The sequence below is a fragment of the bacterium genome (assembly GCA_013360215.1).
Taxonomy (GTDB): domain Bacteria; phylum CLD3; class CLD3; order SB21; family SB21; genus JABWCP01.
Genome location: JABWCP010000001.1, coordinates 1 through 57671 on the forward strand (window position 1 = coordinate 1; position 57671 = coordinate 57671).

Here is a 57671-nt window from a genome sequence, read left to right on the forward strand (position 1 = left end):
CGGCGGGCGACGGCTCAGGTACCGGCTCATCTTGATAGGCTACGCGCTCTACCGGGCGAATGATTTTTTCCGGCTCGAGAACCAAACGAACACGTTTTGTCGTGAATTGAGCGATCACACCGGCTACAAATTCACGTTCTTTTTGTACCATTTCGACCTGAAACGGTGTCACACCGCTCGTGGTAAAGCCCAATTTGAGTAAATCGCTTTGCAATTCGTAAGGCCAGGCCAACTCCAATACGGACCCGACACGACGCTTCTCGCGGTTGACTTCGACGACAATTTTTGACCAAGATTTACGAATTTCGCTCAATCCTCGTTCACCGTTTACCGGTGATTCTTTGGGCGGTTCCGTGACGACTACCGGCGTTGGTATTTCGGAATGTTTGACGGCTGGCGGTTTAAGAGGCGTTACAGGATTTACAGGAGCCGTTACGGCACTACTTTTTTTTTTACGGTCTCCGTATCGGGGTTCTCCAGTTTTCGGATGATCTCCGAAAGTTGAACGGAATCTTCCATACGAATAAGCTTCATCAGCATCAATTCGAATACAAAGCGTTGTTTGAGGCTCCATTTGACGCGTTGAATGGTCTCCGATACCAAATTCATCATGCGAATAAGGTCGGTTTCAGAAAATTGCTGCGATACGTCTGTAAATTTTTCGTGATAACTCTCATACACCGTCGTCAATGCCGATGCGCCGCAGGCTTTGGCCAGCAATACATTGCGTATATGCGCCATCAATCCGTGCAGAAACTCCGTCACATCAAGGCCTGCATCCAGTACGCGCGAGGCAAATTTGAATCCTTCGGAAACACTTTTATTGCGTATGATCGCCATCAGTTCAAAATATAACCCTGTTTCGATCAGCCCAAGCGCCTCACGCACGCGTTGGATACGCACCTGATTACCGCAAAAGGAAATCACCTGATCCAGCAAGGTCAGCGCGTCACGCATACCGCCGTCCGCCATTTGGGCGATTTCAAACAGTGATTCTTCGTCCATATCAATTTGTTCGATACGGCAGATATGTTTGAGTCGTCCGATGATTTTCTCGATAGCGACGCGTTTAAAATCGAAGCGCTGGCAACGTGATAAGATCGTCGGCAGGATTTTGTGGGGTTCGGTCGTCGCAAAAATAAATACGACCTGTGGTGGCGGTTCTTCGAGTGTTTTCAGGAGCGCATTAAACGCATCCTTGGTGATCATGTGAAATTCGTCAATGATATAAATCTTGTATCCGCCGCGTACCGGCAAATACCGTACATTGTCACGAATACTGCGAATCTCATCAATACCGCGATTCGATGCACCGTCAATTTCCAACACATCCAAACTGCGTCCGCCGGTAATTTCGAGGCAGGACTGGCATTGATTGCACGGCGTGATCGTCGGGCCGCCGTTTTCACAGTTGATGGCTTTAGCAAAAATACGCGCCGACGTTGTTTTGCCGACACCGCGCGGACCGGAAAAGATATATGCATGCGCGATGCGCTTGGATTCAATCGCATTTTTCAGCGTCGTGGTGATATGTTCCTGACCGATCACATCATCAAAAACCATCGGCCGATATTTTCGCGCAATTACAAGATAGGACATAGATATTTGGTTAAAATTTAATGCCGGCCAAGATAAAAGATTTTGGGGATAAAAAAAATGGAATTTTATACGTAAGAAGTTCTTTATAAAGCTGTTCGAAAGAACACGAATTAGTGACTAATTATCATCTTCTATCTAGATATTCAGCGTCAAAAAAATTAAAAAAAAGCCCAAGCTGTTACGGCACATCCAAGGGTGAGCTTACCGTTGCTTCCTTCCGGACCTGGCGGGGTTCAGCCTCCTCAAATTGCGTAAGGCTCGGGCGTTAATAAAACTTATTTCAAAACAACATGCGTTCAACGTCGAGATAACATAAGGTCGTAAACAATAAAACCCCGCCTAGGTAGCGAGGTTTTTCGTGGGCAGTGAAGGATTTGAACCTCCGTAGAGCATAGCTCGACAGATTTACAGTCTGTTGCGATTGACCACTCCGCCAACTGCCCAATGAACTTTTACTGCATAAGTAGAGCTGGTGGGCGGATTTGAACCGTCGACCTACTGATTACAAGTCAGTTGCTCTACCAGCTGAGCTACACCAGCAATATCTCTAATGTCTAAGAACAGTCTCAAAATTCGGGCGAAAATATAGATGATGCCGCACACTTTGTCAATGAATATTTTATGTATTTCATGAATTCTTCGCCATATCTAACCCTGATGCTTGACATTCAACCCTGTTTTGTTTACCATGACGCCACACTATGAAACCGTATTTGTTCTATCCCGCTCCCTTCTTCCTGATATGAGTGAAATATCACGCATCGAAATTTTACTCTTTTTTCTGCTTATTTTTATCGGCGGATTCTTCAGTAGTTTTGAAACGGCCATTTTATCCTTAGATAAGCTGTCATTCAAAAAAATTTTGAAACGCGGCGGCACGCGCTCCAAACTACTTGAGCTCTGGACATCCAATCAAAATGATTTTTTAACGGGTATCTACGTAGGTAATAACGCATTTAATGTCGGCGCCGCCGTATTGGCCGCCAGTGTCAGTGTGGATATTGCGCGGCTGTACGGCTACCGCGAAGCTTACGCTTTAGCCGTGGCCACCTTTTTGATTACGCTTTTTCTCCTGCTATTCAGCGAAGTATTGCCCAAATCCATCGCGCGCCATAATCCGGAAAAAACGGTTATGCTGTTGGCGACGCCGCTGCATATTGCGTTACTGATCCTCAAACCCTTCAGCGGTTTTTTTTCATGGGTTTCTCGTGTCGTCGTCACCGCAACGGGCGGCGAAACGCATCGCCGCAGCCTCAATGTAACCGAAGATGAAATTCGTGAAATCATCAATGCCGGCGAAGTGGCGGGTGCGATCGAACACAACGAACGTGAAATGATTCACAGCATTATTGAGTTCGGTGATACGCTGGTCAAAGAAGTCATGGTGCCTCGCGTGGATATGGTATGTGTGGAAGTCCAGACACCGATGGAAGAAATACTCCAAATCATGGCGGATGAAAAACTGTCCCGCATCCCTGTCTATGAAGAAAATATGGATACCGTCATCGGTGTGCTGCATATCAAAAACGTGATGAATTTTTGGCGTAAAAACATTCAAGATATGACGGCTATTGAATTTATCACCATGCCGTATTTTGTACCGGAAACCAAAAAAATTTCCGAATTATTGCGCGAATTTCAATCGCAACGTATTCAGATGGCGATCGTCGTGGATGAATACGGCGGAACGGCCGGTTTGGTGACGATCGAAGATTTGATCGAAGAAATCGTCGGAGAAATCAAAGATGAATACGATGATAACATTTCACTGATAAAAAAACAGGAAGACGGTTCTTATCTCGCGGATGCGAAAATTGAAATTTATCTCATTAATGAACAATTGCATTTGCATCTGCCCTCAGAAGAATACAGCACCCTCAGCGGGTTGATCCTTTGGCTTTTCAAACGTATGCCCAAAAAAGGTGATACCATCACCTACGAAGATGTTCGATTTACAATCATCGAATCGGACCGAAAGCGCATCCACAAGGTACTGATACAGCTCCTGCCTTCATCCTAGTTAAACCGATATGCATACATGGGATAATTCATTTGAATAATCAATCCCGCTGTATTACATTGCGTCGCTTTTTTTAAACGATTTTTATGATATGATCACCATTTACGCGCAATTATTCGGTAAAGAATTTGTCAATACGCTTACGTTTGACGAATTGGTGATTTATCTCAAAGACCCGCAGTGTATTTTCTGGATAGATCTCGATTCCCCCACGTTAGATGAAATTCACCAAATTCAGGATGCTTTCAATTTTCATCCGCTATGCATCGAGGATGTGATGAGTTATTCCAATTCGCCTAAATTGGACGAATTTGACGAATACATTTTCCTCGTAACGCACGAACCCCGAATGCATCCGGAAACCAACGAAATCGAACGTCCGGAAATTGATTTTTTCCTGGGTAAAAACTATCTCGTTTCCGTTCATCACGAACCAAGTCCTGCTATCGCCAAATCCATACACCGATGTGAAACGCAACTGTTGTATCATCAGGCTGCGCTATACGAAAAAGGTTCACGCGGTCGAACGGCGATTAAAGATAACTTTATGTTTAAAAATTCAGATTTTATTTTACATACGATCTTAGATCACATCGTGGATGATTATTTTCCTCTGGTTGAAAAATGGGAGGACGATATTGATCATCTTGAGGAACATGTATTGTCCGTTCGCGCCGAACGTTCGGTGCTCAACGAAATTCTAAAACTCAAGCGACAGTTGGCCGGCTTTCGCCGCACCGTATCCCCTCAGCGGGACGTACTGTCACGCCTTATTCACCTCCAGCATCCGGCGATGTCCAAGGCCTCGGTAGTCTACTTCCGCGATATTTTTGATCACCTTATTCGTGTCAACGAACTGATTGATACCTACCGTGATACGATGAGCAACGTTCTTGATGCCTACTATTCCGTACTCTCGCATCAAATCAATGAAAATTCGCATATCGTCAATATCATCATGAAGCGGCTTACGATCATCACAACCATTTTTATGCCGCTGACTTTTATTGCCGGTATTTATGGCATGAATTTTCACAATATGCCTGAAATACGGTGGGAATACGGTTATTATTATGCACTCGGCCTGATGGGCGCACTGGCGCTTTCCATGTTTTATTTTTTCAGAAAAAAATTCTGGTTCTAACATATACAGGAATACCATGCACACGACTAAAGCCATCGAACTTCATGAAATTCGCGAGCCCGAAGTAACACACAAACTCGCCAAAGATCACGGCCTCACAGACGAAGAATATGAGCGCATCCAACAAATTTTAGGTCGAAAACCTACGTTTACCGAACTTGGTATTTTTAGTGTAATGTGGAGTGAACACTGCAGCTATAAGAATTCCATTCTGATTCTTAAAACACTGCCCAAACAAGGCCAATTTGTACTCAAAGGCGCGGGCGAAGAAAATGCCGGGCTTATAGATATCGGTGACGGTTTAGCCGTGGCTTTCAAAATCGAAAGCCATAATCACCCGTCGGCTATCGAACCTTTTCAAGGTGCGGCGACCGGTGTTGGCGGGATTCTTCGCGATATTTTCACGATGGGTGCACGTCCCATCGCCGCTCTCAATTCTCTGCGCTTCGGACATTTGGATGATGAGCGCGTGCGCTATCTTTTTGCCAATGTTGTCAAAGGTATCGGCCATTACGGTAATTGTTTCGGCGTTCCTACCGTCGGAGGCGAAGTATATTTTGAAGAATGCTATACCGATAATCCGCTGGTCAATGCGATGGCCGTTGGCATAGTGCGTCACGATCAGACCGCCAGCGCCATAGCCAAAGGCGAAGGCAACCCCGTCATGATCGTAGGCTCTGCAACAGGACGCGACGGTATTCATGGCGCGACCTTCGCGTCAGAAGAAATATCCGAAGCGTCCGAAGCCAAACGCCCCAACGTACAAATCGGCGATCCGTTTACGGAAAAACTATTGCTTGAAGCAACTCTGGAGGCCATTCAGTCCGGTCATCTTGTGGGTATTCAGGACATGGGCGCCGCCGGTTTGACATGTTCCAGTTCCGAAACCAGCGCTAAAGGCGAATCCGGCATTGAAATCAATCTCGAACTGGTGCCGACACGCGAAGATAAAATGACGCCGTATGAGATTATGTTATCCGAAAGCCAGGAACGCATGCTGCTGATCGTCAAAAAAGGGTATGAAAAAGAAATTCAGAATATTTTCGAAAAATGGGACTTGCACGCGGTCACGATCGGTCATGTGACCAACGACAAACTGATGCGCGTAAAATACAAAGGCCGGGTATTTGCCGAAATTCCGGCGGATACGCTCGTTCTCGGCGGCGGCGCGCCGGTGTACAAACGCGAAACCGCGGAACCGGCTTATCTTAAAGAAACGCGCGCGTTGGATATCGCATCACTACCCCAACCTTCCGATCTTACATCGGTTCTTACACGGCTGCTGAGCACGCCCAATATTGCAAGCAAAGAATGGATATATGAACAGTATGACTCGATGGTACGCACCAATACGGTAACATTACCCGGCAGTGATTCGGCCGTGGTACGCATCAAAGGCACCAACAAAGCACTCGCGATGAATGTTGATTGTAATGGAAGGTATGTTTACCTCAATCCGCGTCGCGGCGGCCATATCGCTGTGGCCGAATCGGCACGTAACGTAGTTTGCTCCGGTGGACGACCCGCCGCTATTACCAATTGCCTCAACTTTGGTAATCCATACAAACCTGAAAATTACTGGCAATTCAAAGAAGCCGTCGAAGGCATGGGCGAAGCTTGCCGCATTTTTGATACGCCCGTTACTGGTGGGAACGTGAGCTTTTACAACGAAAGCCGTAACAATGCCGTATTCCCTACGCCGACTATCGGGATGATCGGAATTATCGAAGACCTCAAACATGCCACGACATCATGGTTCAAATCCGAAGGCGACAAGATATTCCTTATCGGAAAAAACGGAACGGATATCGGCGGTAGCGAATACCTGAAAACGATTCACGGTAAAATCAGCGGCGATGCACCATCGCTCGATATGACGTACGAAAAGAAAGTTCAGGATTTTGTATTGAATACGATCATCAAAGGCTGGGTTCGTTCGGCACACGATGTATCCGATGGCGGACTTGCCGTAGCTTTAGCCGAATCTTGTTATCAAGGTAAACCCGGCCACACTATCGGTGCTACAATTCGTCTTAACGATGCATTACGTCCTGATTTCCTGCTGTTTAGCGAAACGCAATCGCGCATCATACTAACAACCGATACGGAAAATGCAGAACGATTGAAACAATGGGCACAAACTCAGCATGTGGATTGTGTGGAGATCGGAGTCGTCGGCGGTAAAACTTTACGGATCAATGACTGGATCGTCATGCAAGCATCGGATATCGAACGCCTGCATCGTGGGGCGATACGTACCATCATGACCAAATAACTATTTCGCACAAAAAAGAGGAATAGGTTTAATTATTTGCATTAAACCTATTCCTCAAATAATAAAATACAGGTTACTGTTTAACGCTTTCCTTCCATCTCGATCACCGGCATAATCACCTCTTCGACCGAAATCCCGCCGTGTTGGAATGTATCATTGTAGTGATTCAGAAAATGGTGGTAATTCGTCGGATACAAAAAGTAATAATCTTCTTTGGCGATGATATAGTGTGTGTTGACCCCGCGTTTGGGCAGTTTATACTCCAGCGGATTTTTGATGAACATCGAATGTTTGGGATTGGACTTGATGTTCTTTCCGTATTTATAGCGCAAACTTGTTGATGTCTCTTTATCGCCGATAACTTCAGTACCATGCAAACTGCGAATACTGCCGTGATCGGATGTGATGACGATCTGACAGTCCAGTCTGGAAAGTGTTTTTAATATTTCTAAAAACGAAGAATGTGTAAACCATGAATTGCTCAGCGAGCGGTACGCCGGTTCGTGTGGAGCGATCTCTTTGATCACATGCGAATCGCTGCGCGTATGTGCGAGGATATCCAGAAAATTGAGAACGATCGCCGTCAGTTGTGAACTATTAACAAAACTGGTAATATTGGTCTCCAATTGCCGTGAATGTTCGGCGTTAAGTATTTTGACATACTTAGCCTCTGTTTCCATCGGTACACGATTGGATTTCAATTGGTATTCCAAAAGTTCTTTTTCAAACCGATTGCGACTGGAGTCATCTTCTTCACCTTTACTCCATATATCAGGAAATTTTTGCTCAATCTCGCTGGGCCACATTCCGCTAAAAATCGCATTACGCGAATACGGTGTTGATGTCGGGAGAATGCTATAATAGAACTTCTTATTGATATTAAAATACTCCTGCAACACCGATTCAAATCCTAGCCATTGATCAATGCGCAGACAGTCTATCACAATAAATACGACTTTACGACGTGCCGCGATTTTCGGAAATACGTAGTTACGAACAATATCAACTGAAAATTCCGGTCGTTGAGGCAATCCTGAGTTCACCCACCCGTGATAGTTTTTTTCGACAAACTTACCAAATTCGACATTACAAGCTTTGCGCTGATCCTCAAGCATCTGACGAAGCCCGGTATCCGTCAGTGCATCCAGCTCGACCTCCCACTCGGCCATGGATTGAGCGATATCATACCAATCCTTAAATTCTAGCCGATCCATCAATTTCTGTGAAATGCGATTAAACTCCTGTACATAATCACGCGAAATTTTTTGTTCCGTCAATTTGCGCGATTCGAAAATCTGTTTACACGCCATCAGGATCTGGCTGGGGTTGACCGGTTTGGTAAGATAAAAATCGATCTTCCGCCCGATGGCATCTTCCATCAGACGTTCTTCTTCACTTTTGGTGATCATCACGACGGGAATAGTGGGGCTGTTTTCTTTTATCTCTTCGAGCGTTGTCAGACCATCTTTGCCGTCCATCATCTCATCCAGCAATACAAGGTCATACTTCCGAGTGCGAACCTGACTGATCGCATCTTCACCGTTAGTGACGGGCGTTACTTCGTAACCGCGTTGTTCGAGAAATAAAATGTGGGGCTTGAGTAATTCGATTTCGTCATCCGCCCAGATGATGCGTTTTTTTTGCATATTGACCTCGGTGTTTGTTAAAAAAACAAGAGCGGTAACAATGACGAATCGGATTTACTCCTTTTGATGGGTTAAACGTCTACAATATCGGATAAGATTTCTGAATTTTCACGTACTTTATCATACTGACGGCGAACGTGCGTGAGTTGATTACCGAAACGTTCTAACTGTTGATTCATTTCTTTTTCATCCGTGCTACGCATAAAAATTTCCATCAACTGCTGTTCAAAATTCTTTTCGGTTTCGATATCGCCGAGTATGATATCCAGCTCGCCGATTACGAGTTCAAACATACGAATTTTATTAGCCAAAAGTTCCAATATACGCGATTCGATCGTATCGGTAACGGAAAGGTTAAAAACAAAAACGTCGCGTTCCTGACCCAGACGATGAACGCGCCCAATGCGCTGCTCGACACGCATCGGATTCCATGGCAAGTCATAGTTGATGATCTGACTGCAAAACTGAAGATTGAGCCCTTCCCCGCCGGCTTGCGTACTGATGAGCACTTGTTTGGATTTGCGAAACCTATCAATCGCCTCCTTACGCGCATGCGTCCCCGACAGTCCTCCGTGAAACAGCTCAACAGAAATACCTTCCTGCTCCAGCTCCATTTGCAGATGTTTCATCGTCTCAATGAATTCCACAAAAATTATAGTTTTGGAGGGAAACTTTTTTAGCAATTCGATGGTGGCCGCGCTTTTGCGGCTGATTTTGACGGCATCACAAAGCTCTACGAAATACGCCAGGCGTTCACGGGTTTTCGCCGGGTAATTACGATTCATAAAATTAATCAATGTATGCCGCGTAGCTTGCGGGCTACTGCAGACCTCGCGCTGCAGCGTGATCAGCGAAAGGATATGAACGTCAAAATTCGCTTCGCGGCGAAATTCCTCGCGCACATAATTCGTCACTTCACGGTAGAGTTCACTTTCGATCGGTGTGAGATCCAGATGATAAATCGCGGCTTTACGAGGCGGCAGATTGATGCCGACTTTATCGCGGCGATTGCGAATCATCACGTCCTGAAGAATGTGTTTAAGTTGATCCTCGTTATTGGGCAGGCGCGGATCATCCTTCAACATAAATTTTCGTTTGAAAGAGCGAATGGTCCCAAATAAGCCCGGTTTGAGTATGGTTACAAGGCTGTATAATTCGGTTAGATCGTTGTGAACGGGTGTTGCCGTCAACAAAAGCACATATTTTTTACGGATTTTGTTCACAAATTTGAAACCGATCGTCGAACGATGTTTGAGACGATGCGCTTCATCTACGATCAATAAATCAAAATCTCTCGACAGCAAAATATTGGCCGCTTCGTTACGTTTGGCCATATCAATCGAAGCAATGACTTTTGGCGCACGCCAATCGCTCTCCTGCTGCGGTACGACAAAATTCTCACCAAACTTCATAAGTAATTCATCTTGCCATTGTCCAACCAATGATGCCGGTGTTAAGATCAAAATATTTTTGGCTAAATTACGCTCAATCAGTTCTTTGGTGATGATTCCGGCTTCGATGGTTTTACCAAGCCCCACTTCGTCGGCTAAAAGAACTTGCCCGCGCATGCGTCGCAAAGCTTCAAGAGCAGTATTGATCTGGTAATCGTAGTGTGTGATATTCAGATCGTTTACAGCGATAAGACGGTCAAATCCTGAAATCAGGTTAAGGCGCTCGGCTTCGAGTCTTAATTGATAAGCATCGAGCGTATCGTATTGCTTTTTCGACAGAACATCCTGAAAACCCATATCCACTTTGATTTCTACCGGAGGCAGGTCAATCTTTTCCTGCTTAAAAAAATCAAGATGCATGTCGTTGGTTTGGAAATCATAACCGCAGCGAAAACACTCGGTCACGGCCGATTGATCCAGCCATCCACAGCGAGGGCAGCGTTTGGATGTGATGCTACGGGCTTTAGTATTAAAGCGTTTGGTAAAAGTTTTTTGTTGAGGAACTTCGATCCACTCGAAACGTTCATTTTTAGAGGAACCCGGAGTGGTGTGTGCTACGGTTTCCGAATGCGACCGAGGCTGGATTTCCAGATTATCAAACCGATTGGTATTTTTCTTTTCTGCCACGCTGTACCGATAATAAAAAACCAGCCTTTCGTTTAGGGCTGGCTAAAATGCATTACTTTATTGCTAAATCATGGCGCAAGTTACATCAAAAGCCGAGTAAAATCAAGACTTGGTTAGGCGCATCTAGTGAAGACGCACATAACGGTGCGTCCATCCGTCGTATTTATTTTCGCGTAAAATCAGCGAATCTTTTCCTTGCATCGTTATCCATTGATCTTTGGAAATACCTTGTATGCGTAGTAGTGGCGTGTCTTGGCCGGTAAACTCTGAGCGGCGCATTTCAGTAACATAGCGGCTTTTGTAGCTTACAGAATCCCCAACCATATAAAAAATGGCATGATCTTTTGTAAAGAGCAGCGATTTGTTTTGTTGAGTTTGTTCGACCGTAATGCGCTGTTCCATCAACCCTCCCTCACTCGCGTACCACTTCCAGCGCCCATACATGAGCGATGGATCAAATCCAGGTTGATCCTGAAGTACAAAAAAACACACGGCAAGCAATAACGTCTTCACAAGCTCCTCGTTTTCTGTTGGACATCAAACTAAATTGTCGTAATATTTCAATAAATTCAAGCGCCAATCTTGATACGGTTCATATTCATTGACTGATATTACGATATATACTTTTTTTCCGCTGATTTTTACGACGATTTTTTGGCACGAAGCCGGTGTTATTTTGTGGTTTCGCGCTTTAGAATCCGACTTCGGGCACTGGACAAACGCAGCGGCTGTCACACTGGTGATCGTCTCCGTGATTGATTTTTTTTGGCTCAAAATCATGTTCTTTTTATTTCATACATCATTTCAGCGTATCGGACAAACAGCCTGGTCACACCGCATAATCGCCCGATTGGAAGAAACTAAATGGTTTCCCCGATTTCGCGGTTTTTTTGTGAAAAAAGAAATAGACCATCAAACCGCTGAAATACCTGATGAAACATCAGGCTTCAAACGGTTTATTAAAAAGACCGGTTATTGGGGTATTTTATTTTGCGGTTCATTACCCGGGCCCGGTGTGAAAGAAATAGGAATTATCATGGCGCTGACGCCTAAATACCGCGACCGGGGATTTATGCTGATGTATATCGGCGGTGTGATCAAAACGATAATGACTATGCTTGTGTACGGCGGGCTTTATAATCTGATCGAACATTATTTGCGAAACCAAATCGCTTTTTAACTCCGGAGGCGTTTTATGGAAGGCATTATCATCGGGCTGGTTTGTTTCGGCATTGCCGCTCTCCTGCTCTATTTCAGAAAAAAAAATCAGGATAAATTATTAGAAATCAAGTTTGTCAAAACTTCCACCGCTCAGGAACTCAAGGAAATTTGCAAACAAGTCAACGATGAACTATCCACGACGGGCGCATTTCGGCAACAAACGGAAGTCAAGGGTGTGATCAAATGTGCTCATCCGATCACATCCGAATTGGCCAAGCAGCCCTGCGTGTGGTACGAAATGAGCGTGGATGAACGATATGAAGAAACTTATACGGAACGCGATCAAAACGGCCGCGAAGTGCGTCGCACACGAACCGGCACTGAAAATGTGGCCTCCAATAGCCAACGTGTGCATTTTGAAGTGGAAGACGCGACCGGTCGCATCACGATCAATCCCAACGACGCCGACATCGAAGGAACGCAGGTTCTCAACCGCTATGAACAGAATTTTTCCGGAGGGCGCATCCAACTCGGCGCGTTTTCGATGAATATCAATATGGGTCGAAGCGGACGACGTATTTTAGGTTATGAATTTACCGAATCATTGATACCACTGGATCGCCGCGTGTATGTCCTCGGTGAGGCTTCCGATGCCTCGGGCGAACTCATGGTTCAAAAACCGGAAGACAAAGAAAAACCCTTTATTATCACCCTCAAATCCGAAGAAGAGCTGACGCGCGGTACCGAGTCAACTATTCGCAATCTGATGATCGGCAGTATCGTCCTCGTCGTCATCGGGCTAGTTGCCATAACATACGGCATCATGAAATAAATATAGAAAGGTCTTACTTATGCTAAGTAAAAAATTGCAAGAAGCATTCAACGAACAGATCAATCGCGAATTTTTTTCAGAATATCTCTATCTCTCCATGTCGGCCTGGTGCAAATCGGGAAATATGGATGGTATCGGAAATTATTTTCATGTGCAGGCACAAGAAGAGCACCAGCACGCTATGAAATTTTTTAATTTTATTCATGATCGTGGCGGCACCGTAACCCTAAAGGCACTGGACGCGCCCCAATCAAAATTCAAATCCCTTATCGAAATTTTTGAACAGACACTGGAGCATGAACAATTTATCACCAAAAGCATCAATACGCTCATGAGTACGGCTCTTAAAGAAGACGATCATGCGGCGGTAAGCTTTTTAAAGTGGTTTATTGACGAGCAAGTCGAAGAGGAAGCTTCGGTATCTAAAATCCTGCACAAAATCAAGTTGATCAAAGGCGAAGGTCACGGATTATTGATGATTGATGCAGAGCTTGGCCAACGGAAGTTTACACCGGATACAGGCAACGGCGAATAAGCTTCACATAACTGGGATTTATCTAAAAACAAAAGCCTCCGTATGTTGACGGAGGCTTTTTTTATGCTAACAAATCATATTAATTGATCAATTAAATAAGAAATATTGATCACTTTTTAGGCAGCGAAGAAATCATTATGGCATTGAGAATTAATTTTTTCATGTTAGGCTCCGCGAACGGATTATAGCCTTCATAATTACCGGCACAAGCCATTTGGATTACTTCACCTTGTCCCCACGTATGGGTAACAAGCGCATCTCCAGAACTGCTTCCTTTAATATGCACAGTTCCAAAACGTGCTGTCCCAATATTGGATCCGCTACTAACCGTAAACGTAGTATCCAAACCCTCTGTTAATTCGTTAAACAATTGCACGGTATATGTTTCTGTACCTTCACGACCACTTGATCTTAAAACAGGAACAATGGTATCAAGCACCGTATACCGATCTTCGCTGATCTCATAAGCAACCCATTCCATAAAGATCAAACGGCCTCCGTTGGCAACAAAATCAAGCAGAGCCTGTTGCCCTTGTTCAGGCATACCAAACTCGTAACCTTCACCGTCACACAGAATAACTGTTGAAATATTTCCTGCATTTAATTCATCACCATAAAATCCGGAATCCATCTGTACGGTAGAAAAAGTCAATGAATTAGCTGATAAAATCGTATCTAGTGATAATTCCGTAGCCCCATCACCGATGATCAGTATATCTCCGTCGCGTGTGATACTTGTTTCGCTATCTCCGCCGCAGGAAATAATTGATAATGCGAAAACAAGCCCAACCCAATAATGGCTTTTTTTCATACTCTTCTCCTCTTTATAAATAAATGAGAACCGAACCTTCATCAAAATTTTTCGCAGGAAGCAACTTCGCTGCAAATCACCATCCTAAAATATACGCAAACATCAGCGGCGCCACAATCGTCGCATCGGATTCGACGATAAATTTAGGTGTGTCTATACCAAGTTTGCCCCATGTGATTTTTTCGTTGGGCACAGCGCCGGAGTATGAACCGTAACTCGTCGTCGAATCGCTGATCTGACAGAAATATCCCCACAGGGGCACATTAGTACGTTGCAGGTCCTGATGCAGCATGGGAACAACGCAGATCGGAAAATCGCCGGCAATGCCGCCGCCGATTTGAAAGAAACCGACAGAATGTTCTTTGGAACGTTCGGTGTACCAATCAGCCAGTCGCATCATATATTCGATCCCCGTGCGGACGGTATGAACATTTTTTACGTCGCCGCTGATGACGTGTCCCGCATACATATTACCCAATGTAGCATCTTCCCAACCGGGAACGAACATCGGCAGATTTTTCTTAGCCGCGGCCATCATCCAGCTATCTTTGGGATCAATCTGATAATATTTTTCTAATTTTCCACTGAGGAGAATTTTATACATAAATTCGTGAGGGAAAAAACGTTCACCGGCTTTATCGGCTTTCACCCATTCTTCCAATACAGCCGACTCGATCCGCCGCATGGCTTCACCTTCAGGAATGCAGGTGTCCGTGACGCGATTCAAATGACGATCAAGTAATTTTTGTTCGTCTTGCGGTGTCAAATCACGATAGTGCGGCACACGAACATAGTGATCATGGGCAACAAGATTAAAAACATCTTCTTCCAAATTGGCACCCGTGCATGTGATCGCATGGACTTTGTCCTGCCTGATCATCTCCGCCAAGGATAGTCCGAGTTCTGCCGTACTCATGGCCCCAGCTAACGTAACAAACATATGTCCGCCGTTTTCGAGATGTTTGATATACGCTTTGGAAGCATCCATCATAGACGCCGAATTAAAATGGCGGTAATGATGATCCATAAATTGACTAATCGAGCTGTGTGGTTTCATGTTTTTATCCTGTATGTGAATGTTTATCAATGATTTCCGTGCGCTTAAGATAACCATTTATGAAAAAAATGAAAGTTTTTTTTAAATCCTGCTTGACAAACGAAACATTTTGAATTATTATATCGTATATTTACGATAAACGATAAAGAAAAACTTATGGCACAAAGCAAAGCCCTCGAATTTAAACAAGAAGAAATCTTATTGGCTGAATTTGCCAAAGCACTCGCTCATCCGGCACGGATTGCAATTCTCAAAGAACTGGCCCGGCGCAGCGAATGTATATGCGGAGATCTCGTTGAGGTGTTACCGCTCGCACAATCCACTGTTTCACAGCATTTAAAGGAATTACAAAAAATCGGCTTAATTCAAGGTGAAATTGACGGCCCGAAATCCTGTTACTGTATCAATAAGAAGAATATGGACAAGTATTTAAGCATTCTTAACAAATTTTTTAATCACATCGAATCGTGTTGTTAACAAAAACCAAAGGAGTAACTATGGTAAATGATGAAAAACTAAAAGAAGTCGTTCGTGAAAAATACGGTCAGATTGCGCTGACCACATTGAACGACAATGCCGGTTCATGCTGCGGCGTCGGTGGCTGTGGCACTATCGATTACAATATCATGAATGAAGATTATTCACAGCTTGATGGTTACAATCCCGATGCCGATCTCGGTTTGGGGTGCGGTATCCCGACAGAATTTGCACAAATCCGTGCGGGCCAGACCGTCGTGGATCTGGGCTCCGGTGCAGGTAACGATGCTTTTGTTGCCCGTAAATTGGTTGGACCGTCCGGCTTTGTTATCGGCGTGGATATGACGCCTGCTATGATTGATCGTGCGCGTCAGAATAATGAAAAACTGGGTTATAAGAATGTCGAATTTCGCCTGGGTGAAATAGAAAATATGCCTGTGGCTTCAAACAGCGTGGATGTCGTCGTGAGTAACTGTGTACTCAATCTTGTACCGAATAAACTCAATGCCTTTGCGGAAGTACATCGTATTATGAAACCCGGCGCACGTTTCTCTATTTCGGATATCGTATTGGACGGCAAACTTCCGGCCAATATCGCTAAAGCGGCCGAAATGTATGCCGGTTGCGTTTCCGGTGCGATTCAGAAACACGAATATATTGATATCGTCCGTAAACTCGGTTTCACGGATATTCAGTTAGTCAAGGATCGAGAAATAAACTTGCCGGATGATATTTTGGCTCCGTATCTGAATAAAGAAGAAATTGCTGAATTTCGTAAATCCGGTGCGCGCGTCGTAAGCATCACGGTAGTAGCACAAAAAAGTACTCAAGTGCAAACCGGTTGTTGCTCGGATGGCAATGTAGCCAAATCCAAAGCCGGCGGTTGCGGCTGTAATTAGAAAAAAGAAAAAGGCTGTTTGGCATGCGCTCTCATATTCAATAATGAGAGGCTTGTATTCACAAAAATTTTGCAATTTGATATTAAAAATAATCTATGCAAAGCTTCGATGTGAACTGTCAAACAGCCTTTTCTATTTCTACAATCTACTACTTACCTGTACGTGCTTTGATAAAAGAATGTACACACAAGGCTACAAATACAATACAAAGCATGGCCATAACAGCTTGAAATGTCACGGCTATAGGCCTTTCAACTTCCGTACCGCCTAACATTGCAATAAATCTAAGCATGCCTTTGAATGTGCCGATGATGCCCAATAATCCCAGTATTGCGGCGGCGTGCATAAGATGTTTACGCATGGATTCTTTTTGCATAGCTATCCAGCCTAAGAGCACAAACGCAATTCCGAAAATAGACGGAATAAGCGCTGTAGTGCTGGACATACCGCTTGCAACATACCCTGCTATACCGATTGCAAAAAGCAACCAACCAAAATTGAAAGTGATACGAGGCATAAATCTCCTTAGGATGGGTTAATCATTTTTTCGGGACGAACAACTTCATCAAATTTTTCAGACGTTAACAAACCCAATTGAATTGCCGCTTCTTTGAGGGTGATATTATCATGAAACGCCTTCTTAGCGACTTTGGCCGCATTATCATAACCGATATGCGGATTTAAAGCGGTAACTAACATGAGGGAGTTATCCAGATGTTTTTTGATCACATTGGTGTTGGGTTCAATACCGACTGCACAATGTTCATTAAACGAATCGCAGGCGTCACCAAGTAAACGAATTGAATTCAGAAGATTAAAAATCAGTACCGGTTTATATACGTTTAGTTCAAAATTACCTGAAGCGCCGGCAACATTGATCGCGGCATCATTACCCATCACTTGTGCACACACCATGGTCATAGCTTCGCACTGCGTGGGATTGACTTTACCGGGCATGATGGAACTTCCTGGTTCATTATCCGGTATAGATATTTCACCGATCCCACAGCGCGGGCCGGAAGCCAGCCACCGTACGTCATTGGCTATTTTCATCAGCGATGCCGCCAATGTTTTAGTTGCGCCGCTCGCAAACACGATCGCATCATGCGCCGCTAATGCTTCAAACTTATTCGGCGCACTGCGAAACGGCAGGCCCGTAATTTGTGCGATATGTTTTGCACCGGTTTCGGCAAACTTAGGATGCGTATTAAGCCCTGTTCCGACCGCCGTACCACCCAAAGCCAGTTCGTATAATCCGTCGAGTACATGCTCAAGTCGTTTGACATTGTTATCCAGTTGTTGGACATAACCGGAAAACTCCTGCCCCAGGGTCAACGGAACAGCATCCATGAGGTGGGTGCGTCCGATTTTGATCACATCTTTAAACGCATCCGACTTTTGTTGGAGTGTCGTGCGAAGCAATTTTACTTTGGGAATCAAGTGATGCACGATGCGTTCTGCGGAGGCGATATGCATGGCCGTCGGAAATGTATCATTGGACGACTGGGCTTTATTTACATCATCATTAGGATGAATGGGTTTTTTACTGCCCATCGTGCCGCCGGAAATTTCAATAGCGCGATTGGAAATCACCTCATTTGCATTCATATTGGTTTGTGTGCCGCTTCCCGTCTGCCATACAACCAAAGGAAAATGATCATCCAACTTTCCGGCAATCACTTCTTCACAGGCTTTGATAATCAATTCGGCTTTATCTTTGGTCAACGCCCCCAATTCCTGATTGGCCATCGCGGCAGATTTTTTCAAAATGCCGAGTGCACGTATCATTTCACGCGGAAAGCGATCGCCGCCTATTTTAAAATTGGAAAGTGAGCGCGCCGTTTGAGCGCCATAATAACGATCCGACGGGACTTGTACTTCACCCATGCTGTCGGTTTCAATTCGAAAACTCATGTCGTATTTCTCCTGAATTTAATCGCAGTTATTTTCGGTTTCATACCATGTGCGTTTGCACGCACCGGCATCATCTTTGGTAAAATATAAAACAATAATTTTCCCGTTAAGGCATGTCTCAAATCCACCTATGCATGTGGTTAACGCATGATGATCTTTATCGTTTTTGACTGCTTGCACATCAAGCATAGCATTGAGCTGGGTCAATACTTCCGTATCCGTTATTTCTTTACGAATAGTGCGCGTAACCCCGCCCGGCAGTAAAAGAGTATTATTTTCTTTATTGAACGGCAAATAATCGGCCCATTGACCCATCTTTTTCAGATTAGCACGCACTTTGCGCAGCTCATCTTTAGATTTTTCATTTTCGTCTTTCTTCTTGGCCAGTTCATCGGCGGCCATCTGGGGGGCATTTTGAGTATTAGCCAAATTTTCTTTTGCTTTTTCCGTTTTAGCACGCGCTTCATCCAGTTTGCTCATATCTGATTGAGTTGCTTTTTTGGGGCCACACGAAGATACGATCACAGCGATAACCGTCAATAATACTATGAATGATTTCATATTTATTTCTCCATAAAATAATGTATAAACATACTGGTTCTAGGACTCTATTTCTAATACTATTTTTAACCTACGAAGCAAATCCGACACCTCTTCTTCGCGAATATAACGGAAATCAAGATGAAATGAATTTTGTGAAATATATCCCATAATGGACGGTTGGCCTGAAGCGAGGCGATCATAGATTTCCGCAGGCGATATCCGCGAAGATTGTATTTTGATGGCAACACTGTCATGAAGCCCGTCTAAAGAATGAATCTCCTCAAGGGTACAAGACATATTGATTTTATTACGAAAAGCTACGTACACCTGAATCGCTCCATCACGGCAGGCCTCTGATGAAGACCCATCGCCGATGATCCCCGATTGTTCGATACCGTGTAGTGATGCCCCCGTTCCATTGATTATTTGATTCATTCGTATTGTCCGATAAAATTTTTATTCTCTGATCGTTGGCAATGAAAATTCCACATCGCTGTCCGTCGAATCATGCAGGGCATAGTCTTTAATCCATCGTTGTGCCGAACCGCGCACCGTAAATGTAACCGGAATGGCCGCCTGCATAGCCACTGAATCTATTACTTTTTTATCTTCCAGCATACGCACGATCAGGTTCATAAAATCCTGGTGCTTCTTTTTGGATTTGCCGGATTCGAAATAGCGTTCATACTTTTTGGGATTAGGCAATATCGTAGCCAAAAACGCGGCCTCTGGTACCGTCAATTCTTTCGGCTTTTTCTTAAAATAAAATTCCGCCGCGTGCGCGATGCCGTGCACATCGGGCCCCCACTCTACGATATTGAGGTATATCTCCATCAATCGTTTTTTATGTTTTTCTTTGTTTTTTTTCAGCGAATCCAGCGCCAGGTCGTGATTCATCAGCCAGGTTATCATCATTTCTTGGAATTTGCGGCTAATCGTTTTTTCACGGCTCAGAAAAATATTCTTAACCAGTTGCATCGAAATCGTACTGGCACCGCGTGCGAATTTTTTTTCACGGATATTATCCCGCATAGAACGTTCGATCTGAAGCACATTGAATCCGTCATTTTTGAAAAAGGAATTATCTTCACACGCAATGACAGCCTGCATAACCAACGGCGGTATGCTGTCGTACGGCATGTAGTATGCATTTAGCGGACCAACCCATATCATGCTGTCCTTTTCCATCTCGGTTTTAAAATGGTACAAAAACGTGTCGCGCAATGCGTAAACATGAATGGAATCGCCGTACGTTTCCACTTTAAAATCGCTGCTGATATGCAATGCGGGATCAAACCGGATGCTGTCAATCTGCGCCAAATCAAGTCGAAACCGTGTTTGGTAGTCAAATTGACCTTTTACACGCATTCCGTCTAAGCGACGTATTATCGGCTTAGGTATCGAACTTAAAAAATCATCCATTGTTGTGGGCGGCATTCTCATCGTGACGTCCCACACGGGAAATTTTCTAAATGGTTTGGCTACACCGGAGAAAAAGGCATGAATCGTATTGAGGTAAACCCGTGTTTCGGGGTGAATAATGATACTGTCCGGGTCCGCTGTAATATGAAGATCAAAACCGACGTTAATATCTTTTAGTTTTTCATCTGAAAGCGATTCCGATACAATATCGAGGTTTTGAATATCCAGTTTGGCTTTGAGCGTATTCTGATTACCGTATCCTTCGATGCTGTGTATTTTAAATTCAACGCCCTTGAGCGCAATCACGGCATCGGTCCAATTTTCCAAAAAAGGAATTCGGAAATCGGAATCAAAAAAACTTTTGACATAAAGCGCATGATCTTGGTGATCCATGGTGCCGGATATCGTAACACCATTTTTTTGTTTTCCGCGATATACCGTACCGGTCAGATCAAATTCAGCATCCCGAAACAGGCTTTCTTTAAGGCTGATGTGCATCTCATCCAGCCGCAGGCTTTCACCCCATTCGGATACCGGTTTACGTTTCTTCCACACCGTTCGTTCTTCGAGATGAATCCATGATGCGTGGCGGATTTCTATTGACGGTAATTTCTTGTCCAGATACGCCGTCACCCAGCGTTCGATCAGATTCACTTGCGGCTTGGCATTGGTGTCGACCGGAATGTTTTGACCTCGCCACGATTGCCAAAATTGCAGCCAATTATTCTGACCGTCCAAACTGCGTGTAGAAACAATATGAACCGAGTCCATCTGCAACGCGCGGATATAATTACCGGTGAGAAATCCCCAAAGATAAAAATCCAATGTCACTCGCTCTAATCGCAGCAATTCTTTATAACCGGAAGCATGCGATGAATCACCGATCAGTACAAGCGACTGCACGGTTAATCGAGAGGCGGCCGGAAAATCAAGGCTGTCGATCATTACACGGTAACCCGTGCGTGCAGCAAGGCGATCCGCCGTTTCGGATATTTTAGTTCGGATCATATAATGCGCAAGTTGGGGCGCTCCGAACACGGCGGTGAGAATAAATACTAAAAGAAACGCCGTTACATGTATTTTATAACGGCGCCATTTTTCCAAATTCATGAACACACTTTCTTCAGAGCAAAATTCCGCCGATCGTTCCGGTTAATAATGTCGCTAATGCACCGCCGAGCACAGCCCGCAATCCAAGGGCCGCAATATCTTTTCGACGCTCCGGCGCCAATGGTGATATACCGCCGATCTGAATAGCTATCGAAGAAAAATTGGCAAAGCCGCATAACGCAAACGTAGCAATCATGATGGATTTATCCGAAGTAAGCAGCCCGCTTTTGATCATGCCGGCCATATCGGAGTACGCGACAAATTCGTTTAATGCGATTTTCGTTCCAAGTAAACTGCCGACCTGCATGGCTTCACTCCACGGCACACCGGAAATAAACGCGATCGGCGCAAGAACATAACCAAAAATCATTTGTAGGGATAGATCCGGAACCGCAATAAGCCCGCCGATCCATCCGGCTAAACCATTAATCAAAGCGATCAACGCGATAAAAGCTAAAAGCATGCCGGCGACATTGAGCGCCAGTTGCAAGCCATCGGCCGCTCCGCCGGCCGCAGCTTCGATCACATTGGATGCATTTTTTTCAACATCCATTTTGACGGAACCTTTCGTCACAGGTTCCTCCACTTCCGGAAAAATAATTTTAGAAATCAATAACCCGGCCGGGGCTGCCATAATACTTGCGCCGAGGAGCTGTGTCGCAAATAATATCTGACCTTGTTCGACACCTACGCCATGCACTTCGGCATACGATTTACCCAGCATCTGGATATAGGCGGCCATCACACCACCGGCAATCGTTGCCATACCCCCGACCATGATGGTGTACAGTTCTGAATTGGTCATGGTCTTGATAAATGGTCGAATCATAAGCGGCGCTTCGGTTTGACCGACAAAAATATTCGCTGTATTGGAAAGCGATTCCGCTCCGCTCGTGCCCATCAGTTTGGCCATTACCCAAGCCATACCTTGCACTACTTTTTGCATGATACCGAGATAATAAAGAACCGACATTAGCGAAGAAAAGAAAATGATCGTAGGTAAAACTTGAAACACAAAAAAGAAACCCATGCTGCCTTCCGTTCCCGGGCTCAATGCGAGATTTCCAAAAACAAATTGTGCACCTTTAGTCGTATAACCTAAGATCGCAACAATGCCGGCGCCTATTTTTTCAAATCCTACGGCTACGAGATTAAATGGAAATCCTAAAGCATGGCCTTTGATCACAAGTATGCCAAAGACGATCTGGATTAAAAAACCCATGCCAACCAATCGCCAGTTTACCCGCTTTTTGTTATTACTGACCAAAAAAGCAATACCGATGATCGCTGCTACACCGAGAAGTCCCGTAAATCGCTCCATGTGCACTCCCGAAGTTATTTATTATTAAAACACATCACTGTAATTCTAATTTCGCCGACCTAAACCGGAATTAATTTTTTCAACTCTTCCAACGATTCAAGATAAACCCTGTCTAATTCTGAAATTTTTTCAGAGGCTTCTTGCAAACGATTCTCTTTACCTAAAACTTCTATGGTTTGACAAATTTCTGCAAGATGTTTTGCGCCTAAATTAGCGCTGGAACCTTTGAGGCTGTGTGCTTCATGACTTAAACTCAATCCGTCATGCTGTTCCAGAAATAATTTAATTTTAGCAATACTGGGCGGCGCATTTTTTTGAAACAAATTTAATAATTCTTTGAAAAGCGCACCCTTCCCGCGTTTGCCGACATTCAGCAATTGTTCGATCATTGCGTATTCGATGAGATCTGTGCGATGATGTGGAACTGCCATGCGCTAAGGTACGTTTTAAATATAAATTTACCGCTTGTTATTATTCACCAACGTATCGAATAATGCTTCTACTTTTCGATTAAGATCAACCAAAGATGTATTGTTGGTCAACACATAATCGGCGCGACGTTCTTTTTCTTCGATCGGCATTTGTGCACGTATGCGCAACATCGCGTCTTCCGATTGAATCTGATCCCGTGCCATTATCCGTGTCATGCGTATTTTTTCATCCGCCGTCACGACGATCACCTTGTCAAAGGTATCGGCTATCTCGGCTTCATAAATCAATGCGGCATCTACCAATATCATCGGCGGATTATTTTTTTGCGTCTCATCAATCCGAGCACGCATGGCTTGCAGTAAATGCGGATGCACGATGGCGTTGAGTTGTTTGACACGTTCGGGATTTGAAAAAACAAACGTCCCCAACAGTTGTCGTTGCAAGCGGCCCTGAAAATCAAAAAAAGCTTCACCAAACGCGCGTCGTATTTCCGATCGAACCGCCGCATCCGACTCCACGACATGACGGCCAAGCCGATCGGCATCAATCACTATCGCACCGAGCCGTTCAAAAATACGCGCTACTTCCGTTTTGCCGCATCCGATACCTCCGGTGAGACCGATCAAGGGTGAACTCATTGCATTCCTGATTTGATGACATCCAGACGTGCGGTTAAAACTACCAAAACACAGGATGACTATCAATAGCCGTGATATGAAAAAATCTTTTGTTTAAATTTTTTTAAAATCGTATTCTCTATAAAAATTTAACCAATTCTTATTTATCCGTGATTGATTTACGCAGCGATACGGTAACCCAGCCTTCACCGGCTATGCGGGATGCGATGGCCTCTGCCAAGGTTGGCGACGACGTCTTCGGAGAAGATCCGACAGTTAATGCCTTACAGGAAGCTGTGGCGCACATGTTGGGCCATGAAGCGGGTTTATTCGTCCCCAGCGGTACGATGGGCAACCAATTGGCAATTAAAACACACACACGCCCTGCTAACGAAATCATCATTGAGGCCGATGCGCATATTTTTAAATACGAATGCGGTGCCTCATCCATGATTTCCGGCGTCATGACCAAAACCCTGCACGGACAACGCGGTATTCTTACCGCTTCGCAGATCGCGGTAGCCATCAATGGCCCGGATATCCACAACGCGCCCACCGGCATGATCGCTTTGGAAAATACGCACAATCGCGCGGGCGGTACGATCTATCCGATTGAAACTGTAAAGCAGATTTCCGATCTGGCACGTCAACGCCATATCCCTTTGCATCTAGACGGCGCTCGTCTAATGAATGCGTGTGTAGCAAGCCATATCAAACCGCAAACCTACGGTGTTTTATTCGACTCCGTGTCTCTTTGTCTGTCTAAAGGCTTAGGTGCGCCCGTAGGCTCTGTGCTGGTTGGCAATAAATCTTTTATCGCACAAGCGCGCTATTACCGCAAGGCATTGGGCGGCGGTATGCGCCAGGCCGGTATTCTCGCCGCGGCCGGCTTATATGCATTACAACATCATGTCAATGATCTCGCAGACGATCACCGTAAGGCCCAAATTTTAGCTGAAACATTATCCGCGTTGCCGCCTTTTGAAATAGACGTCACGACGGTGCAAACCAATATCGTTATTTTTGATGTTGTGAATCCGGCTTTAGATGCGCAACGTGTAGTAGATCATCTCGGTTCGCAAGGTATTTTGGCGATTCCATTCGGGGAACGCAAAGTACGTTTTGTCACCCATCGCGATCTTACGTTTGAACAAATAGATGAAGCTGTTTCCATACTTCGTAAACAATACCAATAAACTCATGAGCACAGAAAAAATCATCGCTGACCAAATTGATCGCATTCTTGCGGATATCAAAGGAGTTGCCGCCGTATCCGAACCTGCATGCGATTGCCGCATCAATAAGCCCGCGACCCCAAGCGAAGCCTGCGCATGCAATACAGCAACGGAAGCCGAGATCTATAACAATTTCGTCGAATGCGGTGCGTGCCGCATTTCCGCTGCGCTCGGCATCGATGCCGAAAAAGAACGTGTCGGGCGAATGATTGATCATACGTTGCTCAAGCCCGAAGCCACGGCGAAAGAAATCGACCAACTCTGTGAAGAAGCGGCCAAATACTGTTTTGCATCCGTATGCATCAATCCAAGCTGGGTCAAACGCGCTGCACAAAAACTGGCGCGCAGCGGCGTCAAAGTGTGCACCGTCGTAGGTTTCCCCTTAGGCGCTACGAGCACACAAGCCAAAGCTTTAGAAACTGAAATCGCCGTATCGCACGGTGCTCAAGAAGTGGATATGGTGATCAATGTCGGTTGGCTCAAATCCGGTGAATACGAATTGGTCAAAAAAGATATCACCGCTGTGGTGCGTCATGCCGGTCGCCAAGTGCCCGTCAAAGTGATTTTAGAAACATGCCTTCTTACCAATGAAGAAAAAATAAAAGCCTGCGTACTTTCCAAAGAAGCCGGCGCCGCTTACGTTAAAACTTCGACCGGTTTCAACAAAGGAGGCGCTACCGCGGCCGACATTGCACTGATGCGGCATGTCGTCGGACAAGACATGGGCGTCAAAGCCTCCGGCGGCGTTCGTACGTATGAAGATGCACTGCAAATGGTTCAATCGGGCGCATCGCGTATCGGCGCAAGCGCCAGCGTAAAAATCGTTACCGGCAAATCCGGCGAAGCGGCCGGTTATTGATTGATACGACGATTTAAAAAACATCTTAATTCATCAGGATTGCAACATGCCTAACCGTTTTAAAACCATTGAGCGACATATCATTGACATGGAACGCCTGCACCCCGAGGCATCGGGTGAATTGACGGGTCTGCTTTCCGACATTGCGCTCGCGGGTAAAATCATTTCATCGGAAGTCAATCGTGCCGGATTAGTCAACCTGCTCGGACTGGCTGGCGGCGAAAATGTTCACGGCGAAGCGGTAAAAAAGTTAGATATGTTTTCCCACGACATGCTGGTCAAAATTATTTCCGGCGGACGGGGCGAAATTTTTATGCTGGGTTCCGAAGAGATGGAACATCCTCTTTCGCTTGATGATAATTACCCCGACGGCAAGTATATCGTCAATTTTGATCCGCTTGACGGTTCATCCAATATTGATGCCAATGTCAGCGTGGGCACGATTTTTTCTATCCTAAAAAAAGACTCCTCTTCCAACCCTAAAGAAGCCTGCCGCCAGAGCGGTGTCCAGCAAGTCGCCGCGGGTTATATTATTTACGGTTCCAGTACGATGTTTGTTTACACGGCCGGTCACGGTGTCCACGGTTTCACGCTGGATCCGGGGCTCGGCGAATTTATACTCTCGCATGAAAACATAAAAACACCCGAACGCGGAAAAATATACAGTATCAATGAAGGCAATTCGAACAAGTGGCACGACGGTGTTCGGAATTACATCGCATATCTTAAAGAAGAAAATAAATCCGATAAACGCCCCTATTCCTCGCGTTATATCGGATCTTTGGTTGCCGATTTTCATCGCAATTTACTCTATGGCGGTATTTTCCTTTATCCGGCAGATCGTTCCAATCCTGAAGGGAAATTGCGTTTATTATACGAAGCCAATCCTTTAGCCATGATCGTTGAAGCAGCCGGAGGAGCCGCTTCCGACGGACATCGGCGCATCATGGAAATCGAACCCACGGCTTTACATCAACGAGTTCCTCTTATCATCGGAAGTAAAGCGGACGTAGAAACAGCTTGTGCTTTTATTCAGGGCCAGCGTTAATCGTCAATTCTGTTTTATAATGATTGGATTAAAGGCTTTGGAAACCACGGTAACGCGATCACCGATTTGAAGTGATGCGACGTCCGAGGCCGTTGCTACAACGCGAATCAATTGCTCCCCTGATGCGATCGTGAGAATAAATATCGTATCGTTGGGTTCCATGCCCACAACTTCACCATCCATTCTAAACTTTCCGCTTAAATGTTTATCATGATAAACATCCATCGGATTACCCAGCTTAGCCATTCGCCCATTATCCAAAACGCAAACCCGATTTGATAAGCGGCAAATTTCCGCCATGTCATGGCTTACCCAAACCATCATCGATGGCGCTTCATTCCACAGGGTCAATATCTCTTGCTGCATTTTTTTTCGCAACGCCGTATCCATTGCGGCTAGCGGTTCGTCCATTAGGAGAAGTACCGGCTTACGAATCAATGCTCGCGCCAAAGCAACACGTTGCTTTTGACCGCCCGACAACGTATCAGGTCTTCGCGAAGCAAGACCCTCCAGTTCGGTGAGTTGCAACATTCGCCGGACCGCTTCATCATCGGGTTCACTCAACGCAAATGCGAGATTTTCATATATCGTCATATTGGGAAACAATGCATAATCCTGGAATACAAATCCTACAGCACGTCGTTCGGGAGGATGATTGATTTTTTTTTCGGAATCAAACCACGGTTGATCCTGCCAATAAATGCGACCGCTATCCGGTTCAGTGAGTCCGGCCAGCATACGAAGAAGGGTTGTTTTTCCGGAACCGGACACGCCGGTTAATGCTAAACGTTCATGCGCAGGAATCTCCATACGTATTTCCATAACGACATGCCCGGAGGAGGTTTCAATCGTTTTTTTAATATCAATGGACAGCATTATCGGCCTCCGGCATTATTTTTGGACTCGATAACATGAATACCGAATAACACACACCATGAAAAAATTACTAACACAAGAGCATAGGTGTGGGCCATCGAATAATTCATTTGTTCAACGGCTTCGAATAGCGCGATAGAGGCCACTTTTGTTTTTTCAGGAATACTTCCGCCAATCATTAGTACAACGCCAAATTCGCCTACCGTATGCGCAAACGTCATGATAGACGCCGAAACGACAGCCGGACGCATATTGGGTAATAGAACATGATATAGGATCTCCCCTCTTGATTTCCCCAATGTTTGTGCCGCTTCGATCAACGATCGGTGCACTGAACCAAAACCCGTACGCAACGGATTAACCATAAACGGCAAACTGAAAATAAACGAACCGATAAGAAGTCCCGTAAATGAAAAGGCAAGGCGCACATCAAACCATGATTCGATCGCAGCGCCAAACCAAAATTTTGGTGAAAACGCGATCAGCAAATAAAATCCCAATACCGATGGAGGCAATACCAGAGGCATGCTTACCAACGTTTGCAACGGTATGCGCCATTTGCTTTTAGTAAATGCGAGATAGTAAGCCAACGGAATACCGGCTATCAGCAATAATACCGTCGTACAACTTGCCAATTTGAACGTCAGCCAGAAAGGCGCCCAATCCATCATGCTACGCGTCCTCCCAAACAGCTACCGCTTGCGCATTCACGTATACTTCAAGATTATGATTTTCCTCCAACGACATACGCTTGGCATTTTCTGTAGTGATAACCGATCGGATAGTACCTATCGCAGTTTGTACTTCTACTTCTGTCAAAAGTTTACCCCATCGAATATGAACAATTGTTCCTGCCCATTGATTGGACATACTACCGTGCCGGCATTCTTGCGGTAATAAGTTCACTTCGGTTTCTTTAAACACAGCGTACACTTGTATATCCGGTTTTAGATACGATGCCGTTTCAGGTGTTTCGATAATAACGGCTGTTAACTGAGCGTTCGCGCTTTGCATCGTCACCAAAGACAATGATGCTTCGGTTTCAATAGCAACGATATGACATTTAATTTTATTCATGAATTCTTGTATAACCAAATTTCACAAAAACTTCTTTGGCTGTATCCGAATAAATAAATTCAAAGCATTGCCGGGCCTCCGACTTATCACTTAATAAAGCAGCACTTTGTATGATCGGATTATACAGTGTCGAATCAACGATACGATAGTATCCTTTCAAACCCGTCGGTGCACTCAATACTGATGACAACGCTGTCAACCCTATATCCGCCGTTCCGGTTGTAATGTACTGATTCACCTGGGATATATTTTCACCGAAAATCAGTTTATCCTTCACGCGTTCGTACTTTCCGGATTTTTTCATCGCGTCCATGGCGGCCTTACCGTATGGTGCCAATGCAGGGTCAGCGATAGCAATGTGACGAATTTCGGCTTGGTCAACAGAACCCATTGCATCGTCGGAGTAAAGCGTCCTAACAGACCAAGCGACCAATTGACCTTGGGCATATGAACGCGGGCGCATACGCGTCAATTTCTTTTCATATAAAATATTTGGAAATACCGTATCGGCGGATAAAAAAATATCATAGGGTGCGCCGTGTTCGATCTGAGTCGCAAGTTTACCCGATGCGCCGGAAATGATCTCTACGCGAATTCCGGTTTGTTGCGTGAATATCGCCATCAAAGCCTTAGTTGCGGGACTTACATTGCTAGCGACGGCAATACGTACCGACGACTGCGAATGTAATTCGAAGAAGCTCAATACCATCACCATACACAAATTGACAAAGAGATTTTTGATCAAATGCTGTAACGAAGCGGGCATTCGTTAATTACTTTTTTAAAATCATTGATGATGACAACGCTCATTAAGGCCGATCTGAAATTACAAATTTAAGAGATTAATCACAACCATAGCTTATTTCGCCTCGCAGCTCAAGTTATTGAAATTTTAACGCTTATGATGTTACCTCGAAAATGAAATTGTAAAAATTTATGCTATAATACCCGTGAACGGTCGGTTTCCCTTGCGAACGCTAAAAGTGCGTCGTATATTTAGATGAAGACATTACTTCACACGCATGACCACTTCGCCTACTTTAATACAAAAACGCTTTCAATTTCCTCCGGGTCAAAATCCCTTCATAACCGAAGAACAACGTTTTTTTTCATATAATCATTACATTCGTTCGCGTTTTGGTCAAAGGATTCATCGTGTTACGGTGGATGCCGGATTTACATGCCCCAACCGCGACGGAACGGTGGCTTCCGGCGGATGTACATATTGTAACAACGACGGTTTCAGCCCGGCTTCGCAGATTTATCGTGTAAAAAAATACCTTAAGCCTTCAACGCCGGTGCACGATCAGATAGCCAACCATATTGATGCAATGAAAAAGCGTTTTAAAACGGATAAGTTTTTCGCGTATTTTCAGGCCTATAGCAATACGTATGCGCCGGTGGACGAACTCGAAACGCTCTACCGAGAAGCCCTCCGTCATCCGGATATTATCGGTCTTGTCGTTGGGACACGTCCCGATTGTGTGGACGAAGAAAAGCTCCAGCTTTTACAGTCCATAGCCGAAACTCATTACGTCAGTATCGAATACGGTTGTGAATCCATATACGATAAAACATTACAATGGGTAAATCGCGGACATGACTTTGCCTGCTTTATAGACGCGGTCGAAATGAGTGCGGGACGTAATTTGGATGTGGCCGCACATATTATTCTCGGTTTTCCGACCGAAACACGGGACGAGATGCTTGCGATGGCTGATGCAATAAATCGCTTACCGGTAGATTTTATAAAGATTCACAACCTCCACATTGTTGCCCAAACGCCACTCGCCTTTCAATACAAAAAGTCACCTTTCCCTGTGTTTGAGCAACACGAATATGGCATGTTAGTATGTGATTTTCTTGAAAAATTGTCTCCTAACATTTGCATTCAAAGATTATATGGCGATGCCCCGCGCGATATGCAAATCGCTCCCCGGTGGTCCACAACCGGCCAGGATATGAATCTTTGGGTTCAGGCCGAGTTGACACGTCGTCAGTCGTTTCAGGGTATTCGTACAACTGAATGATCATCTGAATTATTTGTTCTTTGCTTTGCTACTTACCACTGCGTTACGGTTTACTCTGTAACGCCAAAACCGTAGGAGGTCTCCATGATAAGCCAAAAAACGATCGAACGGTTATCTAAAATCGGCAGCAGAGATTTTTTTATCACCAGTTTATATCTCAATTTGGATCATACACAGAAACACGGTCAATACAAAATCGCTCTGAAAGATCTGCTGAAAGACCGTCGCCATCGTCTGGATGAATTTCGTAAGAATAAAAAAATATCCAAGGAACAGATCAAATCGCTCGAAGATGATTTTGTTCGAATTGAAAATTATATCCAGCACGAATTTGTCAGCAAAGATTCCGGAAAAGGATTGGCCATTTTCAGCTGCAGCGCTACGCATTTCTGGGAAATTCTCGAATTGCCTCAACCGGTTCCCAATCATCTCAATGCCGATTTTGATCCCAATATCCGCATTCTAAGCGAATTATTATGCGATTACCGTCACTATGCCATCGCTCTCGTTGATAGCAGCAAAGCTAAAATCGTTGATGTCAATCTGGGTTTCGTTCGTGAAGTGTGGTCTGTCGAACATGCGATAACCGGCAAAACCAAATTTGGCGGCGTGGATGGCACCCAAGAGCGTAATGCCGAGCGAGCGCACGATGAATCTGTTCATAAACACTTTAAGGTTGTGGCGACCGAGGTTGAAAAAGTCTTCGATCACAGCGACCATATGTGGCTTATCCTCGGCGGACGGCAAAATTTCCTACCACAGTTCGAGTCTCTTCTCTCCGCCCCGGTTCGTAAAAAAATTGTCGGCCACATCGTGATTGATCCGGAGGCATCGCTCAACGAAGTTTTGGGCAAAGCGTACACGATCGCCGAAGAAGCCGAAGCCGCCCATGAAAAAGAAATTATCGAACAATTACGCGGCGAAGCCAGTAACGGCGGTAAAGGAATTTTTGGTCTACAACCTACTCTGCAAAGCCTCCGCAAAGGCGGCGTAAGCACGCTTGTAGTGACGAAAGGATATCAGGCGCCGGGATTTGTTTGTCATAAATGTTTTTTCATAGGTACTCCTGAGGAAAAAGGCAAACACGATACTTGCCCGATCTGTTCCGGACCAGCACACAACGTCGAAGATGTCGTCGAAGAGGCTATTACTTTTGCTTATATGCAAGGATGTAAAGTAGAAACCACCAATGAAAATTCGCGCATGCGTATCATGGGTGATTTTGGAGCGCTACTTAGGTATTGACCTCATGATGAGTTTATTATATGTTTTAAAGGTAAGTTAAACGGCTTACCTTTTTTTTTAAACAAACACGATTAGCTATGACCAACACACGCTCTGTATTTCTTACGATCTTTGTTCTATGTATCACACAAGCCCAAAGTACCAACGGCCAAGATTTAGATCACATCGAAAAATTCAACAGCGTAAAATCCTTATTTACTTCGCGTTGCATTTCTTGCCACGGTGGTGATGAACCGGTGGCCGGTCTACGGCTTGATCGCAATCTCTATGCACAGATCGTCAATGTTCCCAGTAACGGCAATCCCGGCTTACATCTCATTCAACCCAACTCTCCGGAATCCAGTTACCTTTATCGAAAAGTAGCAATGCAACCGAACGAATTACCCTTTGCGGATGATCCCATGCCGCTGGACGATGTTCCGTTAAGTTCTTCTGAACTGCAAATCATACGAGAATGGATCGTCTCATTTGATCCGGCCTTATGGCCTGCGGAAAATCAAAATAGCTCGATTGTTCAAAATCCTGCTTCAGAGATCATACCAAAGTTTTTGGCTACACAATTGATCAATATGCCCACGACACAAACATTGGGTAACCGTAGTGCGGAATTTCGCATCATGCACCGTTTTGGCTTGATCAACGGCGGTCCCGACGGAGGAAATACGTATGGAGGTTTTTTTGGCATGGATGCAGGTGCTATAACAAGTATCAACCTTTCCATAGCTGTCACGAATAATGCGGATATTCTGCTTCGGCGTACTGGAACCAATAAAGATTTTGAATTGGGCGTCAAATACGTGCCGTTTCATTTCAACGAACGTTTTCCGACGGATATCGGTTTTTTTGGAAGCGTAGACTGGATTAGCCGGGATGACGTGCCCGCGCGTCATAAATTCTCACCTAATCTCCAAATGATGATCGGTAGCCGCCCATTTGACAACCTGAGCATACTCGTAGTGCCCGGAATCGCCTTTAAAAGCAATCACAATGCTACGATCACCAAAACGATCAATGATACTACAACCCAAGCCTATCGCGATACGCGGGCTACTACGGCTATAGGACTGGGGGCGGAATATCTGATAGGCCGAGGCTATGCGATTTCAGGTGAATACATTCCCCGTCTCGGAGGTTATAAAGGAAATTCGTTTTCAAACGATCGCAGGTTTGATAATTGGAGCCTTGCTTTTTCATACAAAGTTCGCCTCCACGTATTTCAGCTTTTAGTTTCCAATACCCAAACGATGCATACCACTCAATATTTGCCCGGAAGTTCAACTATTACCAAGAATGCATTATACAATAAGGGCTGGAATTTTCACTTCGGATTTAACATATACAGGCAATTCAAATGGTAAAAGAAATCAAATTATTTTCGTTACTCGTTTTTGTAATGATTTTGTTATCGGCATGCGGCGAATTGAAAGAGGAATCTCAGCCGACGTTATTAGTACCGACAGATGTGCAGTCTATATTTAATGATCAATGCGTCGGTTGCCACTCCGGCTCTTCCCCTGCGGGATCGCTTAACTTGTCCGTGGGTAATGCATATACCCAATTGATCAATGTCACAAGTACTATCGAACCGACATTAAAGCGCGTCGTACCGTCGGATACTGCAAATAGCTATCTTGTGGATAAAATTATGGGTACACAAACAGTTGGAGAACGTATGCCGGATGGTGGGCCTTATTTGTCGGCAGCTCAAATGAACATTATCAAATTGTGGATTCAAACCGGTGCGGAGGCCAGACCTTAAAATGCTTCCGTCGGCTGTAAGCGAAAAATAAAAAAATAATTCTGCTTATTTCATTAGAACTGTTACCACAGTCCAATATTTGACCGGCACACCACCGGACAAACCCTGTTCGAATAGCCATTGCTTCACAGCGGCGATCGCGGCGTCATTGATCATCTGATCCCAGTCTTTGTTACCAATGCGTTTGGAAACGTAAATTTCTTCAGGCTTTCCATCTGTTCCAACAAGTACACGCATCGAAACAGTGCCATTCAGCTTAGCCTTTTTAGCAAGATCAGGCATGACGGGGCTGACTTTTTGAAGAGCTTTAGGATTATTATCTAACTCATTGGCCATCTTTGTGGGCACAAAGACCGGTGCCGCAGGCTTAGATTCTACTGGCTTAGGCGCAGTTCCTGCGGAAGCGGCATTAGTCGTGGACGCATCCGGAGTAGTGGTCGTTATGGTTGCAGCGGCTTCTTTGTTTACGGTCACGACAGGCTGTTTTACGGTAGCCGCTGCCGCCGTTTTCTTTTGATCTTCTTCTTGTTGCTTTTGCAATGCAAGACGGCGTTCTTGCTCAATACGAATTTGCTCCTGCTGTTTGAGCTGTTCTTCAAGTAAAGCTAAACGCTCTTTTTCCTTACGTGCATCTTCGGCTCGTTTTTGCCGCTCCGATTCGGTTAACCCTGCCCCGCCGGCTTTATCTGTAGGTTTTGCCTGAGCCAATTGTCTTTTTAAATCTTCGATTTCTTTGCGACGTTTTTCTTGCTCTGCTTTAGTATCCGTCGGTGCATCGGCCGCGATATTTTTAAACTCCAGATAAGATATGTTACCCGTGCTGTACACCGGCGTAAATACGACGAGACCGAATTTGTTATTCTCATCATCATCATGGATAAAGCGATCGGCGTTAAAATTATCACCCCAGTCGTTACGTTGTGCGTAAACGACATTTTTGGTATGATTGTATAGATTAAACTCCAGATTATTATAAATAGCATTTTTCCCGCTATTTTCGCCGAGCCGTGTATCGCCGATCAGCGGTTTAGAGACGTCCTGCACTAAAACACCATAACGATTGCCCGTGATTTCATTGGCATTGATACTTGGCGATGAATTTATTTTGGCGTTAATACCGGCGTAACCGTTATTCTGTATCTGATTGTTGTTAATTTTAGGTGTGGACATAATATCGCAAAGGATACCATTCCAATAATTTCCTTCGATACGATTACGAAATATACGCGGCGCGGAGTTGATACAGGTGATACCGTCGTAGGCAAACTCTATCACACAGTTCGATAAAATACTGCGGTCTTCACCCCGACGAAATATCAAACCGTACCAGTCGCCCGCCTGAGGTTGAAGTGTGCTTCCCTTCTCACCCGGATCGGTGAAATTACTGGAGGTAAACCGTATTTGAAATTTTTCCTGACCTTCGGCGCGTAAAATGCCTTCCACAATCAGTTCAGACTTTGCAACGTCAATTCCTCCGGCTTCATCATCCTGGTTCGCCATAAATCGGATCAAGGTATTGGGGCGTATGCGCACAGTAATACCCTCCGGTATCGTGACGTCTCCGGTAACGGTAATCACGCCTTCCCATGTTTCGTCTTTTCGAATGACGCCGGATTTGTCCGCAGCCCACACTGAAAAACTGTTCACCAGTACAATCGTGAGCAGTATCCGCAGCCTGCACCTATGGAATTTAAAGAAATTATACGCCATGCTGGGTTGCCTCAAACATTTCATCCAATAATTGGGGTCCACTCTTGAGCAAATTTTTCAAAATCGCATCTTTTTCGATCGGTACATCATCAAAAGCTTTTACCGGTTTTTTGACCGTTTTTACCTTGGTTTCCGTTTTCTTTTCTGAAATTACTTTTTCATTCGGAGTCACCGCTTTTTCCGGTACTTTATCTAACTTAATCTCTTGGGTAAGCTCAGCTTTGATACGCGCACGGACGTCCTCGTCATTGACGGGTTTGATATCGGTGGCTTCAGGTGCTTTTTGTTCATAACTCTGAAGTTTTCCCACGACATCGTCCACATCAACATCCGTACCGGCCGTAAGCTGTTTTAGGCGTTCAATACTCGTCTCGTAAAGGTCAATCAGTTCCGATGTGACGCGTAATTCGCCCTCATTCATTTTTTCGGCGACCGTTTCCATCGGTTTGACAAGGTTACTTATCTTTTGGAAGCCCAGCATTTTCGCCGAACTGCGAAGGCTATGCGCCGCTTTTTCGATGTCGCGCATGGATTGCCGATGCGTCATATTATTTCGCAGCGTACTTAGCGCGGCCCCGATAAGCTTGAAATAGGTGGATACTTCCTCTTTAAAAATATCGACGATCTCTTCATCAATTCCGAGTTTCGAAAAATAATTTTCTTTGGGAGCAGGTTGAGAAACCTCGGCCGGTTTTACGGGTTCGATAACGGGTTCGGGTTTCTTCTCCGGCACTTTAGTTTCAATGCCTTTATGTTTGGCTAATGATGCGCTGCCGGGAATGGCGCCTGTAAAAGTACCTGAGGCATTAAGCGAATTTTCCAGTTCAAACAACTGCTGCACCACCTGCGTTACATCCGCCGCTTTTCGGGCCGCAATCGAACGCAGAGCTGTAGTAATGGACTCCAGTAACGTGACTATCGTCGCATCAACTGATATTTCTTTTTCAACGCACCGTTCCGTGATGAGTTCTACGGCCGCCGACAAACCGCTGATACGTTCAAATCCAAGCATACGCGCCGAGCTCTTGAGACTATGGCTGGTGCGCTCCAGATCGCGAATAGCCACGTCGTCAACTAAAGATTGCTTCAGGCGGGCGAACGCCGTATCAAATTTTTTGAAATATTCGGCGGCCTCTTGATTAAAAATATCCAAAATTTCAGGATCCACCGTATCAAAAGCTGATTCTTCCAACATCAGTTTTCCTTCGACAACCGATGATTCGACTTTTTCAGTTTTCAGCGGCGGTACTACCGTCATTGTCTTGAGCGCTTCCTTGACCGATGTCTTTTCGGGAACGGGCTTTACCTGCTCTTTGGGAAGTTCGCTTCTTTTTTTCTTGACCGTACGGCGACCGCCCGTGATGATATCTTTGGGTTCCGTATTAAGGCGTTCGGCAAAAGAAGGGATACGTAACCCATTCAATTCATCATCGGCATCACCGGCTGCCATCATAGCTAATAAGGCTTTGGGAACTTCGATTTCTATCGTTTTAGTGTCATCCGTGACCGGCGAAGCGAGTATGGACTGACGATCATCTGCTTTTTTATCAGAGGCTGCTTTTTTTATCTCTTCCGCCGGTTTTACATCGATCTTGTTTTGTACAACGGTTTCAGCGACAAATTTAGGTTTATCTTCAACAGCCGGCAAAATAGTCTTCGTAGGTATTACACTTTGTGTACGCGTTTCTTCTTCGATTTGTAAAGTCGAATCCTTGGTATCTTTTTCAATGGGTTCAACTTTTTCCGCTTTGATATGTTGCGCAATCGGAGAATCGTTAAATTTTGCAACGACCGACTGAAATCCCTCAAGCCAGTCCGTGTTTTGTGCTACTACGGACTTCGGATCGGATATCGGTTTTGAAGACTCTTTGGGAGTTTTTATTTCCGTTTTTATAACTTCTGGCGCAACTACTTTTGTATGCTCAGATGGTGCGGCGCTTATCTCAGTCGGTTTAGCGGGTGTTACAAATGCCGTGGCTTGTTTATAATCCGAAAAACGAACCGATTGATCACTGAGCCATCGCCATTCATCGGACTGAATCGTTTGCCCGTTGACTAAAATTTCGATACTGCGCGTCGATCGCGTCACAAGGGTGATCAATTCCGCAACGACAGGGCTTTGCGAGTAAACTACTTGTTTGAAAATCTGGAAGACCGCGTCACAATGGCCGTGCAGTAAATTGATTTTTAATAACCGCGTATTGGTCGACAGGGCACGATATACCTGCAAAAGATCTTTGATTGCTTCGGTGTCATGCGTAGCTTTTTTAAGACGGGCTAACGCCGACTGCGCCAATTCTAAATTAAACCGCACATCTTCGGCAAATACATTCCAGTCATCGTCTTGTATCGCAACACGATCAATAGCGATTTCATTTTCAGAAACAGACTGTGCACTTGAACTTGACACCTGAACCGGCAATTCTGCAGGTTTTTCCAAATTAAATGAACCGGTAAACCGTTGCTGTAGCCGCAAAATTTCTGCAGGTGCTAGCGATTTTAAATCTGATTTATTGTTTTCGACCTGTTGAATTAAATCGTGCAACACGGCTAAGGCCTCTGGGTTCAGAGGTTTGTGATTATTATCCGCAATCGCATTCAGCGTTTCTTCGATCCGCTGGGTCGCCTCGGACAATGGCATTGCATTTTGTGTGGCGGCCTCCGCTCTGAGTTGCGACAAACCATCAGCCATGCTTATCAGAAATCGAGGCCGTGTCAGATTATCCCGCAACGTCTCCCATGCACTATTCAATCGGTCCGTAGAAAAAACCGACCGGACAGCATTTATGTTTCCTTTCGGCTCATTTTTTTCGGTTGATTGAACAGTTTGTGCAACCGATTTTTCAGGTTGTTTTTTTGTACGCCGTGACAGGAATCCGATCATATCACCCACATGATCAAACGCTTCGGATTGCGTTATAGGCGCAACTTCCAGTAGCGAAGATTGCGGTGATGCGGACGTCACCGATGTTTTTTCATGGGTAGGCTCTACACGGGAGGTATCGCGAGAAAAAGAGGGATCGTTTTTAACCACAGGTGAAGCAGTGGGTTCTGCTTTTACGTCAGCGGAGATCGGTTTTACCTCATCCTTGGGCGTCCCTTCCGTTGGAGACGGCGTATCTTCTTGCTTGATATACGTTTTTCGTAAGGCCGGCAAATCGAGCGAAAAACCGATGGTTTGTAAATCGCTATTGAGTTGATCTTGTGAACCGGGTGTTTCTAAAATCTTTTGAAACATCTGAATGATCCGCTCGGAATCATTTTCGAGCGTCGTGATCATCTGGCTCATCTTGTAGCCGGACTTTTCTAATTTCTCCAGGTTACTACGCAAAAACGTGGCAACCGGATGGAGCGATGCCACGTTGAGAAAAGATTCAACCTGGCGAACCGGCTCTTGCGCTTGTCCGATGGATACGATTATTTTTTTGGTAATACTGAATTCAAGTGGTGCAAAACGATGTTCGGAAACACTTTTGACATGATTCAGTAATTCCGAAAGATAAAATTCTACGATTTTTCGCGATTTATTGTCCAATGTGTATCATCCATACAAAAAAACCCTAAAACACGTTTAGGGTTTTTACGATTTACGCGATGCTATGGCGTTTATTTACCGAGATATTCGTGTACTTTGGCAAGCAAGTCTTCATCATGGAACGGCTTATTGAGGAAATCCGTCGCGCCGTTGCTGATCGCAGCGTCTTTGTCTTGTGGACTGTCTTTACCGCTCAACACGACGATCGGCACCGTGGCAAAATATCCGCCTGATTCACGCAACGCTTTCATCACTTCAACACCGGTCATATCAGGCAACATCATATCCAGAAGAATCAGACTGGGCTGCATCTCTTTAGCTTTGTTGATCGCATCTTCGCCTTTCATGGCCGACGTCAGATTGTAATTATCATTCTCCAACGCGATCTCAACCATTTTTTGAATCACGATACTGTCATCCACGACAAGTATCTTTCGACCGCCGGCCGACGCAGAAGCGGCCGGAGCTACCGGTTTGGGCGCCGCTTTTTCTACTTTGGGTTCCGGTTTGGGTTCGACCTTAGGCGAATCCATTGAACCCAAAATGTCGGTTTCTTCTTTTTTAGGCACAGGCTTGGGTTCCGGTGCTTTTTCAATTTTCGGCTCCGGTTTCGGTTCTGCTTTAGGTTCCGGCTTCGGTTCCGCTTTCGCTTTAGGCACTTCTTCTTTGACGGCTTTCTTCGACGGCGCTTTCTCTTTCGCCGGTTTAGCCGCCGGAGCAGGAGCACCGCCGGATATCAATTTTTCAGCAGATAGTTTTTGTAAAATTTCTTCGACCAACGTTGCATCGCGATCCAGTTTTTCTGCGATATCGGCCACATTGCGTTTACCGTCAACAGAAAACAAAACACGCCATTCAATTTTTTTCAACAGAATGGTTTCAACTTTTTCTCGTAAGTCTTTTACTCTGGAGTAAACTGCGTCCACAATATACCTCGCCGCTTTATGATGATGAACCTGTGAGTATTCAAATCGTGTTAATAACTTTGTAAATCTAATAAAGATAAATCATTATGTCAATAAGTTTCAATGCCTTTTCTCTCGTTTTCTGAAAAAAGAAATCAGCGCTTCGGCATAATCACTACCCGTAAAAATATTGATCAGATCAACGCGACTGCGTTTGAAAATTTCCTTCAATCTGTTTTCTTCGGCATCAACGCGCTGACGTAATATCGCATGGAACTGTTGATCCGCTGTGTCGATATCAATCAACGCTCCGGTCTCTTCGTCTTCCAGTGTCACCAGGCCGACCTGAGGCCAATTGTGCTCGCGCTGATCGGCGACCCGAAGACCGATCACGTCGTGCTTTTTAGCTAAGGTACGCAAGGAGGTATCAAAGCCCTGATCGAGAAAATCGCTGATTACAAAAACGATACTGCGGCGTTTGAGAATGTGCGATGTCAACTCCAGCGGAGCCGCAATGCGTGTACCGCGTGCTTTAGGCGCAAACGCGATCAGCTCGCGGATCAGACGCAACACATGAGAACGGCCTTTTTTCGGCGGAATAAATTTTTCAACTTCTTCCGTATAAATCATTAAGCCAACTTTATCATTATTTTTGATCGCGCTAAATGCCACTACCGCCGCCATTTCGATCATCAGTTCCCTTTTGGTCTGCTTATTCGTACCAAAATCCCCTGATGCGCTGGCGTCAAAAATGATCATTAGCGTCTGCTCACGCTCTTCTTCAAATATTTTGAGGTAAGGTTTATCCAACCGCGCCGAGACATTCCAATCGATAAAACGGATTTCATCGCCGAACTGATATTCGCGCACTTCTGAAAAAGACATTCCGCGCCCTTTGAAAACCGAATGGTATTCACCACTAAAAACATTATTGACCAATCCGCGTGTTTTAATTTCGATACGCCGCACATTGCGGAGTAATTCTTTAGTTTCCATAAAATCCGCTTAGCTATGATTAAATGCGTAATACGTTTGTATCATACTACAAGCTCTTTGATCTGAATTATCTGATCAATATAAAAATCCGCACCTTCCGGTGCAACGGTATGAAATCCATAACGAACGGCGCATGTATAAATCCTTGCGCGACGCCCCGCTTCGATATCTTGCGGACCATCGCCGATGATCATTGCCCGATCGGGATGTACGCCGGTTTTTTCTAAGATGGCTTGAATAGCCTGCGGATGCGGTTTCTTATTTGCAAACGAATCCCCGCCATATACCTCTTCAAAATACCGGGACAATCCAAGGCCATGAATAATTTTCCGAGTAAACACTTCCGCTTTATTACTAATCACAAACTTACGACAGTGATTAAAATGAGTCAATACATCAAGGACTCCGTCGTACGTGCGAACAAAATCAAGACAATGCTCGTCGTGGTGCGCCCGATAAATGGATACGGCCGTCATCAACCGATCGTTATCCGGTTTCTCAAATTCAGATAAGGCACGCACAAGTAAGGTTTGCATGCCGTCACCGACAAAGCGACGCAGTTTTTCTTTAGGTAATGCGCTATATCCCAACGTTGTTAATGTATGATTGACAGACGCGCCGATATCATCGAGTGAATCCACTAACGTCCCATCCAAATCAAAAAACATCACTTCGATTTTTATCACGCGATCCATCCTTTATACGACACGTACCGCCAACCCAATATAAAACCAGACACGATCAATACCCAACCGGTGATTACGGCTATACGTCGGATCGTCGTTTCCTTCATCGTCTGACGGCGTACGGCAACCCACTCGGCAAGAAGAAAAAACCACGCAGTCGTGCCGATGGCCATACCGGCAACAAATGCCATTTGAGACTGAAAGGACGTGTGTAAAAATTGATAGGCGTACATAAAACCCGCAGCCGCAATCCAAAAGCCGATAGCCAGCGGATTGCATAAATACATTATGCATCCATTAATAAAATTTTTCATCAATAGTCCGGCTGAAAACTCGGTACGTTCGTGATATGCGATGCCGTTATGACGTGTGATGATCAGACGATATCCCAAAAAAACGAGCACCGGCATGCCGGCCGGCTGTAACACATCGGCCAATGATTGTTGTAAAGCAGACATACCGAAAACACCAATGACGCAATAACCGATATCCACAACCAGTGCGCCCAAGCCGATCATCATGGCCGGCTGAAAGCCGCGGCGAAAACTTTGATCTACGATAGTCATATTGATCGGACCGAATGGAATGGAATTGATAAAACCAATACCTAAGCCCCACAAACTCGCCGTGATTATATTTTCCATCGTCATCATCGCTGCCACCGTGCACTGATCCAAATATCCGAGTCCAATATCCTAACCCGGGGCTCGGTTAAAACAACAGCATTATTAATACGTTTGACGGGTAGGCCTTCAAAAGATGATTTCCCATGTCCCAAAATTTTAGCGGCCGTAAAAATATGTATTTCATCGCACAATCCCGCATCTAAAATCTGTCCATGGATATCCGCTCCGCCTTCGACGAATACCGACGCGATTTGAAATTTCCGCAGAAGCGTTCTAAATACAGGACGCATGGTTATCCGACTTCGCACGGAAGACATTTCAACGACCGTTACGCCCAAAGATGCCAACTGCTTTTTTTTGCGTTTGTTCGCTCCAAAAGCCGTAATGACAATGGTTTCCGAAGCGCCGGCATCAGTGAACACCCGCGCTGTCAACGGTGAGCGCAGCCGGCCATCCACGATGACGCGACGCGGCGAAGACCCGCGAACGCCGCGTACCGTGAGTTGCGGATCGTCCGTCATCACGGTCTGTGCACCGACCAAAATCGCATCGTGCCCTGCACGTAAGCGGTGCACTTCGCGTCGGGATTTTTCATTGGTTATCCACTTGGAAGCACCGAAACCATCGGCCGTTTTTCCGTCCAAAGTCTGTGCCGTTTTTATAGTGATCCACGGCAAACCTGTTTCCACGTGCTTCAAAAAAAACCGATTTTCAATACGGCATTCACTCTCGGCTATGCCCCACTCCACGCGAACTCCGTTTTTCTTTAAAAGCGCGGCACCTTTCCCTGCCACAGCCGGAAACGGATCTTTGATACCAAATACGACATGTGGAATTTTTTCTTGTAAGATCAAAGACGTGCACGGCGGTGTTTTTCCCGTATGACAGCAGGGTTCCAGGTTAACATATAATGTAGCATTTTTAAAATCGGTCACCCCGCGACGCCGCGCATCACGTACGGCTTCAACTTCGGCGTGCGGCTTCCCGTACCCCGTATGATAACCTCGTCCGATAATTTCATCGCCGTCCGGGTTATGGCGCACCAAAATGGCGCCAACGAGCGGGTTTGTTTTGGTTTTACCTACGCCTTTACGCGCCAGTTTCAGCGTCTGCCGGATATAATATTCGTGTGTCTTTGGAGATGGCATAACATGCTTTTCATATAAAATCGTGTTTTAATATTACTCAATCGCCCTACTCTGTTCAAGGGTATAAAAATTCAATCCCTGCGATTACCATTGCGCTTGACAATGGGCTTTCGGAAGTGTACTTTGGCGAAGTTTCAATTATTTTTGAAAGTTTAAAACTAACAAAACATGCATAAAGCGCTGCACAAATCGCAAGAACTGTTTACGGCAACGTGGGGTGAGATCAGCACCTTTTGGGGCATCAATAAAGTAATGGGGCAACTGTATGCATTACTTTTTGCCAGCGATAAACCGCTCACGTTGGACGATATGTGCGAACGCCTACAAATCAGCCGCGGTAATGCCAGTATGAATATACGCGCGCTTAAAACGTGGGGCGTTATCCGCAAGGTAAGGGTTCAAGGCGACCGTAAAGATTATTACGAATTGGATGAAGATACGGGTAAAATCATGACCCGGTTTGTGCGCGAGCGAAAACGACGCGAACTCGAACCGGCGTTGGAAACGATGCGTCGCAGCGCCGTATTGCTTCGCACGGCCATTCCCGCTATGAAAAACGGAGAACGCAAACAGGCGCAGATTTTTCTCAAGCGTATCGAAAATATGCTTATGGTCTCCGAAAGCATCAATACCCTGCTGGAACGTTTTATTCATGGCGAGTCCATCAGCATCAACCAATTAAAAACCATACCCATAGCGTGGAAAAAAGGCGCATAACACATAAAGGTATCGTATGAATATCATCGAACGTGAACCGTGGATACAAAGCTTTTTACAAGAAACCGACGCGGTCATCCACGAAGTTTTTGAAAATACGGGTAGCGCTGAATTTAAGGATATCCTCAAAACCCATCATCAGGGCGGCAAACGCCTTCGGCCGATGGTCATTGCGGCTTCCGCACAACTCGGTGACCGCCCCGCGCTACATCTCGCTTACGGCGCGGCCGCTCTCGAATTGCTCCACTTAGCATCATTATTTCACGACGACGTGCTTGACGATACCACCATGCGTCGCGATAAACTGACCGCACGCAAACATATCGGAAATCTCAATTCGATCTTAACCGGCGATTACCTGCTGGCCGAAGTTTTGCATACGATCGTCGAAAAATTACCCACGCCCCTTGTCAGCGCTTTTCTTGATACGATCAAACGTATGACACGAAGTGAAATTTTATCCAAAAAACTTCTGAACAATTTGCAGATCAGTACGTCTGAGTACGTTCAGATTATTGAGAACAAAACCGCAACGGTTTTTGCTTTGGCCACTTCTCTCGGTATTCGCCTGAGCACCGATGATCCGGTGCGCATTCGTCAGCTCAGTATTTACGGGATGAACCTCGGTATGGCCTATCAGATCATTGACGACATGGAAGATATGACCGGCGCTTCGGAATTAACCGATGATGATCTTTCTCACGGTTATATCGGCATGCCGGTGATCGAGTTACTGCGTGCGGTGCCCCTCAATCAAAAACAAGAAGTGTTGCAAATGGTACGCGCCACACAGCCCGAGCAACGTGCTGCGTTGATTCGTATGATGAAAAGTTTTTCCATTTTCAAAGTCGTGCATGCCCGCGTACAACATTACCTCAATATTTCGGCCAATGCGCTTTTGGATATTAAAGCCAACACGCCGGAGCAACGGATTTCTTTGGAATTTCTGAAAGGTTTGTGCGGATACTTGGCTGATAAATCACTAAAGGCTGTGGATACGTACGAGTCAGCGGATCACATCGGCACACAAATAGTTTCGGCCTCGACAACCGTAGCCGCTACGGCTTAGAAGGAACAACTTCCTCCATCCATCGCAGATAGGCTTCATCGCCTTTCGTCAGAGGAACGGCTATAATCTCAGGAACCTTGTAGCTGTGCAGTGATTTTATTTTTTTGGCTAACGCGTCGAAACAATCTTCAAACGATTTAATTAAAAGCAAAACTTCCTTTTCGTCGCAAAGTTTCCCTTCCCACATATATATCGATCGAATCCCGGGACAAATATTACAACACGCCGCCAACTGCTCTGTGATAAGCGCATCGGCTATATGCTTTGCCTCTGCGTCCGACGATGCCGTCATATATACGATGATCGCCGTACGCGCCGTTACATTACTCATAGTATGAACGCGTTGTATGATCGAATAAATTGCGGATTATTCATCACCGATTTTTAGAACGGCAAGAAACGCTTCTTGAGGAATTTCCACTTTCCCGACTTGTTTCATACGTTTTTTACCTTCTTTCTGACGCTCGAGCAGTTTGCGTTTACGGGAAATATCACCGCCGTAACACTTGGCGGTCACATCTTTACGCATTGCGCGTATCTGGTCGCGTGCAATGATTTTACTGCCGATCGCCGCCTGAATCACCACTTCAAACATTTGGCGTGGGATCAACTCCTTGAGTTTTTCGCACATTTTGCGTCCAAACTCGTAAGCTTTATCACGGTGAATGATACCGGAAAATGCATCCACCGGATCGCTGTTGATCAGAATATCTAATTTAACCAACTCGCCTTCTTTATATCCTATGTATTCGTAATCAAACGAGGCATATCCTTTGGTACAGGATTTTAGTTTATCATAAAAATCGAATACGATTTCGGCCAAAGGAAACTCAAACGTAAGATCCACGCGGGTCGGAGAAATATAATTGGTATTACGGTACACACCCCGGCGTTCCATCGCGACACTCATGATATTCCCGATATATTCCGTCGGTGTGATGATTTGTGCTTTGATATACGGCTCTTCGATGTGATCAATAATTCCTGGTGACGGCATCATCGAAGGATTGGACACTTCGATCACTTCCCCGTTCGTTTTATACACTTGATAACGCACGCTGGGTACCGTCGTGATCATGCTGATGTTAAATTCGCGCTGCAGGCGTTCTTGCACAATCTCCATATGCAAAAGACCCAAGAAACCGCAACGGAAACCAAAACCCAAAGCCGTGGACGACTCCGGCTCGTAGATCAGCGACGAATCATTGAGTTTGAGTTTTTCCAAAGAAGTCCGCAGTTCTTCAAAATCTTCGCTTACGGTAGGATAAATACCGCTAAACACCATAGGCTTGATATCTTTGTATCCCTCTAGAGCCGCCGGCGCGGGATTTCCGGCATCGGTGACCGTATCGCCCACGCGGATGTGCGTGATCTCACGCACGTTGCCGACGACATATCCTACTTCACCGACAGAAATTTTATCCGCTTTGATTTTGTCCATCCGGAGGTAACCGATTTCATCGGCATCATACCGGCAGTCGTTGCTGAAAAACTTCATATGAGTACCGGTGACCAGTTCGCCTTGAAACACACGTACATAGGCGATGGCTCCGCGAAAAGGATCGAACACCGAATCGAAAATCAACGCTTGCAATGGTTTGGTCGGATCGCCTACCGGGGCGGGAATACTCTCTACGACTTTTTCAAGAATATCTTCGATACCGATACCCGCTTTGGCGCTGGCTAAAACAATATCTTCACGTTTGCAACCGATCAGATCAATAATCTCTTTGCATGTTTCTTCCGGTTGTGCGCTCGGCAAATCAATTTTATTTACGACAGGAACGATTTGCAATCCGGCATCAATGGCAAGATACAGATTACTGATCGTCTGCGCTTCGATACCCTGGGAAGCATCCACCACAAGTATGGCCCCTTCGCATGCGGCCAAGCTGCGGGACACTTCATAAGTAAAGTCCACATGCCCCGGGGTGTCAATCAGATTGAGTACATACGTTTGCCCGTTGCGTGCTTTGTACTCCATACGTATGGCGTGCGCTTTGATCGTAATGCCGCGTTCTTTTTCCAGATCCATGTTATCCAGGACCTGCGCTTCCATATCGCGTTTGGATATGGTTTTAGTATACTCCAAAAGGCGATCGGCCAAAGTTGACTTACCGTGGTCAATGTGTGCCACAATGCAAAAATTTCTGATTTTCTCTGTACTCATATTTCCTTTTAAGTATTTCTTAAAACGCGCGCAATATAGAGATTCACATATGTAAAATCAATTTCTTTCGAATGTATTATTGGATTGAACGCACACGGTAATTATTCTATATTAAGCCCGATCATACCAATCACGTTGCACACAATTTGACCATGACTGTACTTCTTATTTTAAGGTATTACGCCCGAAAATCCTCTCTATGTCTGAGCTTATCCCTAGGCCTGGCATACGGCTCGATTGCGGGGTACGCGCAAGAACCGTCCGAAATTGCGTTTACTCTTGCAATGCAAAGCTACCAAAATAAGAACTGGGCGGAAAGCCGCGATAAACTTTCGTCGTATCTTGCACAATATCCCGACAAACCTGCCACACCGGCCGCACAAATTTTATTAACACGCACCTATCTCCGTTTGGATAACCCGCGTAAAGCGCTTCAACTTATAAATCAATACAGTGCCGGTTTTTCCTCTCAATCACCTTATGCGACGGAGTTTGTATTTACCAAAGCGGAAGCTTTGGACGCTATGCATCGCTCACTCGAAGCGATACAGACGCTATTGCCTTTGGCATCCGGTAAAACTGACGCAGGATTGCGCGCCGATTCGTTGATCGCACGTTTAGCCGAAGTGCGCCTGAGTACTGCCCAACTCAAAGAATTAACCCGATCGGTTCCTTCCTCGCCCATCAAAGAAAAATTGCAAATTCTGTACGCGACCAAGTTAGCCGCCCAACAGCGCTACACCCGCGCATCGCGCGCAATGGATGTGTTTTTGAGAGAAAATCCGCGCAGCATTTATTATAAAAATGCGCAACAAGTGCTTCGCCGCAATCAAAACAAAGAAGACGGCCCCGTTCGGATCGGGCTCATCACTTCGCTCAGCGGTACCAATGCCGAAGCCGGCCTTGCGCTTAAATCGGGTATCGAACTGGCCGTGCGCGAATACAATACGACACACAGTACACCATTGGAAATCGTCACCTATGATGATCGCTCGGATGTGTTACAAAGTGTGTTAGCGGCGCAAGCCTTATGCCGCGAAGGAAGCATCAGCGTGATCATAGGCCCTTTGGAAAGCGACGCCATGAGCGCGGCTTCCGTCGTCTGCGAGAACGCACAAATACCGATCATTTCACCAACTGCTTCGCAAACGGGCATTACCGGCATCGGTCGCTTTGTCTATCAGGCCAATATTGATATCGAATCCAGGGCCGCCGCTTTAGCCGAATACGCGATAAAAAAAGCAGGCCACCGGACGTTTGCCATTCTCTCTCCCAATGACGTGTACGGTGCCACATCCACGAAAGCGTTTGCGGATCGCATCACACAATTGGGCGGCCGCATTATTGCATCGGAATCGTATTTTGATAATACGCAGGATTTTAAATCGCAACTCCTGCGTCTTCGCAAACTCGGACAGATTGAGGAAGCACGCCCCGGGCTGGACTACCGCATAACGGCTAACCTGAATTTTCGTCAGATTGATTCTCTTTACAAAATGATATTCCCCGAGGACACCACGACTACCGAATCCTCCAGCGATTATAATATGCCTTCGCGCGGAATTGATGCGCTATTCATGCCGATTTATGACGACGAAATAAAATATATAGCCCCGCAAATCGCGTATTATAATATCCAAACAAAATGGCTCGGCGGTGATCACTGGAATGCTCTTGATGAACTGCGTCGGCAAAATAAATACGTCAACGGATGTATTTTCGTCGGAGAGTTTTACTCCAACCCTGATGCCGGACCGACCAAACAGTTTATCAAAAACTACACCGCGGTGACAAAAAAACGTCCTACACCGGAAGCATTCTACGGATATGATATCGTCGGCGTTTTAGGGATGATTATCGAAAGAGGCGCTCAACTGCCCGATGAAGTACAAAACGAGCTGCAAAACGGTATCACGTACGAAGGCGTTCATAACCAAATACGTTTTGACAAAGGTCGTCGCGTCAATACATCCGTCCATCTTTTGCAGTTCAAAGATAACGCCATTCATAAAATCGAACCGTAACCCGCCGCCGGAAACCACGTATGCGACAATTACGTTTTTTTATTCTGCTGATATTTACCGCCATACCGCTTGCCTTCGCTCAGAGTGACAGCATCACAATATCCGAAGTGATGTTTAGTACAAGTAATACATTGGACTTCATTGAACTTTATAACTACAGTAAGACACAAACTATTGATCTCGCTAAATACATAATTACGGATGGTGCGGGCAATAATGACTCCGATCGGATCAGTAGTGCCGGTGAGGGCTTACTTTTATATCCGGGCCAATTTGCCATTCTCCTTGACCCCGATTACTTTTTACCGCCCAACGCTTCCGGACGTGTTTACGATATTTCCATTCCGGATACTGCACGCATCGTCACAATTGATACTAACCAAACCGGCGGTTTTGTTCTCGGAAACGGATCGTTAAGTAATACAACCGCAGAAACAATTCACTTAATCAAGGTACAATCCGGAATTCCGCGTGACACAATAAGTCGTTATACCTATTCATTAGGTAACAACACCTCATATAGCGATGAAAAAATCACCTTAAACAATGATAACAATTCATCCAATTGGACGAATTCGATTTACCTGAACGGTACACCGGGTGCGCCGCCGGAGACGAATCTTTCGATCAACGATCATCGCATGATCTTCACACCACCTGATCCGCTCACCGGAGCAAGCGTGACCATCGGTGCTATCGTAACCAACAAAGCGATTACTACGAGCGATTCATTTCGTGTGCTCTTTTATCTGGACGCCGATAAAAATGGAACAGCGGATGTTTCCGAACTTCTGGATTCGGTTTCCTATAACGGGTCACTACCCCGCAATACGTCCGACACGATTTTTTTTACAACATCTTCGATAGCCTCCGGTATCAATTATTATATAGCCCGTATCGGTTCGATTTATCCTTATGCCGATACTGTTTTATCCGATCAATCGCTACGCGATTCCGTACAAACGACTCCGGCCTATAACGTATCATGGTCTGCTTCTTCTGTTTTTTCACCGAGTTCACCGACCACCGGTGATACCGTTACCTATGCGCGTGCGATGTACAATACAGGTATCGCCGACATCACTCACTTTGCCGCTTATTTGTACATAGATCAAAACCATAACGGGATGGTCGAAACCGGTGAAAAGGTCGATTCGTCAAATTATAACGATATCCTGCCAAGCGGTGATTCGGTGGTCATTTATTTTACGATCCCGGACGTCCAACGCGGAAAGCTGAATCTATTATTAGACTTGCCGGCCGATTCTTTAGGTCCTGTGCCGGACGAACAACCGGCCGATAATCGGACATCCGATTCTGCCAATATCCGTGCGGCCATGAGCTTAACCCTCACATCGGCCAGTGCGCTTAAGCCGTCGTATAATTACATCGCCGATACCATGGCGATAAAGGCTGTCGTACACAATAACGGAAGCACAACCGCGAGCGGTTTTTCTGTGATGTTGTATCACGATGCAAACACCGACGGATTGCCCGACACGAACGAACGCGTGGATTCTGTGCGCTATACATCGTCATTGGATGCAACGGTAAGTGATTCCATCACTTTGTATTGGCTACCGACGTCTGAAGGTAACGTCTCGCTCATCGTCAAACTCGACTCGTCCACAGTCCAACCCCTGACGGATGAAGATGGATCCGATAATACACATACGCTGAATGCACTCATCTACCCTCGCCCGGATTCGATCACTTTTTCAGAAATCATGTTTGATCCGCTGGGCTCCGAAGATTCTAATGAATTTGTTGAATTGTACAATTTTGGCTCACACGCTGTTGATCTGCTCAATTGGCAGATCGCAGACAGCCTTGGACATGATGCGATACAAGATGCCGGAAATGGGACGGTCTTACAAGCGGGACAATATGCCATCGTATTCGAAAATGAATACGCACTGAATACAGGTCGTTATACATCGCGTATCCCATCGTCGGCATTAGTCTTAACGATCAACGGCTCCACCTTTGGCAGCAGTTCAAGCGGATTGGTGGGAACCTATCCGAAACAATTATTTCTGGTACGCAGTTTAGGTGATACGATCTCAACGTACCGCTATTCCCTCGACAATACCGAAGGACATTCCGATACAAAAATCAATCCCTCGGAAATCAACACGCCCGCGAATTGGGCGAACAGTCTCATCACCGATGGCACACCGGGCGCTCATGCGGAAGTCAACTTGTCACTCCTCGGTCAGCGTTTGCGATTTGCGCCTTCTGAAATTCCATCCGGTACTCAAACTGTGATATCCGTGACTGTTAAAGATTCCGGCATCGCACCGGTGAATATTTTCAAAATCGCTATGTATCATGATACTAACCGAAACGCCATTCCTGAACCGGAAGAAATCATTGATTCCCTGGTATTTTCAGGGCAATTGTATTTCGGTGACAGCGTGATATTTACGGCAAATACACCGGCGCTCTCCTATGGCGTACATTATTTTATTGCACGTATATCGCAAGGCGAGGTCTCGCCGTACGGTGATACGCTCTACTATAACGATATGCTCGCCGACAGTATAAAGACAAAACCATCCGGCGACATCGCACTGAATCGAGGACGCCTGATATTGGGCGAAATTGCAACGCGAGGTAATTCCTTTTCGATCGGTGCGTACGCGTACAATATGGGCACGCAACCCGTTCAATCGTTTACCGTTCGATGGTATGAAGATCGCGACGGAAATTATACTACCGCACCGGAGGAACGAATAGACTCCAACACATATACCGGAAATCTTTTGCCCGGAGATTCAACCTTTTTACAGATCAACTACCCCAATGCGACCTACGGTAAACATCGAATTATGGCTGAAGCTATATCATCCTCCGTACAGCCTATTGCCGATGAAGAGCCGTCAAACAATCTACTTGTGGATTCGATTGAAGCCGGAGCACGCCCACGCGATATTCTAATCAGCGAATTTATGTATCTTGCCGTAACGGATAGTATCCCCGAGTGGATCGAAATCTACAATTCTTCTGCGCTCTCCATATCACTGATGAATTGGCAGCTGTACGACAAAACATCCGATGTCGTATTGACGGATCGAAGCGACACTTTGCACGCCGGCCAATTTGGAATCATCGTCAAAGATTCTGTCGTGTTTCACAAAAAATACGGTAACAAGTTATCAGACGTTCTATATATCTATCCGCCCTCCATGCCGAGTCTTAATAATACCGGCGGCGATATTATCAAACTGAGCACACCCGCGGGACTTACCGTGGACAGTCTTAACTATCTGACATCATGGGGCGATGATGAGGGTATCAGTCTAGAGCGCAAACTAAATGATAGTGCATCGTTCAGTATGAATAACTGGACGCTTAGCAGCGACCCTTCCGGCGGTACCCCGGGTACAAAGAACACAGCTACACCACAGCTTCGCGATCTGTCCATCACTTCGCACGACATTCTCTGGACACCCGCTTATCCGACGCTAGGAGAAATTTTTCAAGTCAAAGCTACTGTACGAAATCTAGGCATTACCTCGAGCGGGGCATCCACTATTTTACTCTATGCCTACAGCGGTCATGATTCCACATTATTACAGACAACGAATTCGCCCGCCATATTACCCGGTGATTCTTTGGTGATCGTCTCATCCCCGATCACCAACGAACCTCAAACCTATGTCGGCATTCAAATTGATTACGCGGAAGATGAACGCTTATCCAATAACTTTGCTAAACGCTTCGTACCTGCTGCCACACCAAGGCAAACGGTGGTCATCAATGAAATCATGTACAAACCCGGAACCGGACATACGGAATGGATCGAACTTTACAACCGCTCCCAAAACGCTGTGGATCTGCGTTCATGGCGTATATCCGACGGCAATGCCGACCTAACCGCACCGGCTACTGCTAAAACTATAACCACTCAAAGTGTCATACTTCAACCGGATAGTTTTATCATCATCGCCAAAGATTCCGCTCAATTTTCATCGCAGTATGGAACACCTTTGCACGCCGTTTATCTGAGCAGTATGCCTGCACTCAATGATCCGGGTGATATGATCACAATACAAGACAGCTTAGGCGGCATTGTGGATAGTCTTGTGTATCTATCCGGTTGGGGCGGCAGTTCGGATCGTACATTGGAACGACGTTTCTATGATTCCGTTTCGTATTTAACTTCCAACTGGCTTAGCTGTGAAATCCCTATCGGCGCAACTCCGGGCCACCCCAACAGTGTCAAGCCATTGCATCATGACTTATCTGTAAAGGCATCTCCCTTGCGCGTAACGCCTTCGTATCCACGTATCGGCGAAGCATTTACAATAACTGCACCGATATACAATCAGGGTTTAGAACCCGTGAATGATGCCTCACTGCGATGGTTGCGTATTCGCGCACAACATGATACAGTGATTCTCTCAGACGAGATCATCGGTACGTTGAATGCCGGCGATTCATTAAAAATTTCTTATTCGGACACGGCACGCCAAATCGGTGATTCCATCGTAGCGCTTATCCTAAGTGGATCGGACGAACGTACACTCAACAATAAATCCGCAGTTCCTCTGATAACCTCCACTCGTCGTAATGCACTGGTGATCAATGAAATCATGTACGATCCCGGTTCGAACAGACCCGAATGGATCGAACTGTATAACCCGGGTGCGGATACTATTGATCTTAAAAACTGGCGCATGGCGGATGAATCCACCATCGCAAATCCTAAAACTTTTGCTGGTACTTCCTTACGTATTCCGTCACAACATTACGTCATCATTACCAAAGATGCATCCGCATTAGCCCTTACTTATCCGTTACTATCATCGCCCGTCGTGACCATGTCCTCGTTTCCCACGCTCAATCAAACCGGTGATTTGATTCTACTGACGGATAGTCTGAGTGTAACAGTTGACAGTGTGTTTTACGAAAACACGTGGGGCGGTGCGAACGGTTTTTCGATCGAGCGTATCAGCGCAACCGATAACGCCAATTCACCGAATAACTGGAAAACCTCTGAAGCCAATGCCGGCGCCACACCGGGGGTAATGAATAGCACAACACCGGTGGCTCTGGACCTCAGCATTCGAACGAATGATGTATGGTTTGATCCGCCGTTTCCTTCACCGGGCCAACCCGTACAGATCCATATACGCATTCGCAATAAAGGCCTTCAAAACATCACAAACGCAGCGGTAGTGCGTGTCTATAACGATATCAATAATGATAGTATTCCTCAGATAACGGAGATCATTGATTCTACGATCGTACCGGCTTTATTATCCGGCGATTCGCTGTTTGTAACCATTCAATGGACAATCCCCGTTTCGGCATCTCGTCGTTTATCCAAAGCACTATCTATGGGATCCCGTAAAATCATTATCCAGCTTGATTTTGCAGGCGATGAACGCACTGAAAATAACCTCCTATTTACTGCGTTGCCGTTGGGTACGCCGTTTCAGTCTGTCGTGATCAATGAATTTATGTATGAGACGGATACTTCACGCACAGAATTTATCGAACTGTATAATCCCGGTACTACCTCATGGGACTTGAAAGATTGGAAAATCGCCGATGGTAGCAGCGTCGTATCTATCACCGACGTTTCGGTTTCATTTTTATCAGGCACCTATAAAGTGCTGGCGCCGGACAGTTCATTCTTCCGCAAATTCTCTACGACCCCGGCCTCGTCCGTAATCATCGTGCCGGGTTTACCAAGCCTCAATAATACGGGTGACGCCATCCGTTTAGCCGATGATCTCGGTGCAACGGTGGATAGCCTGACGTATAGTAACACATGGGGCGGCGCTAAAAATATCAGCGTCGAGCGTATCGATGCCGACGTATCATCGGATGAACCAAACAATTGGACAACGTCCTTAACGACGCAAGGACACTCAGCCGGCCTTGTCAATAGCATTGTATCGGCTGAGCCCTTTGTCAAACAATCGCTCATCATCAATGAAATCATGTTTAGCCCTATGAGCGGCGAACCGGAGTATATCGAACTATACAACCGCAGCGAAGCAGCCATTTCCCTGCTCAATTGGGCCATCACGGTTGGCGACGATAAAACACTTCTCGCGCAAACCGATATATCCGTTCCTCCGCATGCATACGTCGTGATCGCCGGGACCAAAACATTTCCGGATCGTTACGATTTGGATAAGACGCAGATTATCGTTCCGGTAACCAACCTTGCCGCGTTACCGGCTAATGGTACGGCGCTGGTGTTGCAGGATTGGGTTGGCACTACGATTGACAGCTTAGCTTATACGGAACTTTGGGGTGGCGGAGACGGTTACGCTTTGGAACGAATCCAACCGGACGCCGCATCCGATCTGATGACCTCATGGCGAACATGTGTATTCGTCGAAGGCGGCACGCCGGGAAAAATCAACTCGGTGTACAATGGCGATAAGCCTAAAAAAATTCGCATTACCGCCGATCCGAATCCTTTTTTGACAGATGTCGCGGAGAATACCACAATCACCCTCGAAATGCCGGTAACTTATGCGCGGGTTACGATGAAAATATATGACAACCAGGGTCGTCTTATGATTACCCTGCTCAACAATCAACCGACCGGTGCGCACCGCGAAGTGATGTGGGATGGACGGGACAAAAACGGCCAACGCGTTCGTATGGGAATATATATTATTTTTATCGAGGCTATCGAAGAGTCCGGCGGATTTAATAAAACGGCTAAACAAACGATCGTTGTCGGAAAAAGATTATAAAAAAAACCGCTGCCTCAGAAATAAATTTATTGGGATAAATTTTTTTTTCTTCTGGGACAGCGGTTCAAATAAATTTCACATCAGAACGGATGTTCCATAGATAAATAAACAAAGATCTGTTTGGTTTTAGAGGAACCGTTGAGTTGCAGCGGTACCGATAATCCGGGCACCACCTGCATCGAACCGATTTCTTTGGCAAAGCAGAAACCGGGGTTGATGATATGTGTTCCTTTATTCTTCAGCGACGTCCCGTCAACTTCATCTTCAAATACGCCCACATATTCTATGAAAACATTCAGATTGGATTTTACCAACCATATCGCGCTGGCGCCGATATTATATGCTTTTTGAATTTTCTTTTTGCTGCCTACATCCACACCGGGAACCATCGTCATACCCACATTCACATGCGCTGCCCATTGGGCGGAGAAACGTTTACTGACAGGTAGACCGATCTGATAGCCTATTTTGCCGGAGCCTAAACCTTTATTATCGTTACCGGTCGGCAGCAGAACCGTAAAACGCGGTGACACATTGTATCCCGCAGGATCGGCCATCCACTGATATCGGTAGTTAACAGCCACATCGCCAAAACCGCTCGGACCGTTATGAAGCCACTGATAAGGCAATGTATAACTCAACTGATGTTTTTCCTGATGCGGTAAAAAAAACATCGGCCACTCCTGCGTCAAACCGTATTCCCAATCTTTCGACGGTCTTGTATAGATAAGACCCGAAATGTGCTGCACGACCCGCGCTTCCTGATTGTAAGCTTCCTCCAGCATAAACGAATTGTCACTGATTGCTTCGGGATATTCGGTTTGCGCCCAAAGGCTTTGAACACCGACCAAAATGAAGAGTAACCGCTTAATCATGATGATCTCCTTGTTAATGATGATGTTTACGTTTGATGACATGAAGTCTTTGCGGGCGAATCGTAATTTCGGAAATCACTGTCCCGTCACGCTGCGTAAGTACGTACCCAACGGTATCTGCTACCTCCTGAGGTTCAATATACGTATCGGTTTCGTCAGACGGTGAAAAATTCAGATTATCGTAAAATGCAGTACGCGTAATATCCGGATTGATATTCACGACTTTTACGCCTTGTTTGCGGCATTCATCAAATAAAGAAGCCGAAAAATGCCGTAAACCCGCTTTGGTGGCGGCATAAGCGGCGCCCATACGGCTGGGTTCCAAGGCCGTTACGGAAGCAATATGAATGATAAACCCGCGTTGTTCGCGAATACGGCGTAAAAAAAGATGCGTAAGAATAAGCGGCGCCGTCAGATTGGTCGTTACCATATCCTGTAGCGTGCGCAAAGGAATTTCCTCATG

General features: G+C 45.5%; 49 protein-coding genes, 2 tRNA genes and 1 other RNA gene (1 of these 52 running past the window's edge). 19 read left to right on the plus strand and 33 right to left on the minus strand.

Features of this window, described 5'->3' with window-relative positions; genetic code table 11:
- The 5 genes from HUU58_00005 to HUU58_00025 form a co-directional block, all read right to left on the minus strand.
- The coding region (locus tag HUU58_00005; GenBank protein ID NUN44038.1) for a hypothetical protein at window positions 1-313 on the minus strand (313 nt) is incomplete at its 3' end.
- Between the two features lie 119 nt (window positions 314-432).
- Complete coding sequence (dnaX, locus tag HUU58_00010; protein NUN44039.1) at window positions 433-1599, minus strand: DNA polymerase III subunit gamma/tau; 1167 nt, start codon at window positions 1597-1599, stop codon at window positions 433-435.
- Between the two features lie 165 nt (window positions 1600-1764).
- Window positions 1765-1863, minus strand: an RNA gene (gene ffs / locus HUU58_00015) — signal recognition particle sRNA small type.
- Between the two features lie 95 nt (window positions 1864-1958).
- Window positions 1959-2042: transfer RNA gene (locus HUU58_00020), tRNA-Tyr, on the minus strand.
- A 24-nt stretch (window positions 2043-2066) separates the two neighbouring features.
- Window positions 2067-2139, minus strand: a tRNA-Thr gene (locus HUU58_00025).
- A 202-nt stretch (window positions 2140-2341) separates the two neighbouring features.
- Here HUU58_00025 and HUU58_00030 point away from each other — a divergent pair.
- The 3 genes from HUU58_00030 (at window position 2342) to purL (ending at window position 7038) form a co-directional block, all read left to right on the plus strand.
- Window positions 2342-3619 carry an HlyC/CorC family transporter gene (locus HUU58_00030; GenBank protein NUN44040.1) on the plus strand — a complete coding sequence of 426 codons (1278 nt, stop codon included), beginning with the start codon at window positions 2342-2344 and terminating at the stop codon, window positions 3617-3619.
- A 91-nt stretch (window positions 3620-3710) separates the two neighbouring features.
- On the plus strand, window positions 3711-4763 hold the full coding sequence (gene corA, locus HUU58_00035; protein ID NUN44041.1) for a magnesium/cobalt transporter CorA: 1053 nt from the start codon (window positions 3711-3713) through the stop codon (window positions 4761-4763).
- A gap of 16 nt (window positions 4764-4779) precedes the next feature.
- A complete protein-coding gene (purL, locus tag HUU58_00040) occupies window positions 4780-7038 on the plus strand; it encodes a phosphoribosylformylglycinamidine synthase subunit PurL (protein ID NUN44042.1) in 2259 nt (752 codons plus the stop codon).
- A gap of 80 nt (window positions 7039-7118) precedes the next feature.
- Here the strand turns inward: purL and HUU58_00045 are convergent, their stop codons facing one another.
- The 3 genes from HUU58_00045 to HUU58_00055 form a co-directional block, all read right to left on the minus strand.
- Window positions 7119-8684: a PglZ domain-containing protein gene (locus tag HUU58_00045; protein ID NUN44043.1), complete on the minus strand. Its 1566-nt coding sequence runs from the start codon at window positions 8682-8684 to the stop codon at window positions 7119-7121.
- Between the two features lie 71 nt (window positions 8685-8755).
- A complete protein-coding gene (locus HUU58_00050; GenBank protein NUN44044.1) occupies window positions 8756-10762 on the minus strand; it encodes a DEAD/DEAH box helicase in 2007 nt (668 codons plus the stop codon).
- Window positions 10763-10885: 123 nt separating this feature from the next.
- Window positions 10886-11275, minus strand: a complete 390-nt coding sequence (locus HUU58_00055; protein NUN44045.1) for a hypothetical protein — start codon at window positions 11273-11275, stop codon at window positions 10886-10888.
- An 88-nt stretch (window positions 11276-11363) separates the two neighbouring features.
- Between HUU58_00055 and HUU58_00060 the strand changes: the two genes are divergently transcribed.
- From HUU58_00060 to HUU58_00070, 3 genes are read left to right on the plus strand one after another with little or no spacing between them, the layout of a single operon-like run.
- The gene (locus tag HUU58_00060; protein ID NUN44046.1) at window positions 11364-11942 is read left to right on the plus strand and encodes a hypothetical protein; all 579 of its coding nucleotides are present in this window, start codon (window positions 11364-11366) and stop codon (window positions 11940-11942) included.
- 15 nt (window positions 11943-11957) lie between these two features.
- Window positions 11958-12755, plus strand: a complete 798-nt coding sequence (locus HUU58_00065) for a hypothetical protein (GenBank protein ID NUN44047.1) — start codon at window positions 11958-11960, stop codon at window positions 12753-12755.
- 19 nt (window positions 12756-12774) lie between these two features.
- Window positions 12775-13290 (plus strand): ferritin, encoded by a 516-nt coding sequence (locus tag HUU58_00070; protein ID NUN44048.1) that lies wholly within the window; start codon window positions 12775-12777, stop codon window positions 13288-13290.
- Between the two features lie 109 nt (window positions 13291-13399).
- Here HUU58_00070 and HUU58_00075 read toward each other — a convergent pair whose 3' ends face one another.
- On the minus strand, window positions 13400-14101 hold the full coding sequence (locus tag HUU58_00075) for a hypothetical protein (protein ID NUN44049.1): 702 nt from the start codon (window positions 14099-14101) through the stop codon (window positions 13400-13402).
- 76 nt (window positions 14102-14177) lie between these two features.
- Entirely contained in the window at window positions 14178-15158 is a 981-nt protein-coding gene (locus HUU58_00080; GenBank protein ID NUN44050.1) for a deoxyhypusine synthase family protein, read from the minus strand.
- 156 nt (window positions 15159-15314) lie between these two features.
- Here HUU58_00080 and HUU58_00085 point away from each other — a divergent pair, with 156 nt between their 5' ends.
- Window positions 15315-15635, plus strand: coding sequence for a winged helix-turn-helix transcriptional regulator (locus tag HUU58_00085; protein ID NUN44051.1), 321 nt, complete (start codon window positions 15315-15317; stop codon window positions 15633-15635).
- A 20-nt stretch (window positions 15636-15655) separates the two neighbouring features.
- On the plus strand, window positions 15656-16534 hold the full coding sequence (gene arsM / locus HUU58_00090) for an arsenite methyltransferase (protein NUN44052.1): 879 nt from the start codon (window positions 15656-15658) through the stop codon (window positions 16532-16534).
- A 148-nt stretch (window positions 16535-16682) separates the two neighbouring features.
- Here the strand turns inward: arsM and HUU58_00095 are convergent, their stop codons facing one another.
- The 8 genes from HUU58_00095 to HUU58_00130 all read right to left on the minus strand — a co-directional run bounded on the left by HUU58_00095 (window position 16683) and on the right by HUU58_00130 (window position 23914).
- Window positions 16683-17051, minus strand: coding sequence for a hypothetical protein (locus HUU58_00095; GenBank protein NUN44053.1), 369 nt, complete (start codon window positions 17049-17051; stop codon window positions 16683-16685).
- Window positions 17052-17059: 8 nt separating this feature from the next.
- A complete protein-coding gene (gene fumC, locus HUU58_00100; protein NUN44054.1) occupies window positions 17060-18448 on the minus strand; it encodes a class II fumarate hydratase in 1389 nt (462 codons plus the stop codon).
- 18 nt (window positions 18449-18466) lie between these two features.
- Window positions 18467-19009 carry a hypothetical protein gene (locus tag HUU58_00105; GenBank protein ID NUN44055.1) on the minus strand — a complete coding sequence of 181 codons (543 nt, stop codon included), beginning with the start codon at window positions 19007-19009 and terminating at the stop codon, window positions 18467-18469.
- Between the two features lie 39 nt (window positions 19010-19048).
- Window positions 19049-19426, minus strand: a complete 378-nt coding sequence (locus HUU58_00110; GenBank protein NUN44056.1) for a hypothetical protein — start codon at window positions 19424-19426, stop codon at window positions 19049-19051.
- A gap of 21 nt (window positions 19427-19447) precedes the next feature.
- On the minus strand, window positions 19448-21523 hold the full coding sequence (locus tag HUU58_00115; GenBank protein ID NUN44057.1) for a transglycosylase domain-containing protein: 2076 nt from the start codon (window positions 21521-21523) through the stop codon (window positions 19448-19450).
- A gap of 13 nt (window positions 21524-21536) precedes the next feature.
- The gene (locus HUU58_00120) at window positions 21537-22844 is read right to left on the minus strand and encodes a NupC/NupG family nucleoside CNT transporter (protein NUN44058.1); all 1308 of its coding nucleotides are present in this window, start codon (window positions 22842-22844) and stop codon (window positions 21537-21539) included.
- Window positions 22845-22903: 59 nt separating this feature from the next.
- A complete protein-coding gene (locus HUU58_00125) occupies window positions 22904-23233 on the minus strand; it encodes an Hpt domain-containing protein (protein NUN44059.1) in 330 nt (109 codons plus the stop codon).
- Between the two features lie 69 nt (window positions 23234-23302).
- Window positions 23303-23914 (minus strand): dephospho-CoA kinase, encoded by a 612-nt coding sequence (locus HUU58_00130; protein ID NUN44060.1) that lies wholly within the window; start codon window positions 23912-23914, stop codon window positions 23303-23305.
- Between the two features lie 149 nt (window positions 23915-24063).
- Between HUU58_00130 and HUU58_00135 the strand changes: the two genes are divergently transcribed.
- The 3 genes from HUU58_00135 to fbp are packed head-to-tail and all read left to right on the plus strand — an operon-like array spanning window position 24064 to window position 27035.
- Window positions 24064-25089, plus strand: a complete 1026-nt coding sequence (locus HUU58_00135) for an aminotransferase class I/II-fold pyridoxal phosphate-dependent enzyme (GenBank protein ID NUN44061.1) — start codon at window positions 24064-24066, stop codon at window positions 25087-25089.
- 4 nt (window positions 25090-25093) lie between these two features.
- Window positions 25094-25987 (plus strand): deoxyribose-phosphate aldolase, encoded by an 894-nt coding sequence (gene deoC / locus HUU58_00140; GenBank protein NUN44062.1) that lies wholly within the window; start codon window positions 25094-25096, stop codon window positions 25985-25987.
- Between the two features lie 46 nt (window positions 25988-26033).
- Complete coding sequence (gene fbp / locus HUU58_00145) at window positions 26034-27035, plus strand: class 1 fructose-bisphosphatase (GenBank protein NUN44063.1); 1002 nt, start codon at window positions 26034-26036, stop codon at window positions 27033-27035.
- A gap of 3 nt (window positions 27036-27038) precedes the next feature.
- Here fbp and HUU58_00150 read toward each other — a convergent pair whose 3' ends face one another.
- The 4 genes from HUU58_00150 to modA are packed head-to-tail and all read right to left on the minus strand — an operon-like array spanning window position 27039 to window position 29754.
- Window positions 27039-27911, minus strand: a complete 873-nt coding sequence (locus tag HUU58_00150; protein NUN44064.1) for an ABC transporter ATP-binding protein — start codon at window positions 27909-27911, stop codon at window positions 27039-27041.
- Window positions 27911-28579: a molybdate ABC transporter permease subunit gene (modB, locus tag HUU58_00155; GenBank protein ID NUN44065.1), complete on the minus strand. Its 669-nt coding sequence runs from the start codon at window positions 28577-28579 to the stop codon at window positions 27911-27913. The genes HUU58_00150 and modB overlap by 1 nt, the downstream gene beginning before the upstream one ends.
- A gap of 4 nt (window positions 28580-28583) precedes the next feature.
- Window positions 28584-28988 (minus strand): TOBE domain-containing protein, encoded by a 405-nt coding sequence (locus tag HUU58_00160; protein ID NUN44066.1) that lies wholly within the window; start codon window positions 28986-28988, stop codon window positions 28584-28586.
- A complete protein-coding gene (modA, locus tag HUU58_00165) occupies window positions 28981-29754 on the minus strand; it encodes a molybdate ABC transporter substrate-binding protein (protein ID NUN44067.1) in 774 nt (257 codons plus the stop codon). The genes HUU58_00160 and modA overlap by 8 nt, the downstream gene beginning before the upstream one ends.
- A gap of 256 nt (window positions 29755-30010) precedes the next feature.
- On the opposite strand from modA, the gene HUU58_00170 reads away from it, so the two are divergent.
- The 4 genes from HUU58_00170 to HUU58_00185 all read left to right on the plus strand — a co-directional run bounded on the left by HUU58_00170 (window position 30011) and on the right by HUU58_00185 (window position 34022).
- Complete coding sequence (locus HUU58_00170; protein ID NUN44068.1) at window positions 30011-31018, plus strand: TIGR01212 family radical SAM protein; 1008 nt, start codon at window positions 30011-30013, stop codon at window positions 31016-31018.
- Between the two features lie 84 nt (window positions 31019-31102).
- Window positions 31103-32263: a hypothetical protein gene (locus HUU58_00175; protein ID NUN44069.1), complete on the plus strand. Its 1161-nt coding sequence runs from the start codon at window positions 31103-31105 to the stop codon at window positions 32261-32263.
- A gap of 77 nt (window positions 32264-32340) precedes the next feature.
- Window positions 32341-33621 carry a hypothetical protein gene (locus HUU58_00180; GenBank protein ID NUN44070.1) on the plus strand — a complete coding sequence of 427 codons (1281 nt, stop codon included), beginning with the start codon at window positions 32341-32343 and terminating at the stop codon, window positions 33619-33621.
- Window positions 33615-34022: a hypothetical protein gene (locus HUU58_00185; GenBank protein NUN44071.1), complete on the plus strand. Its 408-nt coding sequence runs from the start codon at window positions 33615-33617 to the stop codon at window positions 34020-34022. The genes HUU58_00180 and HUU58_00185 overlap by 7 nt, the downstream gene beginning before the upstream one ends.
- Before the next feature lie 45 nt (window positions 34023-34067).
- Here the strand turns inward: HUU58_00185 and HUU58_00190 are convergent, their stop codons facing one another.
- The 7 genes from HUU58_00190 to ribD form a co-directional block, all read right to left on the minus strand.
- Window positions 34068-35669, minus strand: coding sequence for an energy transducer TonB (locus tag HUU58_00190; GenBank protein ID NUN44072.1), 1602 nt, complete (start codon window positions 35667-35669; stop codon window positions 34068-34070).
- 52 nt (window positions 35670-35721) lie between these two features.
- Window positions 35722-39267, minus strand: a complete 3546-nt coding sequence (locus HUU58_00195; protein ID NUN44073.1) for an Hpt domain-containing protein — start codon at window positions 39265-39267, stop codon at window positions 35722-35724.
- Window positions 39268-39338: 71 nt separating this feature from the next.
- The gene (locus tag HUU58_00200; GenBank protein NUN44074.1) at window positions 39339-40193 is read right to left on the minus strand and encodes a response regulator; all 855 of its coding nucleotides are present in this window, start codon (window positions 40191-40193) and stop codon (window positions 39339-39341) included.
- A 99-nt stretch (window positions 40194-40292) separates the two neighbouring features.
- Window positions 40293-41168 (minus strand): DUF58 domain-containing protein, encoded by an 876-nt coding sequence (locus HUU58_00205; GenBank protein ID NUN44075.1) that lies wholly within the window; start codon window positions 41166-41168, stop codon window positions 40293-40295.
- A gap of 41 nt (window positions 41169-41209) precedes the next feature.
- Window positions 41210-41854 (minus strand): HAD-IA family hydrolase, encoded by a 645-nt coding sequence (locus tag HUU58_00210; GenBank protein ID NUN44076.1) that lies wholly within the window; start codon window positions 41852-41854, stop codon window positions 41210-41212.
- On the minus strand, window positions 41851-42507 hold the full coding sequence (locus HUU58_00215) for a LysE family transporter (GenBank protein ID NUN44077.1): 657 nt from the start codon (window positions 42505-42507) through the stop codon (window positions 41851-41853). The genes HUU58_00210 and HUU58_00215 overlap by 4 nt, the downstream gene beginning before the upstream one ends.
- Window positions 42504-43628 carry a bifunctional diaminohydroxyphosphoribosylaminopyrimidine deaminase/5-amino-6-(5-phosphoribosylamino)uracil reductase RibD gene (gene ribD, locus HUU58_00220; protein NUN44078.1) on the minus strand — a complete coding sequence of 375 codons (1125 nt, stop codon included), beginning with the start codon at window positions 43626-43628 and terminating at the stop codon, window positions 42504-42506. Before ribD ends, HUU58_00215 begins: the two co-directional genes overlap by 4 nt.
- A 168-nt stretch (window positions 43629-43796) precedes the next feature.
- Here ribD and HUU58_00225 point away from each other — a divergent pair, with 168 nt between their 5' ends.
- The gene (locus HUU58_00225) at window positions 43797-44345 is read left to right on the plus strand and encodes an HTH domain-containing protein (protein NUN44079.1); all 549 of its coding nucleotides are present in this window, start codon (window positions 43797-43799) and stop codon (window positions 44343-44345) included.
- 16 nt (window positions 44346-44361) lie between these two features.
- Window positions 44362-45414, plus strand: coding sequence for a polyprenyl synthetase family protein (locus HUU58_00230; GenBank protein ID NUN44080.1), 1053 nt, complete (start codon window positions 44362-44364; stop codon window positions 45412-45414).
- Here the strand turns inward: HUU58_00230 and HUU58_00235 are convergent.
- Both HUU58_00235 and lepA read right to left on the minus strand, forming a co-directional pair.
- Window positions 45404-45745 carry a divalent-cation tolerance protein CutA gene (locus HUU58_00235; protein ID NUN44081.1) on the minus strand — a complete coding sequence of 114 codons (342 nt, stop codon included), beginning with the start codon at window positions 45743-45745 and terminating at the stop codon, window positions 45404-45406. The two genes, HUU58_00230 and HUU58_00235, sit on opposite strands and share 11 nt — an antisense overlap.
- Before the next feature lie 36 nt (window positions 45746-45781).
- Window positions 45782-47584 carry an elongation factor 4 gene (lepA, locus tag HUU58_00240; GenBank protein ID NUN44082.1) on the minus strand — a complete coding sequence of 601 codons (1803 nt, stop codon included), beginning with the start codon at window positions 47582-47584 and terminating at the stop codon, window positions 45782-45784.
- A 152-nt stretch (window positions 47585-47736) separates the two neighbouring features.
- On the opposite strand from lepA, the gene HUU58_00245 reads away from it, so the two are divergent.
- Window positions 47737-49608 carry a penicillin-binding protein activator gene (locus HUU58_00245; protein NUN44083.1) on the plus strand — a complete coding sequence of 624 codons (1872 nt, stop codon included), beginning with the start codon at window positions 47737-47739 and terminating at the stop codon, window positions 49606-49608.
- A gap of 20 nt (window positions 49609-49628) precedes the next feature.
- Window positions 49629-56333, plus strand: coding sequence for a lamin tail domain-containing protein (locus tag HUU58_00250; GenBank protein NUN44084.1), 6705 nt, complete (start codon window positions 49629-49631; stop codon window positions 56331-56333).
- A gap of 80 nt (window positions 56334-56413) precedes the next feature.
- On the opposite strand, the gene HUU58_00255 is transcribed toward HUU58_00250, so the two are convergent.
- Both HUU58_00255 and HUU58_00260 read right to left on the minus strand, forming a co-directional pair.
- Window positions 56414-57208, minus strand: coding sequence for a transporter (locus HUU58_00255; protein NUN44085.1), 795 nt, complete (start codon window positions 57206-57208; stop codon window positions 56414-56416).
- Between the two features lie 13 nt (window positions 57209-57221).
- Window positions 57222-57671: the 3' portion of an SDR family oxidoreductase gene (locus HUU58_00260; protein ID NUN44086.1), read on the minus strand. The gene runs 255 nt beyond the window's last position; 450 of the gene's 705 nt are visible here — the last part of the coding sequence; the start codon falls outside the window, past its right edge; the stop codon is at window positions 57222-57224.

What these genes read in the sequence shown, in the direction of transcription:
- dnaX (NUN44039.1), bottom strand. Translation starts at nt 1,599, where the DNA reads ATGTCCTATCTTGTAATTGCGCGAAAATATCGGCCGATGGTTTTTGAT.
- HUU58_00030 (NUN44040.1), top strand. Translation starts at nt 2,342, where the DNA reads ATGAGTGAAATATCACGCATCGAAATTTTACTCTTTTTTCTGCTTATT.
- corA (NUN44041.1), top strand. Translation starts at nt 3,711, where the DNA reads ATGATCACCATTTACGCGCAATTATTCGGTAAAGAATTTGTCAATACG.
- purL (NUN44042.1), top strand. Translation starts at nt 4,780, where the DNA reads ATGCACACGACTAAAGCCATCGAACTTCATGAAATTCGCGAGCCCGAA.
- HUU58_00045 (NUN44043.1), bottom strand. Translation starts at nt 8,684, where the DNA reads ATGCAAAAAAAACGCATCATCTGGGCGGATGACGAAATCGAATTACTC.
- HUU58_00065 (NUN44047.1), top strand. Translation starts at nt 11,958, where the DNA reads ATGGAAGGCATTATCATCGGGCTGGTTTGTTTCGGCATTGCCGCTCTC.
- HUU58_00070 (NUN44048.1), top strand. Translation starts at nt 12,775, where the DNA reads ATGCTAAGTAAAAAATTGCAAGAAGCATTCAACGAACAGATCAATCGC.
- HUU58_00075 (NUN44049.1), bottom strand. Translation starts at nt 14,101, where the DNA reads ATGAAAAAAAGCCATTATTGGGTTGGGCTTGTTTTCGCATTATCAATT.
- HUU58_00080 (NUN44050.1), bottom strand. Translation starts at nt 15,158, where the DNA reads ATGAAACCACACAGCTCGATTAGTCAATTTATGGATCATCATTACCGC.
- HUU58_00085 (NUN44051.1), top strand. Translation starts at nt 15,315, where the DNA reads ATGGCACAAAGCAAAGCCCTCGAATTTAAACAAGAAGAAATCTTATTG.
- arsM (NUN44052.1), top strand. Translation starts at nt 15,656, where the DNA reads ATGGTAAATGATGAAAAACTAAAAGAAGTCGTTCGTGAAAAATACGGT.
- HUU58_00095 (NUN44053.1), bottom strand. Translation starts at nt 17,051, where the DNA reads ATGCCTCGTATCACTTTCAATTTTGGTTGGTTGCTTTTTGCAATCGGT.
- fumC (NUN44054.1), bottom strand. Translation starts at nt 18,448, where the DNA reads ATGAGTTTTCGAATTGAAACCGACAGCATGGGTGAAGTACAAGTCCCG.
- HUU58_00105 (NUN44055.1), bottom strand. Translation starts at nt 19,009, where the DNA reads ATGAAATCATTCATAGTATTATTGACGGTTATCGCTGTGATCGTATCT.
- HUU58_00110 (NUN44056.1), bottom strand. Translation starts at nt 19,426, where the DNA reads ATGAATCAAATAATCAATGGAACGGGGGCATCACTACACGGTATCGAA.
- HUU58_00115 (NUN44057.1), bottom strand. Translation starts at nt 21,523, where the DNA reads ATGAATTTGGAAAAATGGCGCCGTTATAAAATACATGTAACGGCGTTT.
- HUU58_00120 (NUN44058.1), bottom strand. Translation starts at nt 22,844, where the DNA reads ATGGAGCGATTTACGGGACTTCTCGGTGTAGCAGCGATCATCGGTATT.
- HUU58_00125 (NUN44059.1), bottom strand. Translation starts at nt 23,233, where the DNA reads ATGATCGAACAATTGCTGAATGTCGGCAAACGCGGGAAGGGTGCGCTT.
- HUU58_00130 (NUN44060.1), bottom strand. Translation starts at nt 23,914, where the DNA reads ATGAGTTCACCCTTGATCGGTCTCACCGGAGGTATCGGATGCGGCAAA.
- deoC (NUN44062.1), top strand. Translation starts at nt 25,094, where the DNA reads ATGAGCACAGAAAAAATCATCGCTGACCAAATTGATCGCATTCTTGCG.
- fbp (NUN44063.1), top strand. Translation starts at nt 26,034, where the DNA reads ATGCCTAACCGTTTTAAAACCATTGAGCGACATATCATTGACATGGAA.
- HUU58_00150 (NUN44064.1), bottom strand. Translation starts at nt 27,911, where the DNA reads ATGCTGTCCATTGATATTAAAAAAACGATTGAAACCTCCTCCGGGCAT.
- modB (NUN44065.1), bottom strand. Translation starts at nt 28,579, where the DNA reads ATGGATTGGGCGCCTTTCTGGCTGACGTTCAAATTGGCAAGTTGTACG.
- HUU58_00160 (NUN44066.1), bottom strand. Translation starts at nt 28,988, where the DNA reads ATGAATAAAATTAAATGTCATATCGTTGCTATTGAAACCGAAGCATCA.
- modA (NUN44067.1), bottom strand. Translation starts at nt 29,754, where the DNA reads ATGCCCGCTTCGTTACAGCATTTGATCAAAAATCTCTTTGTCAATTTG.
- HUU58_00170 (NUN44068.1), top strand. Translation starts at nt 30,011, where the DNA reads ATGACCACTTCGCCTACTTTAATACAAAAACGCTTTCAATTTCCTCCG.
- HUU58_00175 (NUN44069.1), top strand. Translation starts at nt 31,103, where the DNA reads ATGATAAGCCAAAAAACGATCGAACGGTTATCTAAAATCGGCAGCAGA.
- HUU58_00180 (NUN44070.1), top strand. Translation starts at nt 32,341, where the DNA reads ATGACCAACACACGCTCTGTATTTCTTACGATCTTTGTTCTATGTATC.
- HUU58_00185 (NUN44071.1), top strand. Translation starts at nt 33,615, where the DNA reads ATGGTAAAAGAAATCAAATTATTTTCGTTACTCGTTTTTGTAATGATT.
- HUU58_00205 (NUN44075.1), bottom strand. Translation starts at nt 41,168, where the DNA reads ATGGAAACTAAAGAATTACTCCGCAATGTGCGGCGTATCGAAATTAAA.
- HUU58_00215 (NUN44077.1), bottom strand. Translation starts at nt 42,507, where the DNA reads ATGATGACGATGGAAAATATAATCACGGCGAGTTTGTGGGGCTTAGGT.
- ribD (NUN44078.1), bottom strand. Translation starts at nt 43,628, where the DNA reads ATGCCATCTCCAAAGACACACGAATATTATATCCGGCAGACGCTGAAA.
- HUU58_00225 (NUN44079.1), top strand. Translation starts at nt 43,797, where the DNA reads ATGCATAAAGCGCTGCACAAATCGCAAGAACTGTTTACGGCAACGTGG.
- HUU58_00230 (NUN44080.1), top strand. Translation starts at nt 44,362, where the DNA reads ATGAATATCATCGAACGTGAACCGTGGATACAAAGCTTTTTACAAGAA.
- HUU58_00235 (NUN44081.1), bottom strand. Translation starts at nt 45,745, where the DNA reads ATGAGTAATGTAACGGCGCGTACGGCGATCATCGTATATATGACGGCA.
- lepA (NUN44082.1), bottom strand. Translation starts at nt 47,584, where the DNA reads ATGAGTACAGAGAAAATCAGAAATTTTTGCATTGTGGCACACATTGAC.
- HUU58_00245 (NUN44083.1), top strand. Translation starts at nt 47,737, where the DNA reads ATGACTGTACTTCTTATTTTAAGGTATTACGCCCGAAAATCCTCTCTA.
- HUU58_00250 (NUN44084.1), top strand. Translation starts at nt 49,629, where the DNA reads ATGCGACAATTACGTTTTTTTATTCTGCTGATATTTACCGCCATACCG.
- HUU58_00255 (NUN44085.1), bottom strand. Translation starts at nt 57,208, where the DNA reads ATGATTAAGCGGTTACTCTTCATTTTGGTCGGTGTTCAAAGCCTTTGG.